The sequence below is a fragment of the Pseudarthrobacter sp. MDT3-1 genome (assembly GCF_054510755.1).
On sequence record NZ_JBTNDX010000018.1, the window covers coordinates 1 to 57,671 of the forward strand.

At 65.0% G+C, this 57,671-nt stretch carries 46 protein-coding genes and 1 pseudogene (1 of these 47 running past the window's edge); 16 read left to right on the forward strand and 31 right to left on the reverse strand.

From position 1 onward, the window contains the following. Nucleotides 1-185: 185 nt before the first annotated feature. The 7 genes from purU (ACX80X_RS14290) to glyA are packed head-to-tail and all read right to left on the reverse strand — an operon-like array spanning nucleotide 186 to nucleotide 9,077. Nucleotides 186-1,082: a formyltetrahydrofolate deformylase gene (gene purU / locus ACX80X_RS14290; protein WP_459312442.1), complete on the reverse strand. Its 897-nt coding sequence runs from the start codon at nucleotides 1,080-1,082 to the stop codon at nucleotides 186-188. Nucleotides 1,083-1,084: 2 nt separating this feature from the next. Further along, the gene (locus ACX80X_RS14295) at nucleotides 1,085-2,458 is read right to left on the reverse strand and encodes an L-serine ammonia-lyase (protein WP_252602959.1); all 1,374 of its coding nucleotides are present in this window, start codon (nucleotides 2,456-2,458) and stop codon (nucleotides 1,085-1,087) included. Then, nucleotides 2,458-3,093, reverse strand: a complete 636-nt coding sequence (locus ACX80X_RS14300) for a sarcosine oxidase subunit gamma (RefSeq protein WP_459312445.1) — start codon at nucleotides 3,091-3,093, stop codon at nucleotides 2,458-2,460. Before ACX80X_RS14300 ends, ACX80X_RS14295 begins: the two co-directional genes overlap by 1 nt. Then, entirely contained in the window at nucleotides 3,086-6,028 is a 2,943-nt protein-coding gene (locus tag ACX80X_RS14305; protein ID WP_459312447.1) for a sarcosine oxidase subunit alpha family protein, read from the reverse strand. The genes ACX80X_RS14300 and ACX80X_RS14305 overlap by 8 nt, the downstream gene beginning before the upstream one ends. Then, nucleotides 6,025-6,435, reverse strand: coding sequence for a sarcosine oxidase subunit delta (locus tag ACX80X_RS14310; protein WP_252614924.1), 411 nt, complete (start codon nucleotides 6,433-6,435; stop codon nucleotides 6,025-6,027). The genes ACX80X_RS14305 and ACX80X_RS14310 overlap by 4 nt, the downstream gene beginning before the upstream one ends. Before the next feature lie 27 nt (nucleotides 6,436-6,462). Then, entirely contained in the window at nucleotides 6,463-7,683 is a 1,221-nt protein-coding gene (locus ACX80X_RS14315; RefSeq protein WP_056347533.1) for a sarcosine oxidase subunit beta family protein, read from the reverse strand. Then, nucleotides 7,680-9,077 (reverse strand): serine hydroxymethyltransferase, encoded by a 1,398-nt coding sequence (glyA, locus tag ACX80X_RS14320; RefSeq protein ID WP_308216216.1) that lies wholly within the window; start codon nucleotides 9,075-9,077, stop codon nucleotides 7,680-7,682. The genes ACX80X_RS14315 and glyA overlap by 4 nt, the downstream gene beginning before the upstream one ends. A 158-nt stretch (nucleotides 9,078-9,235) precedes the next feature. On the opposite strand from glyA, the gene ACX80X_RS14325 reads away from it, so the two are divergent. Further along, a complete protein-coding gene (locus tag ACX80X_RS14325) occupies nucleotides 9,236-9,907 on the forward strand; it encodes a GntR family transcriptional regulator (RefSeq protein WP_252602951.1) in 672 nt (223 codons plus the stop codon). Between the two features lie 111 nt (nucleotides 9,908-10,018). On the opposite strand, the gene hxlA is transcribed toward ACX80X_RS14325, so the two are convergent. Next, complete coding sequence (gene hxlA / locus ACX80X_RS14330) at nucleotides 10,019-10,642, reverse strand: 3-hexulose-6-phosphate synthase (RefSeq protein WP_459312450.1); 624 nt, start codon at nucleotides 10,640-10,642, stop codon at nucleotides 10,019-10,021. A 58-nt stretch (nucleotides 10,643-10,700) separates the two neighbouring features. After that, a complete protein-coding gene (gene hxlB, locus ACX80X_RS14335) occupies nucleotides 10,701-11,303 on the reverse strand; it encodes a 6-phospho-3-hexuloisomerase (RefSeq protein ID WP_252602946.1) in 603 nt (200 codons plus the stop codon). 130 nt (nucleotides 11,304-11,433) lie between these two features. Between hxlB and ACX80X_RS14340 the strand changes: the two genes are divergently transcribed. Both ACX80X_RS14340 and ACX80X_RS14345 read left to right on the forward strand, forming a co-directional pair. Next, complete coding sequence (locus ACX80X_RS14340) at nucleotides 11,434-12,708, forward strand: helix-turn-helix transcriptional regulator (RefSeq protein WP_252602944.1); 1,275 nt, start codon at nucleotides 11,434-11,436, stop codon at nucleotides 12,706-12,708. Between the two features lie 36 nt (nucleotides 12,709-12,744). Continuing rightward, on the forward strand, nucleotides 12,745-13,557 hold the full coding sequence (locus tag ACX80X_RS14345; RefSeq protein ID WP_252602942.1) for an IclR family transcriptional regulator: 813 nt from the start codon (nucleotides 12,745-12,747) through the stop codon (nucleotides 13,555-13,557). Nucleotides 13,558-13,626: 69 nt separating this feature from the next. On the opposite strand, the gene ACX80X_RS14350 is transcribed toward ACX80X_RS14345, so the two are convergent. Both ACX80X_RS14350 and ACX80X_RS14355 read right to left on the reverse strand, forming a co-directional pair. Continuing rightward, nucleotides 13,627-14,763, reverse strand: coding sequence for an aromatic ring-hydroxylating oxygenase subunit alpha (locus tag ACX80X_RS14350; RefSeq protein ID WP_252602940.1), 1,137 nt, complete (start codon nucleotides 14,761-14,763; stop codon nucleotides 13,627-13,629). An 83-nt stretch (nucleotides 14,764-14,846) separates the two neighbouring features. Continuing rightward, nucleotides 14,847-16,076 carry an NAD(P)/FAD-dependent oxidoreductase gene (locus ACX80X_RS14355; RefSeq protein WP_252614887.1) on the reverse strand — a complete coding sequence of 410 codons (1,230 nt, stop codon included), beginning with the start codon at nucleotides 16,074-16,076 and terminating at the stop codon, nucleotides 14,847-14,849. A gap of 248 nt (nucleotides 16,077-16,324) precedes the next feature. Between ACX80X_RS14355 and ACX80X_RS14360 the strand changes: the two genes are divergently transcribed. The 6 genes and pseudogenes from ACX80X_RS14360 (at nucleotide 16,325) to ACX80X_RS14385 (ending at nucleotide 25,461) form a co-directional block, all read left to right on the forward strand. Continuing rightward, a complete protein-coding gene (locus ACX80X_RS14360) occupies nucleotides 16,325-16,675 on the forward strand; it encodes a bifunctional 3-phenylpropionate/cinnamic acid dioxygenase ferredoxin subunit (protein ID WP_252614864.1) in 351 nt (116 codons plus the stop codon). A 35-nt stretch (nucleotides 16,676-16,710) separates the two neighbouring features. Next, nucleotides 16,711-18,675, forward strand: a complete 1,965-nt coding sequence (locus ACX80X_RS14365) for a BCCT family transporter (protein ID WP_459312452.1) — start codon at nucleotides 16,711-16,713, stop codon at nucleotides 18,673-18,675. A 9-nt stretch (nucleotides 18,676-18,684) separates the two neighbouring features. Next, complete coding sequence (purU, locus tag ACX80X_RS14370) at nucleotides 18,685-19,668, forward strand: formyltetrahydrofolate deformylase (protein WP_252609415.1); 984 nt, start codon at nucleotides 18,685-18,687, stop codon at nucleotides 19,666-19,668. Between the two features lie 36 nt (nucleotides 19,669-19,704). Continuing rightward, nucleotides 19,705-22,212, forward strand: coding sequence for a GcvT family protein (locus ACX80X_RS14375; protein ID WP_459312455.1), 2,508 nt, complete (start codon nucleotides 19,705-19,707; stop codon nucleotides 22,210-22,212). Nucleotides 22,213-22,315: 103 nt separating this feature from the next. Then, a pseudogene (locus ACX80X_RS14380) lies at nucleotides 22,316-23,442 on the forward strand (HNH endonuclease signature motif containing protein); the annotation flags it as partial. Between the two features lie 297 nt (nucleotides 23,443-23,739). After that, the gene (locus ACX80X_RS14385; protein WP_459312457.1) at nucleotides 23,740-25,461 is read left to right on the forward strand and encodes an alkaline phosphatase D family protein; all 1,722 of its coding nucleotides are present in this window, start codon (nucleotides 23,740-23,742) and stop codon (nucleotides 25,459-25,461) included. Here the strand turns inward: ACX80X_RS14385 and ACX80X_RS14390 are convergent. From ACX80X_RS14390 to ACX80X_RS14405, 4 genes are all read right to left on the reverse strand, one after another. Next, nucleotides 25,458-26,282, reverse strand: a complete 825-nt coding sequence (locus tag ACX80X_RS14390; RefSeq protein ID WP_252602928.1) for a PhzF family phenazine biosynthesis protein — start codon at nucleotides 26,280-26,282, stop codon at nucleotides 25,458-25,460. The two genes, ACX80X_RS14385 and ACX80X_RS14390, sit on opposite strands and share 4 nt — an antisense overlap. A 92-nt stretch (nucleotides 26,283-26,374) precedes the next feature. Continuing rightward, a complete protein-coding gene (locus tag ACX80X_RS14395) occupies nucleotides 26,375-28,696 on the reverse strand; it encodes an FdhF/YdeP family oxidoreductase (RefSeq protein ID WP_459312460.1) in 2,322 nt (773 codons plus the stop codon). Between the two features lie 46 nt (nucleotides 28,697-28,742). Continuing rightward, nucleotides 28,743-29,360 carry an MBL fold metallo-hydrolase gene (locus ACX80X_RS14400; protein ID WP_459312462.1) on the reverse strand — a complete coding sequence of 206 codons (618 nt, stop codon included), beginning with the start codon at nucleotides 29,358-29,360 and terminating at the stop codon, nucleotides 28,743-28,745. Next, nucleotides 29,357-30,463, reverse strand: coding sequence for an S-(hydroxymethyl)mycothiol dehydrogenase (locus ACX80X_RS14405; protein WP_252609421.1), 1,107 nt, complete (start codon nucleotides 30,461-30,463; stop codon nucleotides 29,357-29,359). The genes ACX80X_RS14400 and ACX80X_RS14405 overlap by 4 nt, the downstream gene beginning before the upstream one ends. A 554-nt stretch (nucleotides 30,464-31,017) precedes the next feature. Between ACX80X_RS14405 and ACX80X_RS14410 the strand changes: the two genes are divergently transcribed. The 3 genes from ACX80X_RS14410 to ACX80X_RS14420 all read left to right on the forward strand — a co-directional run bounded on the left by ACX80X_RS14410 (nucleotide 31,018) and on the right by ACX80X_RS14420 (nucleotide 34,626). Then, the gene (locus tag ACX80X_RS14410) at nucleotides 31,018-32,328 is read left to right on the forward strand and encodes an MFS transporter (protein ID WP_252602918.1); all 1,311 of its coding nucleotides are present in this window, start codon (nucleotides 31,018-31,020) and stop codon (nucleotides 32,326-32,328) included. 86 nt (nucleotides 32,329-32,414) lie between these two features. Next, nucleotides 32,415-33,671, forward strand: a complete 1,257-nt coding sequence (locus tag ACX80X_RS14415; protein ID WP_252602914.1) for an aminopeptidase P family protein — start codon at nucleotides 32,415-32,417, stop codon at nucleotides 33,669-33,671. 115 nt (nucleotides 33,672-33,786) lie between these two features. Continuing rightward, entirely contained in the window at nucleotides 33,787-34,626 is an 840-nt protein-coding gene (locus ACX80X_RS14420; protein ID WP_252602912.1) for an IclR family transcriptional regulator, read from the forward strand. A 125-nt stretch (nucleotides 34,627-34,751) separates the two neighbouring features. On the opposite strand, the gene ACX80X_RS14425 is transcribed toward ACX80X_RS14420, so the two are convergent. The 5 genes from ACX80X_RS14425 to ACX80X_RS14445 all read right to left on the reverse strand — a co-directional run bounded on the left by ACX80X_RS14425 (nucleotide 34,752) and on the right by ACX80X_RS14445 (nucleotide 37,676). Next, nucleotides 34,752-35,039 (reverse strand): hypothetical protein, encoded by a 288-nt coding sequence (locus ACX80X_RS14425; protein ID WP_252601835.1) that lies wholly within the window; start codon nucleotides 35,037-35,039, stop codon nucleotides 34,752-34,754. Next, entirely contained in the window at nucleotides 35,026-35,730 is a 705-nt protein-coding gene (locus tag ACX80X_RS14430; RefSeq protein ID WP_459312464.1) for a GAF and ANTAR domain-containing protein, read from the reverse strand. The genes ACX80X_RS14425 and ACX80X_RS14430 overlap by 14 nt, the downstream gene beginning before the upstream one ends. A gap of 179 nt (nucleotides 35,731-35,909) precedes the next feature. Next, on the reverse strand, nucleotides 35,910-36,692 hold the full coding sequence (locus ACX80X_RS14435; RefSeq protein WP_252601840.1) for a GAF and ANTAR domain-containing protein: 783 nt from the start codon (nucleotides 36,690-36,692) through the stop codon (nucleotides 35,910-35,912). Then, nucleotides 36,676-36,948 carry a hypothetical protein gene (locus ACX80X_RS14440; RefSeq protein ID WP_252601843.1) on the reverse strand — a complete coding sequence of 91 codons (273 nt, stop codon included), beginning with the start codon at nucleotides 36,946-36,948 and terminating at the stop codon, nucleotides 36,676-36,678. The genes ACX80X_RS14435 and ACX80X_RS14440 overlap by 17 nt, the downstream gene beginning before the upstream one ends. Continuing rightward, on the reverse strand, nucleotides 36,945-37,676 hold the full coding sequence (locus tag ACX80X_RS14445; protein ID WP_252601845.1) for a GAF and ANTAR domain-containing protein: 732 nt from the start codon (nucleotides 37,674-37,676) through the stop codon (nucleotides 36,945-36,947). Before ACX80X_RS14445 ends, ACX80X_RS14440 begins: the two co-directional genes overlap by 4 nt. Before the next feature lie 334 nt (nucleotides 37,677-38,010). Here ACX80X_RS14445 and ACX80X_RS14450 point away from each other — a divergent pair, with 334 nt between their 5' ends. The 3 genes from ACX80X_RS14450 to ACX80X_RS14460 all read left to right on the forward strand — a co-directional run bounded on the left by ACX80X_RS14450 (nucleotide 38,011) and on the right by ACX80X_RS14460 (nucleotide 40,689). Further along, nucleotides 38,011-38,958 carry an alpha/beta hydrolase gene (locus ACX80X_RS14450; RefSeq protein ID WP_459312467.1) on the forward strand — a complete coding sequence of 316 codons (948 nt, stop codon included), beginning with the start codon at nucleotides 38,011-38,013 and terminating at the stop codon, nucleotides 38,956-38,958. Between the two features lie 118 nt (nucleotides 38,959-39,076). Then, nucleotides 39,077-39,841: a FadR/GntR family transcriptional regulator gene (locus tag ACX80X_RS14455; protein ID WP_374210048.1), complete on the forward strand. Its 765-nt coding sequence runs from the start codon at nucleotides 39,077-39,079 to the stop codon at nucleotides 39,839-39,841. A gap of 80 nt (nucleotides 39,842-39,921) precedes the next feature. Beyond that, nucleotides 39,922-40,689 carry a glucosamine-6-phosphate deaminase gene (locus ACX80X_RS14460; protein ID WP_252601847.1) on the forward strand — a complete coding sequence of 256 codons (768 nt, stop codon included), beginning with the start codon at nucleotides 39,922-39,924 and terminating at the stop codon, nucleotides 40,687-40,689. A gap of 563 nt (nucleotides 40,690-41,252) precedes the next feature. Here the strand turns inward: ACX80X_RS14460 and ACX80X_RS14465 are convergent. The 8 genes from ACX80X_RS14465 to ACX80X_RS14500 all read right to left on the reverse strand — a co-directional run bounded on the left by ACX80X_RS14465 (nucleotide 41,253) and on the right by ACX80X_RS14500 (nucleotide 52,881). Continuing rightward, nucleotides 41,253-41,816 carry a dihydrofolate reductase family protein gene (locus tag ACX80X_RS14465; protein ID WP_252601849.1) on the reverse strand — a complete coding sequence of 188 codons (564 nt, stop codon included), beginning with the start codon at nucleotides 41,814-41,816 and terminating at the stop codon, nucleotides 41,253-41,255. 434 nt (nucleotides 41,817-42,250) lie between these two features. Then, on the reverse strand, nucleotides 42,251-42,835 hold the full coding sequence (locus tag ACX80X_RS14470) for a hypothetical protein (protein ID WP_252601851.1): 585 nt from the start codon (nucleotides 42,833-42,835) through the stop codon (nucleotides 42,251-42,253). A 211-nt stretch (nucleotides 42,836-43,046) separates the two neighbouring features. Continuing rightward, on the reverse strand, nucleotides 43,047-44,420 hold the full coding sequence (locus ACX80X_RS14475) for an MFS transporter (RefSeq protein WP_252601853.1): 1,374 nt from the start codon (nucleotides 44,418-44,420) through the stop codon (nucleotides 43,047-43,049). Between the two features lie 39 nt (nucleotides 44,421-44,459). Beyond that, nucleotides 44,460-45,935 (reverse strand): NAD-dependent succinate-semialdehyde dehydrogenase, encoded by a 1,476-nt coding sequence (locus tag ACX80X_RS14480; RefSeq protein WP_252601854.1) that lies wholly within the window; start codon nucleotides 45,933-45,935, stop codon nucleotides 44,460-44,462. A gap of 19 nt (nucleotides 45,936-45,954) precedes the next feature. Further along, nucleotides 45,955-47,205, reverse strand: a complete 1,251-nt coding sequence (locus ACX80X_RS14485; protein ID WP_252601858.1) for an iron-containing alcohol dehydrogenase — start codon at nucleotides 47,203-47,205, stop codon at nucleotides 45,955-45,957. Nucleotides 47,206-47,372: 167 nt separating this feature from the next. Further along, nucleotides 47,373-49,268, reverse strand: a complete 1,896-nt coding sequence (locus ACX80X_RS14490) for a helix-turn-helix domain-containing protein (protein WP_252601861.1) — start codon at nucleotides 49,266-49,268, stop codon at nucleotides 47,373-47,375. Nucleotides 49,269-50,087: 819 nt separating this feature from the next. Further along, nucleotides 50,088-51,599, reverse strand: a complete 1,512-nt coding sequence (locus ACX80X_RS14495; RefSeq protein WP_252601864.1) for a CoA-acylating methylmalonate-semialdehyde dehydrogenase — start codon at nucleotides 51,597-51,599, stop codon at nucleotides 50,088-50,090. Between the two features lie 121 nt (nucleotides 51,600-51,720). Next, complete coding sequence (locus tag ACX80X_RS14500) at nucleotides 51,721-52,881, reverse strand: iron-containing alcohol dehydrogenase (RefSeq protein ID WP_252601868.1); 1,161 nt, start codon at nucleotides 52,879-52,881, stop codon at nucleotides 51,721-51,723. Between the two features lie 137 nt (nucleotides 52,882-53,018). Here ACX80X_RS14500 and ACX80X_RS14505 point away from each other — a divergent pair, with 137 nt between their 5' ends. Continuing rightward, entirely contained in the window at nucleotides 53,019-53,924 is a 906-nt protein-coding gene (locus tag ACX80X_RS14505; RefSeq protein WP_252601871.1) for a LysR family transcriptional regulator, read from the forward strand. A 1,266-nt stretch (nucleotides 53,925-55,190) separates the two neighbouring features. On the opposite strand, the gene ACX80X_RS14510 is transcribed toward ACX80X_RS14505, so the two are convergent. The 3 genes from ACX80X_RS14510 to ACX80X_RS14520 form a co-directional block, all read right to left on the reverse strand. Beyond that, nucleotides 55,191-56,579 carry an MFS transporter gene (locus ACX80X_RS14510; RefSeq protein ID WP_308216203.1) on the reverse strand — a complete coding sequence of 463 codons (1,389 nt, stop codon included), beginning with the start codon at nucleotides 56,577-56,579 and terminating at the stop codon, nucleotides 55,191-55,193. A gap of 101 nt (nucleotides 56,580-56,680) precedes the next feature. Beyond that, on the reverse strand, nucleotides 56,681-57,364 hold the full coding sequence (locus tag ACX80X_RS14515) for a TetR/AcrR family transcriptional regulator (RefSeq protein ID WP_252601874.1): 684 nt from the start codon (nucleotides 57,362-57,364) through the stop codon (nucleotides 56,681-56,683). 48 nt (nucleotides 57,365-57,412) lie between these two features. Further along, nucleotides 57,413-57,671, reverse strand: the end of a protein-coding gene (locus ACX80X_RS14520) for an Ldh family oxidoreductase (protein WP_252601877.1). It continues 830 nt past the right edge of the window; only the last 259 of its 1,089 coding nucleotides appear in the window; the start codon falls outside the window, past its right edge; its stop codon occupies nucleotides 57,413-57,415.

Genomic DNA, 57,671 nt, shown 5'->3' on the forward strand with positions numbered 1-57,671 from the left:
ACCCGTCTTCATACCAACACCAACACCCGCCAGACCACGACGGGGTGCACCAGTGCGCACCGACCGCGGTCACGTCCCCTCCATTTTCGGACTAGTGAGCGAGGATCGCCGGCAAAGTCACATTTAGTGAGAGAGCGTCCTAGGGGGTAGGGGGCTACTAAAAAGGTAACGGGGGAGTGGGGGCGTTAGCGGAGCACTACCGTCCTGTTGCCCTGCAGGATGACCCGGCCTTCGCAGTGCCAGCGCACAGCATTAGACAGCGCCTTACACTCGGTATCCCGGCCGGCAGCAACCAGGTCCTCCGGCCCGTACGTGTGGTCCACTTCCACCGTCTGCTGCGAGATGATCGGCCCCTCGTCCAGCTCGGCATTCACGTAATGCGCAGTTGCCCCCACGGTCTTCACGCCGCGCGCGTAGGCCTGGTGGTACGGCTTGGCGCCCTTGAAGCTGGGCAGGAACGAGTGGTGGATGTTGATCGCCCGGCCATCCAACCGCCGGGTGAGGTCGTCGCTGAGCACCTGCATGTAGCGGGCCAGCACCACCAGCTCCACGTCGAACGTGTCCACCAGTTCCAACAGCCGGGCCTCGGCCGCCGGCTTGGTGTCGGCGGTGACCGGCACATGGAAGAACGGGATGCCGTGCCATTCCACCAGCGCCTGGTGGTCCGTGTGGTTGGAGACCACGGCCGCCACGTCCACCGGCAGTTCGCCGCTGCGGGCGCGGAACAGCAGGTCGTTGAGGCAGTGCCCGAACTTGGACACCATAATCAGCACGCGGCGCTTGGCGCCGTGCGGCTCCAGCCGCCAGCGCATCCCGAACCGTTCGGCTACCGGGCCGAAAGCAGCCCGGAGCGTTCCCGCGGTGGAGGCATCGCCGTCGGACGCGAAGTGCACACGCATGAAGAAGTGCGCCCCCGACCGTTCGCCGAACTGCTTGCTGTCTACGATGTCGCAGCCGTGCTCCAGCAGGAAGCCGGAGACGGCGTGGACAATCCCGGGCTGCTCCGCGCAATCCAAAGTCAGGACGTGCTCCACGGTGGTGACGGGCTGGGGGAGGGACGTTTCAGTCTGGATGGCAGTCATGGCTAGCACTCGATCACGTTGACGGCGAGGCCTCCGCGGGAGGTCTCCTTGTATTTGGTTTTCATGTCCGCTCCTGTCTCACGCATGGTTTTGATGGCCTTGTCCAGCGACACCTTGTGGCTGCCGTCCCCGTGGAGGGACAGTCGCGCGGCGTTGATGGCTTTCACGCTGGCGATGGCGTTCCGTTCGATGCAGGGGATCTGCACCAGGCCGCCCACCGGGTCGCACGTCAGACCGAGGTTGTGTTCAATGCCCACTTCGGCGGCGTTTTCCACCTGCTCCGGCGTGCCGCCCAGCACCTCGCACAGGCCCGCGGCCGCCATGGAACAGGCAGAGCCCACCTCGCCCTGGCAGCCCACTTCCGCACCCGAGATGGAGGCGTTGATCTTGAAAAGAATCCCGACGGCGGCTGCCGCCAGCAGGAAGCGGACCACACCGTCGTCGTCGGCTCCGGGAACAAACTTGACGTAGTAGTGCAGGACGGCAGGCACGATGCCCGCCGCGCCGTTGGTAGGGGCGGTGACGATGCGCCCGCCGGCGGCGTTTTCCTCGTTGACGGCGAGGGCGAACAGGTTCACCCATTCCATGGCGCGGAAGGGGTCGGTGACGCCGGTGTCAGCGGTCAGTGTGCGGAATAACGACGGCGCCCGGCGCCTGACGTTCAGCCCGCCGGGAAGGATCCCTTCCGCGGCGCAGCCGTTGTCCACGCATTCGCGCATGACCGCCCAGAGTCCCAGCAGCTTTTCGCGGAGTTCCGCTTCGCTGCGCCAGACGAGTTCGTTGGCGAGCATGACGTCGGAAATGGACATGCCTTCGCGGCTGCAGATCGCCAGGAGTTCGTCGGCGGTGGTGAAGGGGTAGGGGAGGACGGTGGCATCGGCCACCACGCGGTCGCCGGCATCGGCGTCACCGTCCACCACGAAGCCGCCGCCGATGGAGTAGAAGCTCCGTTCGCTGAGGACTTTGCCGGCGTGGTCCATGGCGCGGAACGTCATGCCGTTGGGGTGGGCGGGCAGGGACTTGCGGCGGTGCAGCACCACGTCCTCGTCCCAGTTGAAGTCCACGCGGTGGTCCCCGCAGATCCTGAGTTCGGCGTCGAGCGCCGCGGCGGCCACCTGGTCGTCGGCGGTGGAGGTGTCCACCGTTTCCGGATCCAGGCCCTGCAAGCCCAGGACCACCGCCTTGTCGGAGCCGTGGCCCAGGCCGGTGGCACCCAGCGAGCCGAACAGCTCGGCCTGGACCCGGGTAGTGGAGCTCAGGAGCCCGCCGCCCTTAAGTCCGTCGGCGAACAGCTTCGCTGCCCGCATCGGGCCGACCGTGTGTGACGACGACGGCCCGATGCCAACGGAGAACAGGTCCAGGGCGCTCAGCGCCATCAGGGCACCTCGGGGGAAGCGAACTCCCTCATGGCGTCCAGGAGCCACCGGCCCAGGAAGTCCGCGAACGAAGCCCGGGGGAAGAGCCGGAAGCTCTCCTCGCCGGTCTTCTGCAGGACCACGGGGATGTTGCCGATTTCCGTGGACAGGGCGGTTCCCACGGTGAAGCTGCGCGGGTGCAGGTCCAGGGCACAGCCCTTTTCGAGGGTCGCACGGGCCCGCGGGCCCGACAGCTCGAACGTTGTGCGGTTCGCGGAGAGGTCCACCACCTGGCCCGGAGCATCGCCCAGCGCGGCCACGAGCGAGCCGATGAGGTCTCCGCCCAGGGAATCGTGGGCTTCTTCCGGTGCCACCACCAGGAACTCGGACGGTCCCAGCCAGAGGATGATAACGCGGTCCGTGCCGCCCACGTCGCCGTAGCGTGCCGGCAGGCTGCCGGCAACGGCGGCGATCCGTGCGCCTTCCTCGGAGCGGGGGTCCACGCGGACGCCCGCCATCGTCTGGAACGGGCCCTCTTTCAGGACCACAGTCCCTTGGATGGAGCCGGCCGCCAGGGCAGCGGCCAGGTGGGAGGCTGGGCTGCGGCGGATGTCCCGGAGTACATTGATGCGGTTGATTGCTGCTGTGTTAGCCATCTTTGCGGGTCCCTTCGGGGTCAAAAAGTACGGTTTCTGCGATAACAACGTCAACCAGCTGGTCGCCGGCGGCGGCCACCAGGGTCTCGCCGATGCGGTTGCGGCCATTCTTGATCAGTGCCAGCGCGAAGGACCTGCCCAGCGCGGCGCTGTGGTAGCTCGAGGTCACGAAGCCCTGCATGGGCACCGGGCCGTAGGCGGGGTTCGTGGTGATCCCCTTTTCCACGAGCTGGGTGCCTTCGGGCAGCCGCAGCGTCCCGTCCACAGGCAGGACGCTGACCAGGTGCTTGCGGTCCCCGCGCTGGGCATCGGCCCGGGCGTAGGAGCGCTTGCCGATGAAGTCCTTGGCCTTGGACACCACCCATTCCATCCCCGCGTCCTGCGGGGTGACTGTGCCGTCCGTGTCCTGCCCGACGATCGGGTAGCCCTTCTCGGCGCGGAGGACGTGCATGGTTTCGGTGCCGTAGGGGGTGATGTTGAATTCGGCCCCTGCCGCGGCCACGGCTTCCCAAGTGTTCAGCCCGTACCAGGACGGCACGTTGATCTCGTAGGCCAGCTCGCCGGAGAAGGAAATCCGGCAGACCCGCGCCTGCACGCCGGAGGCGAGGTTGGTTTCGCGGAACGTCATGAACGGGAAGGCTTCCGCCTCCAGCCCGCCGCCCGCCGCCAGGTCCGGCGCCAGTTTGGCGAGCACCGCCCGGGATTTAGGCCCGACGACGGCAATGGTGGTCCACTGTTCGGTCACCGAGGTGCAGTGCACGTCCAGCTCAGGCCATTCGGTCTGCAGCCACTCCTCCAGCCAGTCCAGCACCTTCGCGGCACCGCCGGTGGTGGTGGTCATGAAGTACCGGTCATCGTCAAGGCGCAGGGTCACGCCGTCGTCGAAAATCATGCCGTCCGCCATGCACATCACGCCGTAGCGGGCGGAACCCGGGGCGAGCTTCTTGAAGGCGTTGGTGTAGATCCGGTTGAGGAACTCGCCGGCGTCCTTGCCACGGATTTCGATCTTGCCCAGCGTGGTGGCGTCCATAAAGCCCACAGATTCGCGGACAGCCGCGCACTCGCGGAGCACGGCAGCATCCATGTCCTCCCCGGCCTGCGGGTAGTACCAGGGCCGCTTCCACTGCCCCACATCCTCGAACAGGGCACCTTGCGCGACGTGCCACGGGTTGATGGACGTGACGCGGGCGGGGTCGAACAGCTCGCCGCGCTGGCGTCCGGCCAGTGCTGCGAACGCCACCGGAGTGAACGGTGCCCGGTAGGTGGTGGTGCCGATGTCGCCGATGCCGCGGGACGCTTCGCCGGCGGTCCGGAGAGCGGCGGCGATGACGCCGATCGCGTTGACCCCGGAGGTCTTGCCCTGGTCGTTGGCGGTGCTGATAGAGGTGTAGCGCTTGATGTGCTCCACGGACCGCATTCCGGCGCCGGTGGAACGCAGGACGTCGGCCACGGACTGGTCGCGCTGGAAGTCCACAAAGTGGTGGTGCCAGTCGTCCGGCGTACCTGCCTGGCCGGGGACCAGCCAGAGCTGGCGGGTCGGGCCGGAGGCCTTCGGCCCGCCGAGGACGGCCGGTTTTGTGTCGGACTGGAAGCCCGCAGCAATGGCAGCTGCGGCGCCGGCGGAGATGCCCTCGGCCACGCAGTCCTCGAGTTCAAAGCTGCCGCGGCCGGAGCCAACGGACTGCTGGTTCGGCACCACGGTGCTCGGCACGAACGCCGCCAGGTCCTCGTCCCAGCGCAGCTTGCCCTGCCGCTGCGAGTGGAGGTGGACCAGCGGGCTCCAGCCGCCGGAGACTGCCAGCAGGTCGCAGGCGATCTCTTCGACGCCCGAGGTGAGCTCGCCGTCGTCGTTAATGCTGCGGACGGTGACGGCGTTTAGCCGGCCGGTGCCGTTCGCGGCGGTGTTGGCCACCGCGCTGCCGATCAGCACTCGGGTGCCGGCTTCGACGGCGGCAGCTGCCACTTCAGTGAGGGCGGGACGGGCGTCGACGACGGCCGCCACCTTGACGCCGGCGGCGCGCAGGTCCGCGGCGAGGGCGTAGGCGCTGTCGTTGGTGGTGCTGATGACCACGCGCTGCCCGGCGGCCACGGCGTAGCGGTTGAGGTAGCTGCGGACAGCCGAGGCGAGCATGATGCCGGGGCGGTCGTTGTTCTCGAAGACCAGGGGCCGTTCGTGGGCGCCGGGAGCCAACACCACCTGATTAGCACGCACGTGCCAAATCCGCTGCCGGGAGACGCCGGGGGCGGCCGGGCTGGACAGGTGGTCGGTGCGGTTCTGGACCGCGATGACGTAGTTGGCATCGTAGGCGCCGAAGGCCGTGGTGCGGTTCAGGACTGTGCTTTCGGCTCCGGAAATGAGTTCGGCTTCCACATCAGCCACCCATTCCAGGGCGGGCTTGCCTTCGATGGTCTCGGCCCGTCCGGGCGCAGTGGATCCGGACAGGAGCGATCCGCCCAGTTCGGGCTGGTCGTCCATAAGCATCACGCGGGCACCGGTGCGGACCGCTTCACGGGCCGCGGCGAGGCCGGCGGGGCCGCCGCCGATCACCAGGACGTCGGTGTGCACGTACTTCTTGTCGTATTCGGCGCGGTCTTCCTCAGGGTCCAGACGGCCCAGGCCGTTGAGCATGCCTGCTGTGAGGCCGTCCACCAGCGTGACGGTGGTGGCGGGGAGCATGGACTCTGCCACGTGGCCGGGGAAGCGGGGTTCGATCCTGACCAGCGCGTTGGCTTCCTCCACCCCGGCGGACATGATGCCGCGGGGCCGGTCCTCGTAGAGCGAGTTTCCGGCGGCGATCCGGCCGTTGGCGAGCAGCGCGGAGGCGAGTGTGTCACCGGGGTGTCCGGTGAATTCCTCGCCGTCCACGGTGAAGCGCCAGGAGATGGTGCGGTCGATGCGTCCGCCGGCGGCGAGGCGGGCGTTCTGGGAAGTCACTTGGATGCTCCTTCCGGGGCGGTGGTGCTGGAGGCGGTGATGCTGGTTGAAGAGGTGCTGGGCGCGGCGTTTCCGGTGGTGGTGCTGTCAGCGGCGGTGCTGGCAGTGCCGGCGTCGGTGGCGTTCGTTTTGGCGGTTGCGGGCCGGGGAGTGCCCATCGGGTAGACGGCCTGGATGTCGTAGGTGACGGTGTCGCGGAGCATGTTGAACCACTGGCGGCAGCCGGTGCTGTGCAGCCAGCGCTCGGCGAAGGCGCCCTTGGTGTTGTCCCGGTAGAACAGGTACTCGGCCCATTCGCGGTCGTTCAGCCCGGCGGGGTTTTCCGGGTAGGCCACGTGGGCCTGGCCGCCGTAGTGGAACTCGGTCTCGTCGCGGGAGCCGCAGTTGGGGCATGGGATAAGCAGCATGTGCGTCTTCTTTCTAGGGGACGGCGGCTAGTGGGCGACGGCGGCTGCGCCGTGTTCGTCGATCAGGGCGCCGGTTTCGAAGCGTTCCAGCGCAAACGGCTTGTTCAGCTTGTGCGGGGTTCCGGTGGCGATGGTGTGCGCGAAGGTGAGCCCGGCGGCCGGGGTGCCCTTGAAGCCGCCGGTGCCCCAGCCGCAGTTCACGAACATGTTCTCCACCGGGGTGGTGCCAACGATGGGGGAGGCGTCCAGGGTGGTGTCCACGATGCCGCCCCAGGTCCGGAGCACGTGCGCCCGGGCAAAGATGGGGAAGAGTTCGACGGCGGCAGCCATCTGGTGCTCGATCACATGGAAGGAGCCGCGCTGGCCGTAGCCGTTGTAGGAGTCCACGCCGGCTCCCATGACGAGTTCGCCCTTGTGGGCCTGGGAGACGTAGACGTGCACGTGGTTGGACATGACCACGGTGGGGTGGACGGGTTCGTGCAGTTCGGAGACGAGTGCCTGGAGCGGGTGGGACTGGATGGGAAGCCGGAAGCCGGCCATTTCCGCCAGGACCGAGCTGTGCCCGGCGGCGCAGAGGCCCACCTTTTCGGTGTTGATGGTGCCCTGGTTGGTTTTTACGCCCACCACGCGGTTGCCGTCCTTGACGAAGCCGGTGACTTCGCAGTTCTGGATGATGTCCACGCCGAGCTCGTCGCACTTGCGGGCGAAGGCCCAGGCCACGTGGTCGTGCTTGGCGATGCCCGCACGCGGCTGGTACGTGGCTCCCATGACGGGGTAGCGGATGTTGTCGTTGATGTTCAGGATGGGGCAGAGTTCCTTGACCTGCTTCGGATCCAGCCATTCAGCGTCCACGCCGTTGAGCTTGTTCGCACCGACACGTCGGATGCTTTCGCGGACGTCACCCAGGGTGTGGGCGAGGTTCATCACGCCGCGCTGGCTGAACAGGAAGTCGTATTCGAGCTCCTCCGGCAGGATTTCCCAGAGCTTGAGGGCGTGCTCGTAGATGGCCGCGCTCTCGTCCCAGAGGTAGTTGGAACGGATGATGGTGGTGTTCCGGGCCATGTTGCCGCCGGCCAGCCAGCCCTTTTCCAGGACGGCGATGTTGGTCATCCCGTGGTTCTTGGCCAGGAAGTAGGCGGTAGCCAGGCCGTGCCCGCCGCCGCCCACAATCACGGCGTCGTAGGAGGACTTGGGCTCCGGGTTCCGCCAGAGGAAATCCGGGTGTTCCGGGAGCTGTTGGTTGCTCACTGGGCTGCTCCAATCAGGTCTGTATCGAGTTCGGTGAAGGCGGCGATCTCGGCGCCGCTGCCGTCCTGGGAAAGATGCTCGTAAAGCGGGAACTGGCCGGCCAGGGCGGTGACCCGGGCTCGGAGTACGACGGCGGCGTCGTCGCTGAGGCGCGCACCGCCGGAGGTGCCGTCCCCGGCGTCGTTGTTGGCAGTGCCAGTGACGGCGGCGATGAGCGCCGTCGCGATGATGTCCGCAACTTCGGCGAACTCCACGGCGCCGAAGCCCCGGGTGGCGAGGGCCGGCGTGCCGATGCGGAGTCCCGAGGACACCATCGGCGGGCGGGGATCGAACGGTACAGCGTTGCGGTTCACCGTAATGCCGATCCGGTGCAGCGCGTCTTCGGCCTGCTGGCCGTCCAGTTCCGAGTGGCGGAGGTCCACCAGGACCAGGTGCACGTCGGTGCCGCCGTTGACCACCGAGATGCCGGCCGCGGCGACGTCGTCGCGGAGGAGCCGTTCGGCCAGCAGCTTGGATCCTTGCAGGACGCGTTCCTGGCGTTCCTTGAATTCAGGGGTGCCGGCGAGCTTGAAAGCCACGGCCTTGGCGGCGATGACGTGCTCCAGCGGGCCGCCCTGTTGGCCGGGGAACACGGCGCTGTTGATCTTGCGGGCGTACTTTTCCTTGGCGAGGATGACTCCGCCGCGCGGGCCGCCGAGGGTCTTGTGTGTGGTGGTGGTGACCACGTCGGCGTAGGGGACAGGGTTGGGATGCAGCCCTGCGGCGACGAGGCCGGCGAAGTGCGCCATGTCCACCATGAGGTAGGCGTCCACGAGGTCGGCGATCCGGCGGAACTCGGCGAAGTCGAGCTGGCGGGAGTAGGCGGACCAGCCGGCGACGATCAGCTTCGGGCGGTGTTCCAGGGCCAGCGCCTCGACCTCGGCCATATCGATCCGGAGGTCCGATTCACGCACGTGGTAGGGGACCACGTTGTAGAGCAAGCCGGAGAAATTGATCTTCATGCCGTGGGTGAGGTGGCCGCCGTGGGCCAGGCTCAGGCCCATGATGGTGTCGCCCGGGTTCAGCAGGGCGAACATGGCGGCGGCATTGGCCTGGGCGCCGGAGTGCGGCTGGACGTTGGCGAATTCGGCGCCGAACAGGGCCTTGACGCGGTCGATGGCGAGCTGCTCGATGACGTCCACGTGCTCGCAGCCCCCGTAGTAGCGCTTGCCCGGGTAGCCCTCGGCGTACTTGTTCGTCAGGACGGAGCCCTGCGCCTCCATAACGGCGGACGGGGCGAAATTCTCCGAGGCGATCATTTCCAGTGTTGACTGCTGGCGGACCAGCTCATTGTTAATGGCCTGCTGGACCTCGGGATCGACTGCGGAAAGTCGCTCGTTCAACTGCTCAACCACGGATGCTCCTTTGAAATACCACTGTTGTTATGACTGATATATCAGCGTGAGGTCAATGGTATGATTGGGATCACAGCAGAGTCAATAGCTGGAACCAAAGTGGCATGGAGCTTCCGCTTGTAAGTCGGAGCCTGAAAAGTGAAGAACGGAGTGGCGCCTTGAATGCACTTCTTGCCTTGCCCCCCGCGGAGGGCGAAGCGCCATCGCAGGCAGAGGCCGCCTACCGGCAGCTGCGCGACAAGCTGATCATGCTGGAGATCCGGCCGGGTGAGCCCATCAACGACGGGCAGCTGGCGGCCGAGCTCGGTTTCGGCCGCACTCCCGTGCGCGAGGCGATCAAGCGGCTTGAGGTTGACCATCTGGTGGTTTCCTATCCGCGCCGCGGGACCTTTGCCACCAATGTGGACTTCACGGAGCTCGCCGACGTCTCGGAGATCCGGGAGCTGCTGGAGCCGCTGGCCGCGCGGCGGGCGGCCAAAAGGGCAAGCGAGTCCATGCGCCGTGAACTGCTGCAGGTGGCCGATGCCATCGCGGAGCTGGATCCCAGCCCGGGGGAGTCCCGGGACCTGATGCGCTACGACCTGACCGTGCACCGGCTGATCTATAAGGCGGCCGCCAACCCGCACCTGGAAGACACGCTGATCCGCTACGACAACCTGGCCACGCGCATCTGGTGCCTGGTCCTGGACAAGGTTCCCTCGGTGAGTGGCCACATCACCGAGCACGTGGAGCTGCTCAAGGCGGTGGCTGCGGGGGACGCCGACAAGGCCGGCGAACTGGCCCTGCACCACGTCACCAGCTTTGAGGAAACCATCCGCAAGGTGCTCTAAGCCGAACCGGAACGCTCTCTCACTTTCTGCAAACAAGACCGAATCCCTCTCTCACCGGTTGAGAGAGCGTTCCCTAAATTCCTGCGTTAAGTGAGAGAGCGTTCTGGAGGGCTAGATGATGGCGGCGCGCAGCTCCTTCGCTGCCAGGGCGGGGTCGTCGGCGCTGTAGATGGACCCGCCGACGACGGCTACATCCGCCCCGGCGCGCTGCACGGCTTCGATAGTGGAGATGTTCACTCCGCCGGCCACGGAGAACGGCACGCGCGCTTCCTCCCCGGCGCGGAGGAGCACGTCCAGGTTGTAGCCCGGCTTGGCCTGCTCGTCCAGTCCGGCGTGGAACTCGATGAACTTGGCTCCGAGGGCGCGGGCTTCCCTGGCGCGGGTCACCTTGTCCGCCACGCCGATCAGGTCCACAACGATGCCCTTGTTGTGGACCTTCGCTGCCTTGACCGCGCCGGCGATGGTGGAATCGTCGGCGCCGCCGAGGACTGACACCAGGTCTGCACCCGCGCTGAACGCGATGTCAGCCTCGAGTTCGCCGGCGTCCATGGTCTTAAGGTCGGCGAACACGATCTTGTCCGGGTGGGCGGTCTTGACGGCGGTCACGGCGGACAGTCCGGCGTTCTTCACCAGCGGCGTTCCGAGCTCAATGATGTCAACGTACTCGGCAACCTTGGCGGCGAGGTCGAGGGCGGCTTCGACGGTCAGGACGTCCATGGCTACTTGCAGTTTCATGTGGGTTCTTCTTTCGGGTGGGGACGGATTTCGGTGGAGAAAGGTGGGCCGGTGCGGGCTATTCGAGGTTCGCGTGGCGCTGCCAGAGGTCTTCCGGTGACGCAGCATCCTCGTCCCAGAGGCTTTGGAACACCGCCTCGGTGGTGGTGAACAGCACCTGCTCAAAGAGGCTGCCCGAATATTGCCGGGACACCGCCGAGCCGTGGTCAGTCTTTTGGGCGGCGGGGATAAGTACGACGGCGATAGCAACGGCCGCGAGCGGGGAACCGGAGCTTGTGGTGTAGGCAGCCACCCGGGCACCTCGCGCGGCCGCGGTTTCCGCCGCCGTGACAACGCTTGCGGTGCTTCCGGAGCCGGAAGCTGCCAGCAGCAGGTCGCCGGTGCGGATGGCGGGCGCCGTGGTCTCACCGACGACGTGCACCGTCAGGCCGAGATGCATGAGCCGCATGGCCGCCATCTTCAGGACAAGGCCGCTGCGTCCGGCGCCGGTCACGAAGATCCTGTCGGCCAGCCTCAGCTCGGTGACGAGGGCTGCGACCTGCGCCGGGTCAACGCGCCCTGACACTGCACTGATCTCGCCCAGGACCAGAGCCCGGTTCCGGTCAAAAGCCTTGGACGTTCCGGTCAGGCCGGCTGGACTGGTTTCTGCGGTGACACTCATTGGCGGCAGCCTCCTTCGTTTGCGACTCCTCCATCCTGTCCCGTCCGTTGAGTTGGGCCAACGCCATCATCGGATAGTCCTGCCCACCCAAACGGGTAGGCGGCGTCCAGTGCACCCGTAAACTGGGCAGGTGGATACGTCTTATGGAGTCCTGCTCGAAGCCATCACCGCGCTGTCCGCCGCCCCGCTGGCCACCATCGCGCAGCGGCTGCGGGAGGCCACCCTTCCCTATCTCGGTAGCAGCGCCCTAGTCATCTTCACCGAGGACTGCACTGGACGGCCCCAGAAGAAGGCCGGCGACGAAGCCATCATCAGCAGGGTTTCCATCGCCGAACTGGACCACATCCGGGCGCTACTGGTCCGAGAATGCCCGAACGGCGAGTCCTGGAGCGGAGAGGCGCTGATCGGCGGGGAGGTGCGTCCTGTCCTTGCCCTGTCCTCACCCAGCAACGCGCTGCTCGTCCTCGCCGATCCGCAGCCCGTACCGGACCCCGCCGGCCAGGAGGCAGAGCGGCTCGTCCGCTATCTCTGGACCCTGGCCGCCGAGCGGATCCGTGAAAAGGTGGCCGATGCGCCGCCGTCGTACCTGATTGAATCCCGCGCGGCGTCGGCCGAACGCTTAAGGGTGACCGCCGAACTGGTGGACCGCCACTCCACCACCTTGGAAACCGTGCTTGCCGCGCTGAGATCGCCTGCGCTGAGTGACGACTTGGCGCGGAAGTCCGCCACCGACGTCGCCGCGCGGGCACTCGTAGCGCTACGCACGCTCAGCGACCGCACCACGGAACTCGTGGAGGAACCCGTCGCCACCGCGTTCCAGCGTCTCCGCGAGGACCTCAAGCCACTGGTGAACTTCAGCGGCATCGACGTCCAGTTCATCGAGCCTCCCGTCAACGGCCGCGCCCTGCCCGGCGAAGTGGCCCATGCTGCCAGGGCGATCGTCCGCGGGCTGGTCCTGGCCATGATGGACCAGGCCGGAGTCCGCCGGATCCGCACGCAGTGGGATTGCGACGGCGAGAACCTCCTGGTCAACGTCCGCGACGACGGTCCCGGCGAACTGTCCGCGGCGACGCCTTCCATGGCCCGCCTAACCCGGCGCGTCGAAGCCCTGGACGGCACCATGTCGGTGGACGTGATGCCCGGCTGGGGCGCCGACGTCGCCGTGTCCATCCCGCTCGACCCGCCGGCGAGGCAGCTGGCCGACGTCTCCGACTGGAAGCTCGGGAACCGCGAACTGGAGGTCCTTCAGCTGCTGGCATCAGGCCAGCGGAACCGTGCCATCGCCGCGAAACTGCACATCAGCGAAAACACGGTGAAGTTCCACCTCCGCAACATATACCGGAAGGTGGGCGCCTCGTCCCGCACCGAAGCCATCGCGATGGCCCACAGCAACGGCCTGCGCTGATTTCGCCAAGCCGCAAACTACTTGAGAGTATGGACCATGGCATCCAACAATGACCGAGATCCCGACGCCGATGCGGACTCAGGCCAGCACGGCGGCGTCCAGTCCGTGGACCGGGCCCTAGCGGTCCTGGAGATCCTGGCCCGCGACGGCCACGCCGGCGTGAGCGACATCGCCGAAGAGATGGGCATCCACAAATCCACTGTCTCCCGGCTGCTGGGTTCGTTGGTAAGCCGGGAAATGGTCCACCAGAACAGCGAGCGGGGAAAGTACCAGCTGGGCTTCGGCATACTCCGGCTGGCAAGCTCCATCCCCGGCCGGCTCAGCCTGGTCCGCGAAGCCCGGCCAGTGCTGGAAGGCCTGGCGGACGAATTCAAGGAGACGGTGAACCTCGCGGTCCTGCGCTCCAACTACGCCGTCAACGTGGACCAGGCCATGGGGCCGTCAACGCTGGCAACGTATGACTGGGTGGGCAGCCTGACACCGCTGCACGCGACGTCGAGCGGCAAAGTCCTGCTGGCGGCGCTGCCCGCGGACGAGCGGGACCGCGTCCTGAAGGAGACCGGGCTGCCGGCCCGGACTCCGCGGACCATCACCAACCGGAAAGAGCTCGAAACCCAGCTGCTCGACGTCGCCCGTGACGGCTATGGCGTGGTGCGGGAGGAATTCGAAATCGGGCTCAACTCGATGTCAGTGCCCGTGTTGAACCATATGGGGGCGGTCATCGGTGCAGTCAGCATCTCCGGGCCGGCCTTCCGCTTTGATCCGGAAACGGCGCCCGGACTCATCGAGGCACTGAAGCAGGCGGGGCTACAGATCAGCGCCAAGATGGGCTACACCGGGACCCGGTGATCTAGCCTCTAGCCGGGCTGCGGTACTCCGCGCTAAGCGACGGCGAAGGGCCGCAACCCGGCGCTTCGCTTAGGCGCGCGGGACGACGTCCCCAACCTTCCCCTGTACCCAGTCGTGGAACGCTCCGATGTGGTGCTCGCTCGGCACCAGGACGCCGCCCTTGGCGTAGACCTTCGAGCCCATGGCCGGCTGGCAGCGCTCGCAGGCGTCGAAGTCCTGCTGGTTGACACGGTGGAACAGTTCCACCGAGGCGCTGACGTCCTTGCCGCTCTCCACGACACTGGGCAGGTACAGCCAGTCGCATTCCACGATGGTGTGGTCCGCGGCCATGGGGAACATGCGGTGGATGATCACGTGGTCCGGGACCAGGTTCACAAACACCGTGGGCTTGATGGTGATGGCGTAGTAGCGGCGGTCCTGGCCCTCCTCGATTCCCGGAATCAGGTCGAGCCCCTCGGAGCCATCGATGGTGAAGCCCTTGACGTCCTCACCGAACTCCGCGCCGTGCCCCACGAAGTACTGCGCAGCCAGGCCGTCCGCGAACTCCGGCAGGACCTCCGTCAGTTCCGGGTGGATGGTGGCGCAGTGGTAGCACTCCATGAAGTTCTCAATGATGAGCTTCCAGTTCGCCTTCACGTCGTAGCGGATGCGGCGGCCCAGGCTGAGGTTGGCCACATCATAGCCCTCGATCGCCTTCAGGTCGCCGAGCCGCTCCTCGATGGCGCCCATTACGTCCACTTCGAAAGACGGCGGCTCGTCCGCCAGGCACACCCAGACGTAGCCCAGGTATTCGCGGATGTGGACCTTCACCAGGCCGTACTCGTCGCGGTCGATATCCGGCATCTTGGTCAGGTTGGGCGCCGCGATGAGCTTGCCCTCGAAATCGTAGGTCCAGGCGTGGTACGGGCACTGGAATGAGCGCGCCGCTTCACCCTGCTCCTCCATGCACAGCTTGACGCCGCGGTGCCGGCAGATGTTGTAGAAGGCGCGGATCCCGCCCTTGCGGGTGCGGCTGATCAGCACGCTTTCCCGCCCGATCTGGACGGTCCGCCAGGCGCCCGGCTTGTCCAGGTCGGCCGAGCGGATGGCACAGAACCACATCTGCTCGAAGATCCGCTCCTGCTCTGCGCGGAACACGCCCTCATCCACATACGTGTGGCCGGGAAGGGTGGGGATCAGACTCGGGGCACTTACCTCAACAGACAATTTGTCCTCCTAACGAACAAAGATCAACTAACAACACAGGCCATAACGCGGGGTTTCAGGTTTGTAGCGGCGGAGCAGGGTTTTCAGGACACGACGGCGGCCCCCACGAGTCCGGGAACGTCCAGCCGGACGGGTGCTGCCACGCCGGGTGCCGCGGCAGGTGCCGCGAGGCTGCGCCGCCACTTGGTAAACAGCCGCGGCTGGTTCATGCCGAGGACCGCCACAGCGACATCATCGCGGTAGTAGACGGCGAGGCAGCAGTGCGCGTTGACGTCGCCCACTTCGATCTCCACCCGGTCGTAGCCGGCGGAACGGCCGGCGAACTGCAGCTTCACGCCGTACTGGTCGGACCAGAAATAGTGCGGCTTGGCCGGGCGGGGCGCGGCGTCGGCATCCAGGAGTGCTTCGACGGCGATGGCGGCACGCTCCAGGGCGCCGGTCCAGTGTTCAATCCGGCGGTGCGTGCCCGTTGCCTGGTCGAACCAGGCGGCGCAGTCGCCCACGGCCACGATTCCCGGCATGCCGGTCCGTCCCATGGCGTCGCACAGCACGCCGCCGCGCAGCTCCAGGCCGGAGCCCTCCAGCCAGCCGGTGTTGGGCTCGGCTCCAATGCCAACCACGACGACGTCGGCGGCCACGTAGCGTCCTCCGGCCAGTCGGATTCCGGTGACGTTGCCTTCGCCGCTGTAGAAGTCCTCGATCACGGCAGAGGAAATGAGCTCCACTCCGTTGACGGCGTGCAGGCCGGCAACCACGCCGCCCATCTCGGTTCCGAGCTGCGCGGCGAACGGCACGGGCTTGGTGTCGATCATGGTCACTTCCATGCCCCGCGACGCGGCGGCTGCGGCAACTTCGGCGCCGATGAAGCCGGCACCGATCACGGCCATCCTGCTTCCGGGCACCAGCTCGGGGGCAAGGCTCTGTGCGTCCGCGAGCGTGCGGAGCGTAAAGACATTGCTGAGACCGGCCAGCGTGGGCAGTCGCCGCGCCCTGGCGCCCGTCGCGATCACGATGCCGTCCGACTGTATGGTGCGGCCGTCCTTAAGGTGGATGGTCCGGGACGACGCATCCAGGGAAACGGCCTCGGCACCCAGCACCCACTCGGCCGCCAGCTCGTCGGCGTCGGTCTCCAGGAAGAGGTCCTCTGCCGAGATCGCGCCGAGCAGGAAGTCCTTGGACAGCGGCGGGCGGTCGTACGGCCGGTGGGGTTCATCGCCGATGATGACCAGCCGTCCGGTAAAGCCTTGGGCGCGGGCCGCCCGGGCGGCGGAAAGACCCGCCAGGGAGGCTCCGATAATCGCAAGCGTCTGCATCAATACGGCCTCTTTCAATTGCTTCTTACGCAACAACAATCGCTATATGCAACAGCGTGATCTATGCCACGGTCACTGTCAAGGGTGGAAAGCCAGGAAGTCGGGAGGCCGCAACAGAAGGAAAAACCCTTGACAAGTGCTGTGAGCTACCCCACTCTGTTGCTTATGGCGATTGCTGTTGTTCACTACGGAACTTAGCGGCCATCGCGGCAGACACAAGGGTCCCCGAAGAAACAAGAGGTCCACCCATGCACAAGGCATGCCCGCTCAGTGAACTGGCTCCCGGGGAAGCGCTGCGGCTCAATACGTCGCCGCCCATCGCCGTCTTCCACACCGAGGAAGGCGAGCTCTTTGCCATCGACGACACGTGCACCCACCAGGACGCCTCGCTGGCGGACGGCTGGGTGGAGGACTGCTGGGTGGAATGCCCGCTGCACGCCTCCAGGTTCAACCTGCGCACGGGAAGCGTCGACGCGCCGCCGGCCAAGCTGCCGGTGCGCTCCCACGAAGTAACAGTGATCGACGGCGACATCATGGTCACCGAATCCGCGGAGGTCCCCAACCTTCCCCCAGGCCTGACAGTGGACGGCCACGTCTAGCACCAGCCCATGCATCCGAACAAAAGGACGTGCTCATGGCTTTGAACAGCGACACCCGCGCGGTCAACGAAATCCGCGTTGATACAGACTCCCTTCCGATAACCGGCCACCATCAGCTCGCGGAGGCCGAGGACACCGAACAAATAATTCAGGAACTGCGCCAGACCCGGTCCGAACAGGCTGTAGCGGAACGGCGGAACCGTAAGCTCACCCTCGACAAGGCCACCTTCGGCATCACCGGTGCCCTCGCCCTGGCGTTTGTGGCCTGGGGTTTCCTCGGCAGGGACAGCCTGTCCGCCACCTCGACACTCGCCCTCGACTGGGTCATGGAGTACACCGGCTGGCTCTTTATGGTCCTGGCCTCGTTGTTTGTGGTCTTTGTCCTCTGGCTGGCGCTCGGAAAATGGGGCAACATCCCGCTGGGCAAGGACGGGGAAAAGCCTGAGTTCAGGACGGTCTCATGGGTCTCCATGATGTTTGCCGCGGGCATGGGCATCGGCCTCATGTTCTACGGCGTGGCCGAACCGCTCTACCACTACATCTCTCCGCCCCCCGGAACCGTGGACGGCAGGACACCGGCCGCCATCCAGACGGCCATGGCCACCTCGATCTTCCACTGGACACTGCACCCGTGGGCCATGTACGCCGTCGTGGGCATCGCCATGGCCTACGGCACCTACCGTCTGGGCCGCAGGCAGCTGATCTCCGCAGCGTTTACTTCGCTGTTCGGCATCAGGACTGTGGAAGGGCCTGTGGGGAAGTTCATCAACATCCTCGCGATCTTTGCCACGCTCTTCGGCACGGCCGCTTCCCTCGGCCTAGGTGCACTGCAGATCGGCAGCGGCCTGACATCGAACGGCTGGATCGGCGAAATCGGCACCCCCGTCCTGGTGGCTATCGTCGCCATCCTGACGGCCTGTTTCGTTGCCTCGGCTGTCTCCGGCATCAGCCGCGGCATCCAGTGGCTGTCCAACATCAACATGGTCCTGGCCGTGATCCTGGCGCTCATCGTCTTCATCGCCGGGCCAACCCTGTTCATCCTCAACCTCATCCCCGCCGCAGTAGGAGACTACGCCAGAGATCTGGCCGAAATGTCCTCCCGCACGGAGGCCGTCGGTGACGAGGCGTTGCGCAAGTGGATGTCCGGCTGGACCATCTTCTACTGGGCTTGGTGGGTATCCTGGACGCCTTTTGTCGGCATGTTCATCGCCCGGATCAGCCGGGGTCGAACGATCCGCCAGTTCGTTACCGGCGTCCTGCTGGTCCCCAGCATCGTCAGCGTCATCTGGTTCGGAATCTTTGGCGGAACCGCCTTCCATGTCCAGCAGGAAGCGGACAAGGCGGGCACGCCCGGCCTGGTGTCCATGGCTAACGGAACGCCTTCCATATCCTTCGACGGCGCCCTCTTCGACCTGGTAAAGAACATGTCCATGCCTGCCTGGCTGACCACGGCGGTCATTATCCTGGCCATGGTCCTGGTGGCCATTTTCTTCATCACCGGAGCCGACTCGGCGTCGATCATCATGGGGTCACTGAGCTCCAATGGGTCCTCCGATCCGAAACGAGGCCTCGTGATTTTCTGGGGCCTCCTCACCGGGGCGGTGGCGGCCGTGATGCTGCTTGCCGGCGGCGACCAGCCCTCGGAAGCGCTGTCTGGCCTGCAGCGCATCACCATTGTGGCGGCCCTGCCGTTCGTGCTGGTCATGCTGCTGCTGTGCTTTGCCCTCGTCAAGGACCTGCGCCGGGACCCGCTGTCACTCCGACGGCGGCTGGCGACCTCCGTGGTCGAACGCGCCATCCGCGACGGCGTGGACCAGCACGGCGGAGTCCAGTTCGACCTGGTGACCAGGCATGAGTGCGGCGGACGTTGTTCAGCCGACACACGGTGCCCCGGCGACGCCACGAACGGCGATGACGCGAACGGTCACCCCGCGGCCGACGATGCCCCAGACAGCCATTCCGCAACCGGCGGCTCCACCAAGCCCACGCCGGCACTCTAGGAGACAATCGTGACCACCATCATTGAAAGCCGCCCCCCGCGCAGCGTCACGGCCGTAGCGGGTGCCGCGACGGCCGCCGCCAAAACCCGTCGCGCCGAATTTGTCCTCACCCTGTCCTGCCCCGAACAGCCCGGCATCGTCCGGGCCGTGACGGCCTTCCTGGCAGACCGCGGCTTCGACATCGTGGAGCACCAGCAGTTCGACGACCACGTCAGCGGCAATCTGTACCTGCGCACGGCCTTCACCGGCGGCTCCGGCGCCGGCGACCGGGCCCGCCCGGATCCTTGTTTGGGCGGGCTCGACCAGCGGAACCCCAGCACCGCGGAGAGCCTCACCGCAGAGTTCGCGCCGACGGCCCACGAATTCGGGATGGATTTCAGCATCCACGACGGCAGGCCGCAGCGGCTGCTGGTGATGGTCTCGAAGTTCGGGCACTGCCTGAACGACCTGATTTTCCGCTGGCAGGCGGGCAGCCTGGGTGCGGAGATCGCCGTCGTGGTTTCCAACCACGAGGACCTGCGCGCCATGGCCGAATCGGCTGGGCTGACGTTCATCCATGTCCCGGTGACGGCGGGCACTAAACCTGAAGCGGAGGCCCGGCTGCTGGAACTCGTGGCCGAGTACAACGCGGACCTGGTGGTCCTGGCCCGCTACATGCAGGTGCTGTCCAACGACCTGTGCACCAGCCTGCGCGGCCGGGCCATCAACATCCACCATTCGTTCCTGCCCGGCTTCAAGGGTGCCAAGCCGTATCACCAGGCCTACGACCGCGGCGTGAAGCTCGTCGGGGCAACGGCGCACTACGTGACGCCCGACCTCGACGAGGGCCCCATCATCGAGCAGGAGGTCTTCCGGGTGGACCACAGCCTGGATGCCGAAGCCCTGGTGACCGTGGGTAGGGACGCCGAAACGCAGGCCCTGTCCCGCGCCGTGAAGTGGCATTGCCAGCACCGAGTCCTGCTCAACAACACCCGCACCGTCGTATTCCGCTAACGCGAACACCCTCCAAGCCAAACAGGAGAACCACTTATGAGCGCATCACCACGCGTTGTCATCATCGGCGCCGGCATCGTCGGCACCAACCTCGCGGACGAACTCGCCACCCGCGGCTGGACCAACATCACCGTTGTGGAACAGGGGCCGCTGGAGCTGGCCGGCGGTTCCACCTCGCACGCCCCCGGCCTCGTCTTCCAGACCAACCCGTCCAAGACCATGACGGAATTCGCCAGCTATACGGTGGACAAGCTGCTCTCCCTCAGCGCCGACGGAGTGCCCTGCTTCAACCAGGTGGGCGGGCTTGAGCTTGCCACCACCGAGGCCCGGCTCCAGGACCTCAAACGCAAGCTCGGCTACGCCACCTCCTGGGGTATCGAAGGCCGGATCATCGACCCCGACGAGTGCGAGAAGCACTACCCGCTGCTGAACACCGGCGCACTTGCCGACGGGCGCCGCGTCCTGGGCGGCCTTTACGTCCCGAGCGACGGCCTGGCCCTCGCGGCCCGCGCGGTCCAGCTGCTGATCAGCCGCGCACGGCAGGCAGGCGTGACATTCCTCGGCTCCACCGCCGTGACCGGGATCGAACAGGCAGGCGGCAAAGTCACCGGCGTCGAAACAGCCGACGGCGTGATCCCGGCGGACATCGTGGTGTCCTGCGCCGGCTTCTGGGGCCGCGAACTCGGCAAGCTGGTGGGACTGAAGGTCCCGCTGCTGCCGCTGGCGCACCAGTACGTCAAGACCACGCCGCTGAACGAGCTGCGCGGCCTCAACGATCTTCCCAACGGGGCCAGCAAGCCCATCCTGCGTTACCAGGACCGCGACCTGTACTTCCGTGAGCACGGTAGCCGGATCGGCATCGGCAGCTACGCACACAAGCCGATGCCCGTGGACATGGACCAGCTGCCCCGCGTTGGCGCGGAGGAGATGTCCGATCACCGTATGCCTTCCCGCCTGGACTTTACGCTGGAAGACTTCGCACCCGTCTGGGAGGACTGCCAGGACCTGCTGCCGGCCCTGCACGCAACCCAGATCAATGACGGCTTCAACGGCATTTTCTCCTTCACCCCGGACGGCGGACCGCTCATGGGCGAGTCGCCCGACGTCGGGGGCTTCTTTGTTGCCGAGGCGGTCTGGGTTACGCACTCGGCCGGCGTGGCCAGGGCGATGGCCGAGCTGCTGATCGAGGGCCAGTCCCGCACGGACCTGCACGGCTGCGAGCTCAACCGTTTCGAGAAGGTCCAGACGTCCGACCAGTACGTCAGCGAAACGTCGCAGCAGAACTTCGTGGAAATCTACGACATCCTGCACCCGCTGCAGCCCAAGGAATCTCCGCGGGACCTGCGCGTCAGCCCGTTCAACGCGCGGCAGAAGGAACTCGGGGCGTTCTTCCTGGAGTCCGCCGGCTGGGAGCGTCCGCACTGGTTCGAGGCCAACCGCGGCCTGCTCGAGGAGCTGCCGGCGGAATGGCAGGCGCCGGAGCGGGACGAGTGGGCGGCGATGTTCCATTCCCCCATCTCCGCGGCCGAAGCATGGAGGACGCGCACCGCCGTCGGGCTTTACGACATGACGCCGCTGAAGCGGCTGGAAGTCAACGGGCCGGGCGCCCAGGCGCTGCTGCACCGCCTGAGCACCGGCAATATCGCCAAGAAGCCGGGTGCGGTTACGTACTGCCTGCTGCTGGCGGACGACGGCGGCATCCGCAGCGACGTGACGGTGGCCCGGCTCGCGGAGGAACAGTTCCAGCTGGGTGTAAACAGCAACGTGGACTTCGACTACCTGCGCGTCGAAGCCAGGAGGCAGTCAGCCGCGGATCCGGCCCAGTGGGTCCACGTCTCCGACATCACCGGCAGCACGTGCTGCATCGGGCTGTGGGGACCGCTGGCCCGCGAGGTGATCGGGAAAATCAGCGCGGACGACCTCAGCAACGACGGCCTGAAGTACTTCCGGACCAAGGAAATTTCCGTGGGCGGCATCCCCGTCACGGCCATGCGGCTCTCCTATGTCGGTGAGCTTGGCTGGGAGCTGTACACCACTGCCGAGTACGGGCTGAAGCTGTGGGACCTTCTGTTTGAGGCAGGGCAGGAGCACGGCATCATCGCGGCCGGGCGTGGCGCCTTCAACAGCATGCGGCTCGAAAAGGGCTACCGGCTCTGGGGCACTGACATGACATCGCAGCACCACCCCTACGAGTCCGGCCTGGGCTTCTCGATCGCCAAGGACAAGGAAGGCTTCGTGGGCTGGGAGGCGCTGGCCGTCCGCAAGGAGCAGCCCGCCACCCGGGCGCTGCGGTGCCTGACGGTCGACGACGGCACGTCCGTTGTGCTGGGCAAGGAACCCGTGTACGTCAACGGCGAGCCTGCCGGGTACGTCACCAGCGCTGCGTACGGCTATTCGGTGCGCAAGCCGATCGCGTACGCCTGGCTGCCGGCGTCGGTCTCTGTTGGGGACTCGGTGGAGGTTGAGTACTTCGGGAAGCGCATCGCCGCGACCGTCACGGCCGAGCCGCTGTTCGATCCCGGCATGGAGCGCCTGCGCGGCTGAGCAAAAACCCCGGGGGTTGCCGCCTGGGCTCGGTGGTTGAGCTTGTCGAAACCCGGCAGGCTCAACCATGTCGCTTGAATGTCAGACCCTCCCACGAGGATTGATGCATGGGAAGCGGAGCGGTGGCGAAGGCATTTGCGGATATTTGCCTGGACATTCTTGCCTGGACATTCTTGCCTGGACCGCCGGGTCGGAGCCGCGGTTTGCCGCGTTGAAGGCCCAGGCTGCGGCGAAGTACACGGACAATATTCACTCGATGGCACCTCCCGCCGCGTCAGCGCAGGCGCAGGAGGCATCGGTGGCAGCGGAGATCGCGTGCGTCCTGACAATCGGGCCGCGCGCGGCGAGTGTGTTGCTGTCCGAGTCCCACGAGCTCACCACCCGTGGCTGCCCTGCCGGGGAAATGCCCGCCTCCCGGTTCCGCCACAAAGCCCGCATCTGGCGCTAACGCCACCACACGGAGAGCATCGAGAAGCGCCACGCCAAAGGCGTCCTGGACCGGCGGGTGTAATACACGCCGGACAAGGACGGCATGGCCTGGCTCGCGGCGTATTTGCCTGCCGACCAGGCGGCAGCGATCTGGAACCGCACCACCGCCCTCGCGCGTGGTCTGCAGGGCCCCGACGAGAACCGCAACCTCACCCAGCTCCGCTCCGACACCTTCGCCACCGCACTCCTCGGCGGCGGCCGTAGTCTTGGCCACGGTGGGGACGCGGGGAACCCCGGGAAAGTCCCCACGCCCCGGGCCGAGGTCTTGGTGACGGTGCTGGTGTTCTCCCTGCTCGGCGCCACCGATGAACCAGCCATGCTCGACGGGTACGGCCCGATCCCACCGTCCATGGCTGGGGACCTCGTCGCCAACGGAGCAGACTCGTTCTACCGGGTCCTGGTTGACCCGCGGGACGGGTCCTCGCTGGAGATCGGCCGCAAGAGTTGCCGGCCCAGCAAAGCGATGCGGCGGTGGCTGCGGATGCTGGACGGCCGATGCCCTTCCCGGGATGTTCCAACCAGTCCCTGGACAACGAAGCGGACCACGTCGTGGCCTGGCATCAGGGCGGAACCACCGGCGTATCGAATTTGGGCCAGTCATGTCTCCGACACCACCGGCTCAGACACACCAGCGCCTGGAGACCCACCCCAGCAGCCAAAAACGAGCCACCCCGCTGGATTTCACCCTCCGGCCGGCACTACAAGAGCGAACACCAGGACTGGGAACCACCTCACTGGCCCCGGTGAACAAAAACCGGAACCCAAACCGGAGCTGAACTCGGTGCTGACATCAGACGGGCGCCTAGCATCGCGTGAAGGCCGCGGTCACCCCGACTTTGTCCACAATGCACTCTCCCTGGGAGAGAAAGGCTTGGAGCGTTTCCTCCACGCCGCCGTCTGACGAGTGCCCGAAAGCAATGTGTTCCCGCCTCGACTCGGCTGAGCACTTGAACGAACGTGGAGGCAGGCCGCTGGTGTTTCCTCGGCTCTTTGGCCGTAGCCATGGTTGCCGCGGGCCGGAACGGGTACAACTTAGTGATGACGACTTCCCTGGTGCTTGGTCCCATGATGCGGTATGTGGATGAGACCTCGGCGAGCATCTGGGTGGAGACCCGGAGCGATTCCCGCGTCACCGTCCGGGCCGGACAGCAGAGCTGGGCGGCGCGTACTTTCGCGGTGCACGGCCACCATTACGCGCTGGTGGAGGCGGACGGAATTGAGCCAGGATCAGTGCTTCCCTACACCTTGGAAATCGGCGGCGTGCAGGTCTGGCCTGAGCCGGGCACCGGGTTTCCGCCGCCGGTGATCGCGACGCTGAAGCCCGGCAAGCCGCTGCGCATGGCCTACGGGTCCTGCCGCACCAGTGTCCCGCACGACGAGTCCGGCAACCGGACGCACGGCGTCGACTCGCTCCGCGCCTACGCACTGGCGATGGCCTCCGGCGGCGACCTGCCGTGGCCGGACCTGGTGGCCTTCCTCGGAGACCAGGTGTACGCCGACCTGACCAGCGAACAGATGCAGCAGTTCATCCGCGCCCGCCGCGACATCAGTGCACCGCCTGGTGAGGAGCTCAAGGACTACGAGGAGTATGCGCACCTCTACAATCTCGCGTGGTCCGACCCGGCGAACAGATGGCTGCTGTCCACCCTGCCCAGCGCCATGATCTTCGACGACCACGACATCCGCGACGACTGGAACGCTTCACTGAGCTGGAAGAGGAGCATGGAAGCCACCTCGTGGTGGCATGAGCGGATAGTTTCGGGGCTGTCCTCCTACTGGGTCTACCAGCACCTGGGCAACCTGTCGCCGCAGGACCGGCTTACCGATGCCATCTGGCAGCGGATCGCCCGGCACCGGAGCGAGGCTGAGCTCGACCTCAGCGCGGAACTGGACAGCTTCGCTGAACGCGCAGACCGGGACCCGGAATCCTACAGGTGGAGCTTCTGCCGGGATTTCGGGGACACACGGCTGATAGTGGTTGACTCCCGAGCCGCCAGGAACCTGGTGCCGGAAGCCCGCGCCCTGCTTGATGATGAGGAGATGGTCTGGCTCGACGGCCGGATGCGCGGCGGATTCCGCCACGTGCTGGTGGCAACGTCGCTGCCTTTCCTGCTGCCGATGGGCCTGCACCACGTCGAGTCGTGGAATGAGGCCGTTTCGGAAGGCGCGTGGGGGAAGCGCGCCGCCCGGGTCGGCGAGAAGCTGCGCCAGGCGGTGGACCTGGAACACTGGGGCGCCTTCCAAAAAAGCTTCCAGGAGGTGGCCGTCATGACCGCCGAGGTCGCGGATGGCAAGCGCGGCCCGTCACCGGAGACAGTCACGTTCCTGTCCGGGGACGTGCACTTCTCCTACGTCGCGGAGGTGAAACGCTCCTCGGGCAGCCGGATCATGCAGGCAGTCTGTTCCCCGATCCGGAACCCTCTTCCCCGGCTGATGAGATACTTCGGGGCCGCCATGGCCTACGGCCTGGCTGCGCCGATTGGGGGCCTGGTGGCCCGCTCCGCGCGTGTGCCGGACCCGCCGTTCCGTTGGACACGCGTCGAGGGACCCTGGTTCAACAACAACCTGGCCAGCCTGGAGATTGTCCCGGAAGGGCTGGAACTGTGGTGGCAGACAGGCGTCGTGGAAGACGGCGACGAATTGCACCCACGGCTCGAGACTGTGGCATCCTTCACCGTGGCGTCCCGGAGGGAAAGCAGGAGCCGATTTAGTGGGCGGGGTTTTGATAGGCTCAACCGCCGCCGGGCGGCACGAAGCTAGGCCGCCAGCCACACCCTGCCTTCGAGGTACCGCACGCACGTGCCGGAGAGCAGGGTGCGCTCACCTTCCACACGGCAGAGCACGGTCCCGCCGCGCGCCGAAAGTTGGCGGGCGGACAGGACCGTGCTGCCCAGCCTGCCGGCCCAGAGCGGTGCCAGCTGGGAGTGCGCCGAGCCGGTCACCGGGTCCTCGGCAATGCCTGCCCGGGCACCGAAGAACCGGGAGACGAAGTCGTGGCCGGTTCCATAACCCTCCGCCGTGACGACGACGCCCCGCACCGGCAGCTTCGCAAGCGCCACAAAGTCGGGGGTCAGCGTGCGCACGGTCTCGGCATCCTTGACGACATGGATGAGGTCGGTTGCCAGGAAGGCCTCGAGAGCCGGGACCCCGAGGGCTTCTGATACGGAGGGGTCGACGGCCACGGGTTCAGGGACCTCGGAAGGGAAGTCCAGGATGAAGCCGTCACCGTCGCGCTCTACAAACAGCCAGCCGCTGCGGCTCCAGAATTGCAGCCGCTTGGCGTCCGGGTGAACGTCCGTGAAGAGGTACGACGCCGTGGCCAGGGTCGCGTGCCCGCAGAGGTCCACTTCAATGGCCGGCGTGAACCAGCGGAGGTGGTAGGCGGGCTGCGAGGAGTCGAAGGGCGTGGCTTCGTACGGGATCGCGGCAACGATAAAGGCCGTCTCGGAGAGGTTGTTCTCCTCGGCCAACTGCTGGAGGACACCGTCAACCAGCCAGCCCTCCAAAGGCATTACGGCTGCTGGATTCCCCTCGAAGGGCTTGGTGGCGAAGGCGTCGATCTGGATCAGGGGTATATGCATGCCTTTCACCGTAGCGGCAAACTGGACTGCAAAGTTAGAGCCAGTTTGAAGAAGTGGCCTGCTTGCCCAGGCCTGGGCAAGCAGGCCCGGGCTCAGCCGCCGGCGTGCGGCACGAAGCGGACGAACATTGCCTTGAAGCCGGGGGTGTTGGATTCCCTGGCGACGTTTTCCTTGTGGACCAGGGCGTTGGCTTCGGGGAAGTATGCGGCGGCGCAGCCCTTGGCTGTGGGGTAGGCGACCAGGCGGAACTTGTCCGCCTGCCGGTCGTGGCCGCGGAAGGTGCTGACGACGTCCACGAGGTCCCGGTCCTGGAAGCCGAGTTCTGCCAGGTCTTCGGGGTGGACCAGGATCACACGGCGGCCGCCCGAAATCCCCCGGTACCGGTCGTCGAGGCCGTAGAAGGTGGTGTTGTACTGGTCGTGGCTGCGGATGGTCTGGAGGACCAGGTGCCCGTCGGGCGGGGTGAGGTATTCGAGCGGGCTGACCGTGAAGCGGCCCCGGCCGATGTCGGTCTTGAACGAGCGGGTGTCCCGTGGCGGGTTGGGCAGTACAAAGCCGTTTTTGGTCCTGACCCGGGTGTTGAAGTCCTCGAACCCGGGCAGGACGCGGGAGATGTGGTCCCGGACCACGTCGTAGTCCCCGGCCATGGCCTTCCAGTCCACGAGGTGGTCCGGCCCGAAGGTCGCCTCGGCCATCCGCGCGACGATTACCGGTTCGGCGAGCAGGTGCTCGGAGACGGGCGCCAGCCTGCCCTGGGTGGAGTGGACCACGGACATGGAGTCCTCCACGGACAGGAACTGGGCGCCCTTGGGGTGCTTGTCGTCCTTATCGGTCCGGCCGAGGGTGGGCAGGATCAGCGACGTGCGCCCGTGGACCACGTGGGACCTGTTCGGCTTGGTGGAGACGTGTACGGTCAGGCCGATCCGCTGCATACCGGCTTCCAGCGCCTGCGTGTCGGAGCCGGCGAGTGAGAAGTTTCCGCCCATGGAGACGAAGACGTCGACGTCGTTGCGGTCGAAGGCTTCCATGGTTTCGACGGCGTCATAGCCGTGGGGGCGGGGCGAGTTGATCCCGAACTCGGTGTCGAGGGCGTCCAGGAGCCAGTCCTTGGGTTTTTCCCAGATGCCCATGGTCCGGTCGCCCTGGACGTTCGAGTGCCCGCGGACCGGGCAGGCCCCGGCGCCGGGCTTGCCGAAGTTGCCCTGCAGGAGCAGGACGTTGACCATTTCCTTGATGGTGTCCACCGAGTGCGGCTGCTGCGTGACGCCGAGGGCCCAGCAGAAGATCGTGGCCTTGGACCGGATCAGCATCCCGGCCACGGTTTCGATCTGTTCCCGGGGCAGGCCGGTGGCCTTTTCGGTTTCGGCCCAGTCCAGCTCCTCACGGGCGTCTCGGTAGGCGTCGAACCCGTCGGTTTGCGCGTCAACAAAGGAACGATCGACGACGGTGCCCGGGTTGCGTTCCTCCGCCGCCAGGAGCAGGTGGCCCAGTGCCTGGAACAGGGCCAGGTCTCCGCCGACCTTGATCTGCAGGTACTCATCGGCCAGCGGCGTTCCGCCGCCGACGACGCCGGAGACGGTCTGAGGGTCCTTGAAGTTGAACAGCCCGGCTTCCGGCAGCGGGTTGACGGCCACCACCTTGCCGCCCTTGTCCTTGCATTCCTTCAGGGCTGAGAGCATCCGGGGGTGGTTGGTGCCGGGGTTCTGCCCCACGACGAAGATGAGCTCGGAGTCGTGGATGTCCTCCAGGGACACGGTGCCCTTGCCGATGCCGATGGTCGGGTTCAGCGCCGAGCCGGAGGACTCGTGGCACATGTTCGAACAGTCGGGCAGGTTGTTGGTGCCCAGGGCCCGCGCGAACAGCTGATACATAAACGCCGTCTCGTTCGCGGTGCGGCCGGAGGTGTAGAAGACGCACCGGTCCGGGGTGGAGGCCCGAATGTGTTCGCCTACCAGTTCGAACGCTTCGGCCCAGGAGATCGGCGAATAGTGGGTCTCCCCTTCGCGGATCACCACCGGTTCGCTCAGCCGGCCCTGATTGCCGAGCCAGTACTCCGTTTTCCCCGAGAGTTCGGCGATGGAGTGCGTGGCCCAGAACTCGGCACCGACCGTGCGGAGGGTGTTCTCCTCAGCCACCGCCTTGGCACCGTTCTCGCAGAACTCGGCCGCTTTGCGCTTCGTGGCCGATTCCGGCCACGCACAGCCGGGGCAGTCGAACCCGCCCTGCTGGTTCAGCCGCAGCAGGGACTGCGCCGTCCGGGTCACCCCGGCCTGGGCCACCGCGCGTTCGAGGGCAACCATGACGGCCTTGACTCCGGCCGCTTCCGTTTTGGGCTTGTGGACTTCGAGGTTGTCCTCGCTGATGTCCTCAACGGGGGCGGGCTGCTTGCCGAACTTCACTGAACCGACCTTCATTGGACTGCTTTCACTGGATCACGTGGGTGTTACTGGGCTGGTCTCACTAGGCCAGCTGCGCCAGGGTCTCCTGTTCGGCCCCGATGGTGGTGTTGTCGCCATGGCCGGTGCGGACCACAGTCCCGGGCGGAAGGATGAGCAGGCGTTCCCGGATGGAGGCGAGGATCGTGGGGTAGTCGCTGAAGGACCTGCCAGTGGCGCCCGGACCGCCGTTGAACAACGTATCTCCCGTGAAGATCGTTGCTTCGCGCTCCAGCAGGAAACACGTGGAGCCGGGGGAGTGGCCGGGCGTGTGGATGGCCTTCATGCTGGCGCCGCCCACCGCGAACACCTCGCCGTCACTGATGCTGTGGTCTGGCTGCTGGTCCGGGTAGACCTGCTCCCAGAGCACCAGGTCGCCCGGGTGCAGGTAGATGGGCGCTTGCACGGCCTCGGCCACGGCACGCGCGGCGCCGATGTGGTCGTTGTGCGCGTGGGTCAGCAGGATGGCCAGGACCTTCCGGCCCCGGACCTGGCTGATGATTGCGGCGGCGTCGTGCGGGCAGTCGATGATCACGCATTCATCGTCGTTGCCCACGATCCAGACGTTGTTGTCCACGTCCCAGGTGCCGCCGTCGAGCGAAAAAGTGCCCGAGGTGACCAGGTTTTCGATGGTGACTTTCATGAGAGCTCCTTCAGGGACTGAATTTCAACCACCGAGCGCAGGACTTTGCCCTCGTGCATCTTGACGAAGGCTTCCTCCACCTGGTCAATGGTGATGCGCTCGGTGACGAAGGCGTCCAGGTCCAGGTTGCCCTGTTTGTAGTGCGCCACCAGCATCGGGAAGTCACGGGAGGGCAGGCAGTCGCCATACCAGGAGGACTTCAGCGAACCGCCGCGGCCAAAGACGTCCAGGAGGGGCAGCTCAAGCAACATGCCCGGCGTCGGGACGCCCACCAGCACCACACGGCCGGCGAGGTCGCGGGAGTAGAACGCCTGCTTGTACGTTTCAGGACGGCCGACGGCGTCAATCACCACGTCCGCTCCGTTGCCGTTCGTGAGGGCCCGGATGGCCTCGATGGGGTCTTCGGTGCTGGAGTCCACGCCGTGGGTGGCCCCGAGGGAGGTGGCCATGGCCACCTTGTTGGCGTCGATGTCCACGGCGATGATGGTGGTGGCTCCGGCCAGCTTGGCGCCGGCGATCGCGGCGATGCCTACCCCGCCGCAGCCGATCACCGCCACGGACTCGCCGCGCTTGACCTCGCCGGTGTTGATGGCCGCGCCGATGCCTGCCATCACGCCGCAGCCGAGCAGGCCGACGGCGGCGGCATCGGTGTCGTCGTCAATCTTGGTGCACTGCCCGGCGGCTACCAGGGTCTTTTCCGCGAAGGCGCCGATGCCCAGCGCCGGGGAGAGCTCCGTGCCGTCCTCGAGCGTCATCTTCTGCGTGGCGTTGTGCGTGTCGAAGCAGTACTGCGGCTGGCCCTTGGCACATGCCCTGCACTCACCGCAGACAGCGCGCCAGTTCAGGATCACGCGGTCGCCGGGAGACACCTCTGTGACGCCCGGACCCACGGCGCTGACCACACCGGTGGCCTCGTGGCCCAGAAGGATGGGGAAATCGTCGGTGATTCCGCCCTGCTTGTAGTGCAGGTCGGTGTGGCAGACCCCGCACGTGAGGATGTCCACCAGCGCCTCCCCCGGACCGGGGTCCGGGACCAGGATGGTCTCCACCGATACCGGGGCATTCTTTTCCTTGGCGATGACCGCCTTGACTCTGTGAACCATTAGCTGGTGTTCCTTTCCTGAGTCCAGGGACTCCTGGGCGACGGCGCTCCGGGCAATCCAGCCGGCCCGTCTGGTTCAAAGGGTTCTCATGCCGCAGCTCCGAGAGCCCCCAACCGCTGGTTGCCGACCTGACGTTATTGCGTATTACACAACACGGTGCACATAGCGCGTACTCGAAATATGTCAGCCGCCACGGAGGGTGTCAATAGATCCCTCGTGTGCTGCGTTCGTCCACAGTCCAAGTTGGGGTGTTGGACTCACGCCACTGTCGCAACATGATTTCATCCTATGCAACAGACCGCAATGTTCTCTCCTGCTGCGCGCTGCCGGGAAGTCAGACGCTGACCTTTCCGGGATCCATGTGCCGAGCCACAAAATAACCATTGACTGTGTTGCTCATCACGCTTAGTCTGTTGCAACAGCGTTGCGCTGATTGCAACCCCAAACAACTTGGTGGATACATGAGTAACGAAACTTCCTCTCCCGCTCGTGCGGGAAGCCCCGGCCCTCAACCACATGGTGTACATGACGGGCCCCGGGCCGGCCGCAGCACAATGAGCGGCCAGAATTTTGAACCGGCTGACAACGTGGTCAGCAAAGAAACACGCCGCAGAGTCATTGCGGCCAGCTTCATCGGCAACTTCGTAGAGTGGTTCGATTACGCCGTTTACGGCTATCTTGCCGTAACGATCGCGACAGTCTTTTTCCCTGAATCAGATCCCCAAACCGGGCTTCTGCTGACCTTCGCCCTGTTTGCGATTTCATTCCTGGTGCGCCCGCTCGGCGGGTTCGTCTGGGGCCACATCGGTGACAGGGTGGGCCGGCGGACAGCGCTGTCCCTCTCGATCTTGATCATGTCAGGAGCAACCTTCTGCATAGCCCTCATTCCGGGCTATGCCACGATCGGCATCTGGGCTCCCATCCTGCTTCTGGTCATCCGGGTAGCGCAGGGCTTCTCCGCTTCTGGTGAATATGCTGGAGCGTCGGCCTTCCTGGTCGAGTACGCTCCCGCCAACAAGCGCGGCCTATACGCCGCGGTTGTTCCCGCCAGTACCGCGGCCGGACTGCTCCTCGGCTCCCTGATTGCAGGCCTGTTGACAGTCCTTCTGAGTTCCGATGCCATGCAAAGCTGGGGTTGGCGCCTGCCGTTCCTGCTCGCAGCCCCGATGGGACTGATCGGCCGCTACATCCGGACCAAGCTCGAAGACACCCCGGTGTTCCGCGAGCTGGCAACGGAGGACCAGGCAATCAAGGCACCCGTGTCCAGCCTGTTCCGGAACCACTGGCGGCAGCTGCTGCAGGCCGTCGGAGCCGTGCTGCTCAACGCCGTCGGGTTCTACGTCATCCTCAGCTACATGCCCACCTATCTGTCCTCGGAACTGGGCCTTGGCGAAACCGAATCGTTCCTTGCGACGACCATCGCACTGGTTACGTACATCGGCTTTATCTTCCTGACCGGGATGCTTTCGGACCGTTACGGACGCAAGAAGGTGCTTATCAGTGCATCCATCGCATTCATTGTGCTGACCGTTCCCGCCTTCGCGCTGCTGGGAACCGGGAATTTCCTGGTCATCGTCCTGGTCCAGATCCTGCTGGGCGCGATGCTCACCCTCAATGACGGAACACTTCCCAGCTTCCTGGCCGAAATGTTCCCCACCCGCGTCCGCTACAGCGGCTTCGCGGTCAGCTTCAACCTCTCCAACGCGCTGTTCGGCGGTACCGCCCCGTTCATGGCCACGCTCCTGATCGCCGCCACCGCAAGCGATCTGGCCCCCGCCTGGTACCTCGTCGCTGCGGCTGTCATCTCGCTGATCGCCGTTTCACTGTCCAGGGAAACGTGCAAAGAACCGCTGCGCCACGAATAGCCCACCTCTTCCAACAGCTTCTCCCTTCAAGTAAATGCATCACCCAAATACGTCACGTAAATGCATCGCAGAAAGGCACCACCACAATGACCACCACAGCATCTGAAAACGCCACCTCCGTCGCCGAACTGGAGCGTCTGAAGGTCCTCAACAACGGCCAGAAGGTCTCCCTGACCTTCTCCGACGCCGAATTCGAGCGGCGCATTGCCGGTCTTCGCCGGATCATGGCCGAGAAGGACCTGGACGCCGTCGTCCTCACCAGCTACCACTCCATCAAGTACTACTCCGACTTCCTGTTCACCACCTTCGGCCGCTCCTACGGCATGGTGGTCACCAAGGATGACACCGTCACCGTCACAGCCAACATCGACGCCGGCATGCCCTGGCGCCGCAGCTACGGCGACAACCTGGTCTACACGGACTGGCGCCGGGACAACTACATCTTCGCCATCCAGGAAGTCCTGCGGACCCGCGGCATCAACCCGCGCCGCCTCGGCGTCGAGGACGACTCGCTGCCGCTGGACAACCGCAACAAGATCCAGGCCGCCTTCTCCGGCGCGACGCTCGTGGACGTGGCGCAGGCAGCGATGCGCCAGAGGATGATCAAGTCAGCGGAGGAAATCGAGGTCATCAAGCACGGTGCCCGGATCGGCGACCTCGGCGGCGAGGCCATCCGCAACGCCATCACGGCCGGCATCACGGAGTACGAGGTCGCCCTGATCGGCACCGAGGCGATGGTCCACGAGATCGCCAGGACGTTCCCCAACTCCGAAATCCGGGACACCTGGGTCTGGTTCCAGTCCGGCATCAACACGGACGGCGCCCACAACTGGGCCACAACCCGCAAGGTCCAGGAACACGACATCCTGTCCCTGAACTGTTTCCCCATGACCAGCGGGTACTACACGGCACTGGAGCGCACGCTGTTCTACGGCGAACCCGATGCCCGCTCCCTGGAACTGTGGAACATCAACGTGGAGGTCCACAAGCGCGGACTTGAGCTGATCAAACCCGGCGCCGTGTGCAAGGACATCGCCGCGGAGCTCAACGAGATCTACGTGGGCCACGGGCTCCTCGCCAACCGGACGTTCGGCTACGGACACTCCTTCGGTGTCCTCAGCCACTACTACGGCCGCGAAGCCGGGCTGGAGCTCCGCGAGGACATCGACACCGTGCTGGAGCCGGGCATGGTGGTTTCCATGGAGCCCATGATTACGGTCCTGGATGGCCAGCCGGGCGCCGGCGGCTACCGCGAGCACGACATCCTGGTGGTGGGCGAAGGCGGCGCCGAGAACATCACCAAGTTCCCGTTCGGCCCCGAGTACAACATCATCGGAGCTTAACCCCGGTGGTTGAGCCTGCCGAAACCCTGACAAGCTCAACCACGGCCCCGGGGAGCGGCGCCGTGTCTGACGCGGCGCCGCTTTCCGCTGACTATGCGCAATGATAGTGAGCATCATGACCACACCGGATTCCATTGACACCAACGGCAGCGACACCAACGGCAAGGGCGATACCAAGGGCGCCTCTGTCATCGTCAACGCCATCGCCGTCCTTCGATCATTCACGGCCGACGAGCCGTTGCTTGGCGTGACGGAGATCGCCAACCGGGTGGGCCTGCACAAGAGCACCGTGTCAAGGATCCTGGCAACCTTCGAACAGGAAAACCTCGTGGAACGCGATGCGGACACGCGCCGTTTCCGGCTCGGACTGGGCCTGATCGCCGTCGCCGGTCCGTTGCTGGCCGAACTGGAGGAGCGGCGTGTCGCCTATCCCGTCCTGCGCGAACTCACGGAACTGACGGGCGAAACCAGTGCCTTGATGATGTGGGAGGGCAACGAGTCGATCTGCGTGGAGCAGATTGCCAGCCGCCACCAGATCAAGCACACTGCGCCGCTGGGGGCCCGCTACAGCGACGCGTTGAGTTCCTCGGTTCAGGTGTTCCTTGGAATCCAACCGGAGGAGAGGGTGCGTGCCCTCCTGCGCAGCGGAGCAATTACCTACCCCGGGCTGGACGAGGCCTCCCTTGAGGACTATCTGCTCCGCCTTAAGGACGACTCCCGCCGCGGGTGGGCTATCAACTACGGCGAGTCCTCCTTGGATGAAGTCGGCGTCGCCGCCCCCGTCTACGATCACCGCGGCGACCTTGTGGCAGCAGTCCTCATCCCGGCCCCGCGGTTCCGGGTCTCCAAGGAGCGCCTGCAGAGCCTCGGCGAATCCTGCAGGGCAGCGGCGGACAAAGTCACCGCACGGCTGGGCGGCAAGGCACCCGGCACCATCAAACGCTCTCTCACTTAACGCAGGAAAATCACCAACGCTCTCTCACTTGCCTCAAGAAAGCGAGAGAGCGTTCGGCGAAAAGTGGCATCAAGTGAGAGAGCGTTCGGCGAAAAGTGGCATTAAGTGAGAGAGCGTTTGGCCCGCTAGGGATCCTCGGGGCGGGATGGATCCCCAGACCCAAGCTCGTCCGAATAGGGCGCGCGGGGGCCGGCGTGGTCATTGAACAGTTCGTTTGCCGCCATGGCCAGGAGGTCCCGTTGCAGTTCGGGGAGCGAGAGAAGCCCCTGCAGGTAGGCCTCCACTTCATACTCACCGACCGAACCGCCGATGCCGAAGTAGTAAAGCCACAGGTCACCCGTGCTGACTTGTGCTGCTGCCAGTGCTGCTTGGAGCCTGCGGCGTTGCTCCCATTCGCTGCTATCGAAGCCCATCACTACTGCCTCTGCGCGGGTCGGAGGCCACCCCGGCCAGGACAATGGCGCTGACTTCCATAAGCGTGCTGCGCGTCGCGCGGGCCTGCCGCATCAGCTGCTGCAGGGCGGCGTCCTCGGTGATGGTGTGGCGCTCCATGAGGATTCCGCAGGCCCGGTTAATCAGGTCCCTGCTGTAGAGAGCCGATTGAAGGCTGTCACTGATGCGTTCCGGAGTTTCGGCAGTCTGGATATGCGACAGAAGGGTGGCCGCGGGGGAGGCAAAAAGCTCCATGAGGGCAGCGGTGGCATCTTCAAAGGCGCCGGGGGAGGCGGCGTAAATCTTCATTGCACCTATGGCCTGCCCGTCGGCGATCAGCGGGGTGCTGATCACTGAGCGGATTGGCAAGTCAACGACGGCGGCGCTCCAGTTTGGCCAGCGGGCTTCAGTTGCAACGTCATGGATGAGGATGCTCTCTTGGGTGGCCCAGGCTGTCAGGCAGGGCCCCTGGACCAGTTCATACTGAAGGGCGTCGGCGCGTTCCACCACGCTGTCGGTAGATCCGGAGCTGACCGGGCGGGCATGGGGATCAAGCATTGAGACACCTGCCCCAAGAGTCCCCGGGATGGAATCCCTGACGGCGCGGGAGAGATGCTGGACGGCGTGGTCCACTTTTTCTTCCGTGAGGAGCAGCCCCATAATCCTGCCCAAGGCAGTGGATAGTTCATCCAGGGGATACTTCTTGATCCTGCTTTTTGCCTCCGGCCATTCTGCGTGACCGGCCTCCGGCGTGCCGGATGAGCCTGTTTGTGACCGTTCAGCGCTTCAGGTAAAGCCTAACGTGCGCGGTGGGCTGCGGACCCGGACCTGCACGAATACCGGCTTTGTGGCTATTCATCGTAAGTGGTGGGAAACACCCGTTCGCCGGCAATTCCAGAAATGATGCCGGCGGCCACCTCCTTTAGCTTCATATTGCGGTGACTCGACGCATTGACCAATATCTGGAATGCCGCATCGCGGCTGCACCGGCTCTGCGCCATGATGACCCCAATGGCCGTGTCAATGACGGTGCGGGACTTCAGGGCGGCGGCGAGGTCGTCACGGGCGTCGCGCAGCTGTGCGATGTTCAGGGCGAGGTCCAGCGCCTTGGCGGCGATGCCCGTCAGGCCAACAGCCGCATCCATCCCGTGATGCGGGAAGCCATCCGTGTTGGGGGAGTAGAGGTTTACCACAGCCTGCGAAGGAGCCTGCAGATGCATTGGGACCGCCAGGATGGAGCCGATGCCCGTCTTGCGGGCTTCCTGGTTATATTTCGGCCACCGGACATCGGCGTCCAGATCCGGGACATGGACCATGGATTTTGTCCGGAGGGCTGTCAGGCAAGGTCCATGGCCGATGCTGTTTTGCAGTTCGTCCAGGTTCCGGGCGAGTGTATCGCTGCTGGCCACAGCGACGGGCCGCTTTTGCCGGACCACCGTGATCCCGCAGGACAAGTGGTTCCCGGGCTGTGACAGCTGCGTGGCAAAAATCGCGGCGGTGGCGGCCAGGAATTCACGGACGTCGGAGCTTGCCAGGACGAGGTCCTGCAGGTGGAGCACAAACTCGTGCAGGCCCGCGCCGGCACGTCCAACTTTGCCGGATTGGGGTTCTCGGATATCAAAGTCCTGAGACATGTGCACTTCCCGGTCCGTCCGCCGTGATCTCCTTGATGGCGGTCTGGATGAGATCCATCTGCAGCGGGGCCAATTCCACCAGCTCGTGCAGATAGGCGTCCACCCCGAGCTGATCGACGTTTCCGCCGATCCCGTAATAGTAGGTCCATAGCGCCGGGAGGCTGATGTTCCCGCTCTGGAACTGGACGGCTGCAAACTTGCGCTGGGCCGCCTCGAAGGCAGGCTGGGGGGTGCCCAATCCGCCGTCGTCCATCATTTCTCCCCGCCTCCGGTGATGACGGGGATATCTGAGGCGTGGTGCAGGATGTCCCCGGCAATGTCATGCAGCCGGCGGTTGCTGCTGCGGGAGGCAAGGTGCAGGAGCTTGACGGCGGTTTCATGGCTGCAGCGGTTCTGCACCATGATCAGGGCCACGGCCGAGTCCACAACGGCCCGGGACCGCAGCGCCGACCTCAAATGCTCCGGGTAGGGGTCCGAAGGGTGCACGCGGATTGCCAAGCGCAGGATCCGGGACAGCGATGCAGCGTGCTCCTCGATGGCGGTCACCGTGTCCGGGGCAAACGTATTCAGCTGGGTTGAGTAGCAGTTCAGGGCGGAGCGGGAACCGTTGTCGGTGGGGATGGGGACGGCCAGGATTGTCCGGATGCCTTCGTCTGCGACCGCCCCGGCATACCAGGCCCAACTCTCGTCCGCCTGAAGATCACGGATAAGGACTGTGCGCTGCTCCCGCAGCGCCGTCAGGCAGGGACCGTTGTCGAGTGCGTACTGGCGTTCGTCCAGGCTCCGGGCGGTCTCCGTGCTGCTGGCTACCGTCACGGGCCCGGTCTCCCGTTCCACCGTGATGGCACACAGCAGGGGCGTCTCCCCGCCCAGCAAGGACGCGGAAATCGCTGTCAGTCCCAAGAGGAATTCGGTGAAGCCCGGACTTTCAAGGAGTAGGTCCTGCAATTGCTCCGCCGTCGGCAGAGCATCATTCTCGGCCATGCGGCCTCAATTCCAAGCATCGCCGGGGTCACACGACCCGGCTGGCGGCTGTGCGCTCTCTTCGCGCGCGGCCCGTATATTCAACCCCGGACCTATATGCCACCCCCGAAATCTCCTACTACCGACACTACGCCCTTCCCGGGCGGCCGCCGGTGGTCCGGCGACGTATTAGTACCCGGGAGCGCCACGGAGCGCCCGCAGGAAACGCACGACGGCGGCTGTTGCGTCCCGGTAGTCCCTCCAGGTCATCCCGAGGATGGAATTCACGGGCACAAATCTACCGGTTTCCTGCTCGGCGACTTTGCCGGGAGGCACCACGCTGTAGGCTCGGCACATGGCTGATCTGCGGCGTCGGACGTTTGTCTTTCGCACGCTGGTTGGTGCGGCTGCCGCGGCGGCCGTTGGAATTCTCGGCGCCGCGTGTTCGCCCGGCGCCGAGCGGGACGGTACCGCCGGTGGCGGTGCCAAGGGGGATGCAGTGAAGCGGCACAAGTACCAGTACGGCGAGGACGCCAGCCAATGGGGCGAGCTTTTCCTGCCGGAGCTGCCGGCCGGCGCCGAGCACCGCGGCGTGGTGGTGGTGATCCATGGCGGCTACTGGCGCTCGCAGTATGGCGCAGAGCTGGGGGAGCCCATCGCCAAGGACCTGGCCGCCCATGGCATGGCCGCCTGGAACCTTGAATACCGCCGGGCCGGAAACGGCGGCGGCTGGCCAAACACCTTCACTGACGTGCTGACCGGTATCGACAAGCTGGGCGACCTCGCGGCCAAGCATGCCCTGAACCTGGGTCCGGTGGTGGCGCTGGGCCATTCAGCCGGCGGGCATCTGGCCGCCTGGGCTGCCGGCCGGGGGAAGCTTACCCAGCTGGGAATGCCGGATGCTGACCGCCAGGTGCCCCGCACCTCAGATGCCTCCGCGGTGCACCTCACCGGCGTGGTCAGCCAGTCCGGCTTGCTCAACCTGGCCGAGGCGGAGAAGCTGAACCTCAGCAACGGTGCGGTGAGCAACCTCCTGGGCGGGTCGTCGTCGAAATATCCGCACCGCTACAGGTACGCCGACCCCATGACCGCCCTTCCGCTGGCCGTGCCGGTCATCGCTGTCCATGGGTCCGAGGACACCACCGTTCCCTTGGGCCAGTCCGAGTCCTATGTGAACGCTGGAACCACGGCAAACATGGAGACCCGGCTGGTCAGGGTTCCCGGGGACCATTACGCCCTGATCGACCCCAAAACGCCTGGTTACCGGGCGTGCCGCGAGCTTGTTCGGTCCCTTTTGGGTTAGATTCGGCGCTCCTGGGTTAGATTCGGTCCCTGAGGGTTGGAACTGCTCAAAAAATACGTTCCCAATATCTAGACATTGGACGTCCCATCTCCTGTACCCTTTAGATGTAGGACAAGTCGTGACCCCTAAGCGCGGCAAGGAGGAGACCCACGTGGCCATCGCATCGCAAGAAGTATCGCCCGCCCGTTTCAGTGCGCAGCTCCGTTCGCATGCCCTGCAGACGCGGATCATGGACCTCATTCTGGACCGCGGCCTGGACGTCGGTGACGCGCTGCCCACCGAAAGTGAGCTCTCCGCCGAGCTCGGCGTGGGCCGCAACACCGTCCGCGAGTCCCTGAAAGTACTCCAGGCACTGGGCGTCATTGAGATCCGGCATGGCTTTGGCATGTTCGTTGCACCCAACAACTTCAGCGCCCTGGTGTCCGGCCTGACGTTCCGCGGCCGGCTGTCCCTCCGCCACAAGGGCGAGGAAGCCATGGAGCTCATCGATGTGCGCCAGGCCCTCGAGTCCGGGCTGATCGGACCGGCCATTGACCTGCTCACCGACGAGCACGTGGCTGACCTGCGCTCCACCATGGAAGCCATGGAGGACGCGGCCAAGAAGGGGGAGCCGCTGCATGAGCACGACGCCGAATTCCACCGCCGCCTGTACGCCCCCCTGAACAATGAGCTGCTGATCAACCTCATGGATGTGTTCTGGCAGGTTTACCGCAAGATCCACCTGGCCATCGGTACCGGCCCGGTCAACCTTGAGCAGCAGACGCAGGACCACTGGGACATCTTCGAGGCCGTGGCCAACAAGGACAAGGCTCTTGCGTCCGAACGCCTGCAACGCCACTTTGACGGCATCCGCCTGAAACTCAAGGATGTCGCGGCCGCCTAGCCTGTTTCCCTCCGCCTTTCCTTCGCCGCCTGCGCCCGGGCGGATTTAGCCCTGCCCTTTTCGTAGAGAGTGCCTTTGCCGTGGAAATTTTCGTTGTGCCTACCGCCTCAGCTACCGGTTCCGTCGCCGCCGGGATCCTCGCTGCCGTTATCCGCAGCAAGCCCGACGCCGTCCTGGGTGTGGCCACGGGCGGATCGCCGCTGCCCATCTACGCGGCGCTCGCCAACCATCGGCTGGACATGTCCTCCGTCCGGGCCTTCGCCCTCGACGAGTACGTGGGCCTGCCCGCCGGACACCCCGAAAGCTACGCCGAAGTTGTCCGGCGCGAAGTGACTGAGCGGCTGCATCTGGATCCTGCCAACGTTGCCGTGCCGGACGGAAGCGCCGCGGGCCCCGAGGCCGCAGCCGCTGTCTACGACGCCGCCATTGCCGGAGATGGCTGCATCGATGTGCAGATCCTCGGCATCGGCCACAACGGCCACCTGGCCTTCAACGAGCCCGGCTCCGCCCTGGACTCCCGGACCCGCGTGGAAGTCCTCACGGAACGCACCCGCGAGGCGAACGCCCGCCACTTCAGCACGCCGGAAGAAGTGCCGCTCCGCTGCATCACGCAGGGCCTGGGCACCATCCTGGAAGCCCGCCACCTCCTGCTGGTGGTCAACGGCGCGGACAAAGCCGGCATCCTGGCCGCCGCCCTCAACGGGCCCGTCACTGCTGACTGCCCGGGGTCGGTCCTGCAGCTGCACCCGCACGTGACGGTGGTGGCTGACGAAGCCGCAGCCTCGCAGCTGGCGCAGGGGAGCGGGCAGGTCGCCGTGCGCGTGTCCGGGGCGGCCGCCAGCGTCTAGGCCGCGGGCTGTCTGCCATTCGTACTGCGGATCTGATGTCTCAGGAGTGTGCCGTATAGGGCCCCTTCGCCGGGCATTCTTGCGGGCGGGTCTTACGGCAATCGACAGGCCCCGGAAACGCGGCGATCGTGATCCGGAAGATCTTGGGTGGCGCTTGGGCCGGTGAAGGACCGGCTTACGGGCAGAGCTGCCTGCTGGTGCTTCAGCGTGGCGGCCACGTCATCGAAAGGGATCACTGTGGTGCTGCTCGCGGCGGCGGAGCTAGTGTGCGGACAGGCAGGTTTCCTCGCGTGGGTCGCACAATCCGGTGTCGTTCGAGGGTTCAACATCGGCGCCGCGCTACGGTGCGGAATCTGTTGATCTACGAGTCCCGGCGGGAGTTGGCGCGTTTGCTGTTCGCGGACTTCAAGATGTGTCGGTGCGCCATGTTGTGGCGCAACCGTTTCTGTGGAAGGTTGAGGTCGCCGGGGCTGTGCACAAGCGCATTCCGGACTATCTGCTGGCCACCGACGTGGGGCCGCTGGTGGTGGATGTACTTCCCCGACCGCGCGGAGGAATCGCGCTCAGCGCCTCGTCTCGTACCTGGTCAGGACCACCCCGCCGGGAAACGTCCGCGTCTCCACCAGGTTCAGGTTCACCCAGCTATCCAGCGCGGTGAAGAACGGCGTGCCGCCGCCCACCAGGACCGGATGGGTCACGATCGTGTACTCGTCGATCAGCCCGGCCCGCATGGCCGCCCCGGCGAGCGTTGCACCACCGACCCTCATCGGCTCGCCGTCCTCAGCCTTGAGCCGGGTGATCTCCGCGACCGCGTCGCCGGTGACCAAGCGGGCGTTCCAGTCGACCTTGTCGATCGTCGAGGAGAACACCACCTTCGGCGTGTCCCGCCAGTTCCGCGCGAACTGGATCTGCGCCGGGGTGGCATTGGGCTGCTGGTCGCCGGTCGGCCAGTGGGAACTCATGGCCTCCCACAGCTTGCGCCCATACAGCAACAGGCCGATCGCCCGCTCCTGATCGAGCCACCACTGAAACAGCTCGTCGCTCGGCCCGCTCCACCCGAGGTCGTCGCCGGGCGCGGCGACGTAGCCATCCAGTGTCAGGTTCATGCCGTAGATCAGTTTCCGCATCACGCCATGCCTTCCGTCAGTCGGTCTCCATAGCATAGACCGGCGCGGCGCGGGAAACTCATCGGTGCGGCCGAGGCTAGGAGTACGCCGAAGATAACGATGATGACGTTCATTGGCAGTGCTTCTTGTAGTAGTTGAGGGCGTCATGGAACTCTGTCGTCCCGCACATGATCAGCAGCATCCTGTCCCTCATGGCGCCATCGTGTCTGCCAATGATCTGGATGCCATAGCCTTCGGTCCTCGTTTCAACTGAGCTGTCCGGTGAAGGTTCCCCCAACGGAACCCGAGCCCCACACCCAGAGTTGGTGCAGACGACTTCCGAAACTGACGATCCCGATCAGTGGGGTGTCCCGCCTGGGCTGTGCCATTCCAAGGAATTGAGACGCCAAGTAGAGCGGCGCGAAGCGCGGTTGGGCTTCGGCTGGGTGGATCCGCTAGTCGGAAGGGGTCTCCCTGGTTATCAGTCGTGGTTCGGCGTGGGCCTTGGCTGTGGGCGGTCCCTGCCACATTTTGATGAAGCGTGGCAGGGTTTTGCCTCGCTCTGATTCGGAGGACAAGACAGACACCGGGGAAGGTGGTTCCTTCCAGAGCTGGATCAGGTGCCGTTCGACGGGTGATTCCACGACCAAGTCGAAGGCTGTGTCCCGGCCCGTCGCATGAAGGCGGGCGCGGTAGCTGCCCTTTTCATTGCCCGTAATGGTCCCGACATCCTTCATCTCCCAGCCTGTGGGTGGGTTGAAGTACGCTCGGCCCTCCGGGAGCATCAGGGACACCTCGTGGATGTCTTCCCATCCTGGCGCGGTGCCCTCAGGTCTTGCCCCGAGGACCTCCACCGTCAAGGCAATGGGCCCTGAATGCACTCCGGTGGAAACCAACGGAACCATCAGCGGAGTTTCCTGCCCCTCGCCGCTCATCGCCGCCTGCAGGGCAGCTACAGGGTCTGCCGGCGGAAAGGGCGCCACGACGAAGTCCACGGCATGGCCCGATGCATTGATGACGAAAGATGCCGATTCGATCACAGGCCCTGCCTCTCAAGCAATATCGAAGGCTTGACCTCGATTACCCGTAGTGGAACATAGAGAACGTGCGGAGTACAGTGTTCGCAACATCTGGCGACTCTCGCAGCCGGCTCCGACGATAACCGCGGGCAGACCACCTCAGGCGCAGCAAGAAGGGCGCCGTCCAGGTCTACCTTTGACCCGGACGACGCCCGCCTTACTTAAGGGAGTATCAGTTAGCGCTGACGCGCTCCTGGGCAATCCCTGCGTTTTTCTCGTCCAGCTCCTGGGCAGCGGCGATGCGCCGGTCCAACTTCTCGAGTGTTTCCGGTGCGAGGAGTGTCGCCACAACCGTGATGACGCCGATCACGCTGAAGTAGAGGATCACCCAGCCGGGTTCGCCGTTTCCGGCGGTGAGTAGCGCCACGGCGACCAACGGCGCGATGCCGCCAGCGAGAACCGAGCCGAACTGGTAGCCCATGGACGCGCCACTGTAGCGCAGCTTTGTGGAAAACAGTTCCGCAAAGAAGGCGGCCTGGGGTCCGTACATCGAGTTGTGGAAGACCGCGAGCCCGATGATGATGGCGAGTGTTGCCAGCAGTGCGCTGCCACTGTCCGTCATGACGAAGTAGAGCGGGAAGAACAGGAGTCCGCCGATGGAACCGAACAGGTACAGCGGCTTGCGCCCGATCTTGTCCGAGAGGATCGCCCACAGCGGGACGGCAAAGACGCCGATGGCCGAGGCAATCAGAACGGACATCGTGCCCTGGTTGGCCCGTTCGGCGCCGAACGTCTTCATGATGTAGACCACGGAGAACGTCGTGTACAGGTAGAACGCGGAGTTTTCTGCCAACCGCATGCCGACAACGAGCCAGATGCCCTTGGATTCCTTCTTCATGGCTTCGCCCAGCGGCTTCTTCGAGGTCTGCTTTGTCGCAACAAGTTCTTTGAAGTCGTCTGAGTCCTCGAGCTTGGCGCGAACGATCAGGCCGATGACGATCAGGACCACGCTGAGCAGGAACGGCACTCGCCAGGCCCAGGCATCGAATACTTCTGCGGGCACGGAGGCCTTGACGATCAGGACGCTCGAGTTAGCGAGCAGCATGCCTGCCGGGACGCCCATCTGCGTGAAGCTTCCGAAGAATCCGCTGCGTCCGGGAGGGGCGTGCTCGATGGAAATGACGGCCGCACCGGCCCATTCGGCTCCGGCGCCGAAGCCCTGAAGCAAGCGCAGCACCGTCAGCAGGATGGGAGCCCAGACTCCGATCTGTGCGTAGGTGGGAAGCAGCCCCATGGCCAGCGTGGCGAAGCCCATGATGAGCAGCGACAGCACCAGCATGGGCTTGCGGCCGATTTTGTCGCCGAAGTGGCCGGCGAACATGCCGCCGAAGGGACGTGCGGCGAAGCCGACGGCATAGGTGACAAAGGCCAGGAGGAGACCGGTCGCCGGGTCCTGTTCGGGGAAATACAGCCGGCTGAAGACGCCTGTCGCGGCGAGCAGACCGAAGATGTAGTAGTCATACCACTCGATGGTGGTGCCCGCGAAGCTGGCGAGCGGTACGCGCCAGGGTGCTTTCGTTTTGGCTTTGGTATTGGAGATCGTCATTGGTCTTTTCTTTCGGATGGAAACGAAGGGAGCGGCTGGCTACCAGTCGAGGGCGATGTATTTGGTTTCGGTGAAGTCCAGCAGGCCCTGATGGGCACCTTCGCGGCCGAGGCCGCTCTGCTTGACTCCGCCGAAGGGTGCTGCGGGGTCGGAGACGAGTCCCCTATTGAGGGCCACCATGCCGCTTTCGATGCGTTCAGAGACCCTGAGTCCGCGGCGAAGGTCCTCAGTGAAAACGTAGGCTGCGAGGCCGTACTCGGAGTCGTTGGCGGCGGCGATGACTTCGTCTTCGGTGTCGAAGGGGATGACCGAGGCCACCGGGCCGAAGATTTCCTCGCTGACCATGCGTGCCTGTAGCGGCACGTTAGTTACGACAGTGGGCGGGTAGTAGTATCCGGCGCCGTCGATGGCCTTGCCGCCGACGAGGAGCCTGGCTCCCTGGCTGACCGCGTCGCGGACCAGCGAGTCGACTTTGCGGACGCTCGCCTCATCGACGAGCGGCCCGACCTCGGTGTCTGCGTCGGTGCCCGGGCCCACGCGCATTGCGCCCATTCGTTCGGCCAGCCGGCGGGCGAACTCGTCGTGGATACCGCGCTGGACGTAGATCCGATTGGCTGCGGTGCAGGCCTGGCCGCCGTTGCGCATCTTGGCGATCATGGCACCTTCGAGGGCCAAATCGAGGTCCGCGTCATCGAAGACCAGAAACGGGGCGTTGCCGCCGAGTTCCATAGAGCACTTGAGCACGTTGTCGGCCGCCTGGCGCAGCAGGTGGCGTCCGACGCTGGTGGAACCGGTGAACGACAGCTTGCGAACCCGGGGGTCCGCAAGGATCGGGGTCATGACCTCGCTTGTCTTGCTCGTGGTGATGACGTTGACCACGCCCGCCGGGGTTCCCGCATCGATCATCAGTTGGGCGATCGCCAGGGCGGTCAGCGGCGTGAGCGTGGCGGGCTTCAGCACGGCGGTGCAGCCAGCGGCCAGCGCCGGCGCCAGCTTCCGGGTGGCCATGGCCGCCGGGAAGTTCCAAGGGGTGATCAGCACGCAGACGCCGATGGGCGGGTGCTGGACAAGGATCCGGTTGGAGCCCGACGGCGAGACGGACACATCTCCGATGATCCGGACCGCTTCTTCGGAGTACCAGCGGAAGAATTCGGCGGCGTACGCCACTTCTCCGCGGGCGTCGGTCAGGGCCTTGCCGTTTTCGAGGGAGATGAGGTGGGCGAGTTGCTCGCTGCGCTCGGTCATCAGTTCGAAGCAGCGGCGCAGGATTTCGGCGCGGCGGCGCGGCGGCGTCGCGGCCCACTCCGGGAAGGCTGCTGCCGCGGCGTCGACGGCGGCGAGGCCGTCCTCGACGTCGGCGTCGGCGATGCCGGTGATGACGGAAGCGTCGGAGGGGTTGATCACCTCGACGGTGTTACCGCCGCTGGCGTACTGCCAGTTCCCGGCGATCAGCAGCTGGCGGGGCACCGTCAGCCCGTCGACGTCGAGCGGTTCATGGGTTGAAAGAAGTGTCATCAGTGGTCCTTATCCCTGATCAGCGGATGGTGCGGTCGCCGGCGTAGGCGGCGTGAACGATGGAGGTTACGGCGTCGAGATCAAGCCGCACGGGGTTGTTGTCGATGAGCCGCTTGGAGTTCAGCGACAGCTTGGCGATCTGGGCGAGGTCGCTTTCCTGCACGCCAAGGTCCTTCAGCGTCGGAGGCAGCTCGATGGCGGCGATGACCTCGTCGATTGCATCGACGCCTGCGACGGCGGCGGCGCGCGGGTCCAGTCCGCTGATATCGCGCCCCAGGGCTTCAGCGATCTGCGCCAGCTGCGGCTGGATCGCCTCGAAGTTGTAGCGGACGACGTAGGGCAGCAGGAGGCCGACTCCCACACCGTGGGGGGTGTGGGTAAGTGCGCCTACCGGGTACTGGATGGCGTGTGCCGCGGCGGTTCCGGCATTGCTCAGGACGACACCGCCGTAGAGTGCCGCGAGCATCATCCCGGCACGGGCCTCGGTGTTTTCCGGGTCCTTGTAGGCGGTCACCAGGCTGCGGCCCACCAGCCCGATGCCGTTCAAAGCAATCGAGTCCGTCAGGATGTTCTTGCCGACGAAGACCCGTTCCGTGGCCAGCGTGGAAGTGGGTTCCCGGGTGATGGCAGTGAAGGACTCGACCAGGTGCACGAAGGCATCCGCACCGGTGGCGGCCGTCAGGGACGGGGGGCAGGAGTAGGTGAGTTCGGGATCGCACACGGCGGCGAACGGGATGATGTGGGGGCTCGAGATGCCCATCTTCATGCCCAGCTCAGGATCGGAGACGACGGCGATTGCCGTCGCTTCCGAACCCGTGCCCGCTGTGGTGGGCAGAGCGATGACCGGCTTGGTGGGGCCGGGAACGGCGAATTCGCCGTAGTAGTCGCTAGGCTTGCCGCCGTGCGTGAGCAGCACGGACACGACCTTCGCCATGTCCATGCAGCTGCCGCCGCCGAAACCGATGATGACATCGATCTCCTGGCCCTTGAGCTCCTCAACGCAGGCCAGGATCCCCGGCGTCGGAAGCTCTGCCTGGGTATCCCCGTATACCCGTACGGTCAGGTCCCGGTTCTCCAGGCTCCGGACCAGGGCCTGAAGTTCCTCTGAGACGGCCAGCCGCGGATCGGTGCAGACGAGGACGTTGGTCCCGAATTCGGCTGCGATATCGGCGACGGCGAAACGCTGCTGGGCGCCGACGACGACACTCCGCGGCAGCCGCAGGACGCCGAAGGTTGCGGGACGGATACCCGCTGCATGCGCACACGACATTGTGAATGACTCCTAGAGATGGGATGAGCGGGCTGCCCGAAAGGCGCCGCAGATCTCAGCATTCCAGAACCACGTGACACTCACCATGTGATTCCGTGCCATATAAAGCCACTGTACATGTGGTCCGGTGCCATATGCTTTGGTTCGGCGGAAAGCAGGCCCGCTGGTCAGGAACCGCCGGAGCTGACGCCGGCTGTCTTCATCCGCCATAAGCGCAGCGCCACTTGGACGTCAAGGGAACGGCTTCCCCGGCGCCACGGGGCACCGATCAGGGCGTCTATCCGGTCCAGCCGTTGCCTAAGGGTATTGGGGTGGATGTGGAGGGAGTCGGCCGCTTCCTGGATGGCGCCACCGTTTTCCTGGAACGTCCACGCTGTGAGGACCAACTGCGTTCCCCGCCGCTCGTCGTAGCTCAGAAGTGGCCCCAGCTGTGCAGTGAGCAGCTGTCCAGCGAAGGGGCTGTCCATCGCTCCGAGTAACATTCCTGCGGTACCCAGGGCGGCCCGGTCCGCTGCCTCGCCGTTGCGCGAGAGGGCCTGCAGCGCACGGAGGACGGCGTGGGCTTCGGTGTGGGCCGCGGACAGCCGGGCAAAGCCGGTCACTGGTTCTGATGTCCCGACGCTGGCCGTGATGCGGCGTCGTTTCAGCTCGTCAATGATGGACTGGCCGGTGTGTGCGGCACCGCTGGCTTCATTCGGGCGGCTGTCGCGTCGTTCGAAGGGTTCAATGATGCACAAGTGTGATTCGTGCAGGGCGATGATTCCCGGGACCCCGTCGGGTCGATGCCTCAGCACGGAGAGTGCCCGTTGGCGCTGGTCGTCGCTGACCCCCACCACGCGCACCACGAGCTGGAGGTGGTTTGCCAGACCGAACTGCCCGGCCCTGCGGGTAAGCGCTGCCGCGTGTTCAGAGCGGGGGCTGAGCAGGTCATCGATGAGTTCCAGCTGCAGCCGGTATTGGGCGTCCTGGAATGTGCGTTCTAACAGCAGCGACACACTGAGCACCAGGGCGCTGCGTTCCAGGACCGCGAGCCGGGCCGGGCTGAGTTGCTCCGCGACGATGAGGGAGGCGAGGTGCTGGTCGCCCGCTACGGCGGACATGACGGTGTATTTCTTGTCCTTGACCTCGAACTGTACGGCCGCCCTCCTGGCCGCAGACTCCTCAGCGGCGCTCAGGGCCGGGAGGCTACCGAAGTCACCGTCCGATGCGAGCCCCGCCAGCGGCTCGCCCATGGGAGAGACCAAAAAGACAGGAGTGTCCAGGGACTCGGCCAGCAGGTTGAGCAGGTAGGGAAGGCTGCCGGTTGAGGCCAGGGTTTCCATGAGCCGCCGGTCCAGGGTTGAGAGCTCCTCCAGGGCCCGTACGTGGGCCAGGTTCTGCCGCTGTGCTTGGTCCAGTCGGGTGAGGGCGCTGGCCATTTCACTGAAGTAGCGGGCGTTCTCCAGCGCGACGGCTGCGTGCGTACCAATGGATTCCATCAAGGCCACGTCGTCACTGCTGAACTCGTGCGCATGCCTGTCGGCGACCAGGAGCGCGCCGATTACTTTCCCTTCTGCGCGAAGGGGGACACCCATGATCGCCCGGACGCCCTCGGCTGCCACAGCAGTGTCGCTGGACTCCAGATGGGATTTAGACTCGTCCATTAAGTAGTCGGCGCTCTGGGAGGGTGCCTCGCCGGTCGCCACGGCGCCGAGCACGCCTACGCCGAGGGGCATGCGGATGTTGCGGAAGAGAGCGGTCGTTGCGCCGTCGGTCACCCGGACGTAGGACTCACCGCTGCCATAGTCGTTCAGGCTCAAGTAGGCGATGTCGCTGCCGATCAATGACCGGGTGCGCCGGACGATGGCCTTGAGTACTGCCTCGACGTCGCGTATGCCGGTCAGGTCGGTGGCCGTATCGTAAAGGACCCGCAGCAGGCCCTCCCGGCGACTCGCCTCCCACAACTGGGCGTTCAACCGGCGTGCCGCCGCCGCAGTGGACTGGTCAATGGCCCCGGCTTCCAGCCAGGCGGACAGCGTGGTCTCCAGATCACCCGCGGAAACACCATGGTCAAGCATAGCCATGAGTTGGCCGGCACCCTTGGTACCGCCTGACGGGCTTCCACCGCTGTGAACGGCAGAACTGTCATTGGCACCCATGAACCTAATGCTAGTCCGTGGGCCACGCTGCCAGAGTCGGTCACCGCGCAATAACGGCCGGACAGAGCTGCGGACGCTGCAGCGCGCTCGTCCAGCCACTCTCTAGGGAAATGTCCCGGGGAAGCGTGGGATGCAGGATCTTGTCCTCGACGATCTCGTCCACTTCCACGCTGAGCCGCGCAGCTTTGCGGAAGCCGGCCAGGACTCCCAGCAGGCATGCAAGGAATAGCGGGGGAGCGCAAGTGCAACAGGCTCCGCGGCCGCCTGGCAATTTATGCCAGCGGGAAAGGGGCGGCGTCGGGCCTGGGAGAGCACGCCTTCGACAGGGCTTTGGGGACCCGAAATGGATGCGGGCCCGACTCGACCAAGCCGTCGCCGGCAGACCACCCAGCATCTGCGCCTGCGGGCACGAGGGCATCGTTCCCGCCTCGTCGATGCAAGACCCGCGTGCCGTCGGTGCTCAGGCAGGAGGACGTAGGCAACACGGAACCGGGCAGCGTGATCGGGGACATTGCTGCCGGACAGGGCAGGAACGTGGTCCTGAACACCTGCCGGTCAGGCGGTGTAGGGGCCGGTGACGCAGGTGTATTGGGCCCCTGCTGTCTCAAGCCCGAACATCTAAGTACTGGATGATCCTGAGGAGTTCGAATGCGGTACAAACCCCGCGGCTCATACTGGGTCAGCAGAGGGAGTATTACTCATCGTTTGCTTCATCTGGCTGAACCCTGTACTTGGGGCGCGCGCCTAGTTGGAGGGGAAGTTGTAGGAAGCGCCGGAGGCGTGGCTTGCTTCGGGCCAGCGCGAAGTGATGACCTTGCCGCGGGTGTAGAAGGAAACGCCTTCCGGGCCGTAGATGTGCTTGTCGCCGAACAGCGAGGCCTTCCACCCGCCGAAGGAGTAGTAGGCCACCGGCACGGGCAGCGGCACGTTGATGCCGATCATGCCCACATCGACGGAGCGCTGGAACTTCCGCGCCGCGGCGCCGGAGGAAGTAAAGATCGCGGTGCCGTTGCCGTACGGGTTGGCGTTGATCAGCTTGATGCCCTCCTCCAGGTCCGCCACGCGGACCACCACGAGGACGGGGCCGAAGATTTCCTCGGTGTAGGCGGACATCTCGGTCTTGACGTGATCCAGCACGGTGGGACCAACCCAGAAGCCTTCCTCATGGCCGGGGACCACCAGGTCGCGGCCGTCCACCACCATGGCGGCGCCGGCGGCTTCTGCTTCGGTAATGGTCCGGACGATGAAGTCCCGGGAGTCAGTGCTGATGACAGGGCCCATGTCGGCGTCGGGCTCCGTGCCGTTCTTGACCTTGACGTCCAGGGCGCGCTCTTGGACCTTCTTGACCAGCAGGTCGGCGGCGTTCCCGACCGCGACGGCGACGGAGATGGCCATGCAGCGCTGCCCGGCGGAACCGAAGGCGGCGGCGGCGAGGTGGTCGGCGGCGTTGTCGAGGTCCGCGTCGGGCATCACGATGGCGTGGTTCTTCGCGCCACCCAGGGCCTGGACGCGCTTGCCGTGCGCGGTGGCGGTCTCCATGATGTGCTTGGCGACAGGGGTGGAACCGACGAAGGAGATGCCGTCCACGTCCGGGTGGGTCAGGAGACCGGAGACGACCTCCCGGTCCCCGTGCAGGACCTGGAACACGCCGTCGGGCAGGCCTGCCTGCTTCCAGAGCCTGGCCAGCAGCATCGCTGCTGAAGGGACCCGGTGGGAAGGCTTAAGGATGAAGGCGTTGCCGGTGGCGATCGCCATCGGGGCCATCCACAGCGGCACCATGACGGGGAAGTTGAACGGGGTGATGCCGGCAACCACACCGATCGGCTCGCGGAACGAGAACACGTCGATGCCGGTGGAGACCTGATCCGAGTACTCTCCCTTGAGCAGCTGCGGGATGCCGCAGGCAAACTCGATGACCTCCAGGCCGCGGCCGATCTCGCCCTTGGCGTCAGAGAGGACCTTGCCGTGCTCGGCCGTGATCAGCTCGGCGAGTTCGTCCACGTGGGAAGCGACGAGCTCGCGGAACTTGAACAGCACGGCGGTGCGCTTGGCCAGCGAGATGTCGCCCCACGTGAGTGCCGCGGCCTTGGCCGCGGCGACGGTTGCGTCGAGATCCTCGCGGTTGGCCAGCCGCAGCTCGGCGCTGACCTGGCCGGTGGCCGGGTTGTAGACGGGCTTGGTGGCGGTGCCTGTACCTGCAGCCTCGGTTCCGCTGATGAAGTGGTTGATGGTGGAGGTGACGGTCGTCGTGTTCATCGGTTTTGTTCTTCCTGGCTTGAGCATCGGGCGTTCATGCGGCCGCACATGCAATATCTGATTAGAGAGCTGTCTCTTGCCGCCCCGCAGCGGGAGCGAGAGGAGGATGTATTGGGATTGGCTAGGCGTAGATGCTGGCGTAAATGTCTTGGATTTGCTGTGCATCGGGAATGACGGGATTGTTGGCGGGTGAACCGGAGGACAGCGCCTGTTCGGCCATGAGCGGAAGTTTGGATTCCCAAGCATGCCGGTCGATGCCGAAGACCTCTGGGGTGGGAACGTCTAGGTCGGCATTGATCGCATGCAGTTCGGCCACGAGCGCTACCGAAGCTTCTCGGTCGGTTGCTGCTGCGGAGGCTACGCCTAGAGCACGCGCGCATTCGGCATATCGTGACTCCGCGGCAGTTACTGAGAATTCGGTTACAGCTGGAAATAGCATCGCATTCGCCAGCCCGTGTGCCACATGGAAGTGAGCACCTATGGGCCTGCTCATGCCGTGAACCAACGCGACGCTGGAGTTGGAAAAGGCGATACCTGCCTGGGTGGCGGCCAGCATCATGGCCTCCCGGGCTGCCTGGTTCGAGCCATCTTCGTAGACCTTTCGGAGGTTCATCCCGATGGTCTTGATAGCTGACAGCGCGAATGCGTCTGAGAAAGGACTGGCCTTCTTGCTGACAAAGGCTTCAATGGCGTGGGTCAGCGCATCGATGCCTGTATCAGCAGTGAGCCGGGGTGGCATGGACAGGGTAAGCGTGTGGTCAATGACAGCAGCCACAGGCAGGAATGCTGCGCCGACGCACAGCATCTTTTCGTTGGTCTCGGAGTCGCTGATGATCGTAAACTGCGTGGCTTCGGAACCACTTCCTGCTGTGGTGGGAATTGCGACAACGGGAAGCGCAGGGCCAATGTTGTTCCTCGGTGCCTTGTAGTCCCGCATCTCGCCGCCTTGCCGGCTTAGGATTCCAAGAGCTTTGGCTGTATCGATTGCGCTACCGCCGCCGAGACCGATGATGATGTCAGCCTCGTGTTCGTGAACCGCTCTCACACCGTCGCTCAGGGAATCGGTGGTGGGATCAGGAACCGTTCCTGAGAATACGGCGACACTCAGCCCGGACTTCCGCAGAGTTTCGGTCAAACTGCCAACCACGCCGGAAGCAACCATATAGGCGTCGGTGACTACAAGCGGGCGGCGCCCTCCGAGGTCGCTGACTAAGGAGCCCGCCTCGTGGATGGCTCCCCCGCCTACTCGCATTAGGCGGGGAAGTGCAATGCTGGCAACCATGAAACACCTTTGTTTGAACACGCCCCTCGCATAGGGCGGTATGTATTGGAATTGCTTCCACGCTCTCATGGTACGGATGCCCAAACAATGACCAAAAGTGCCCATTGGTGTGCATTTCTGCACGATACGATAATCAGATGATCTCTGCTGACGACTTACGCTTCTTCTTGGAGGTATCCCGTACGGGCAAGCTGGTGGCAGCGGCACGTGGACTGGGCGTTGACCACACGACGGTGGGTCGCCGCATCACCCAACTTGAAAAGGCCAGTGGCGCGAGATTGTTCGTGCGCGTCCCGGGAGGGTGGGAGCTCACGGAAGCCGGGGAACGCCTGGCTATCCATGCCGAGGCTGTGGAATCATCCCTGCTGGCCGCCGCCGAGGAACTCGGGTCCTCGGCAGGGCGGCTATCCGGCACCTTGCGGATTGCCGCCCCTGATGGGTTCGGAGCTTTCGTACTCAGCCCGGGACTGGGTAATCTACGAGCACGGTATCCCGACCTCAAAGTGGAAATAGTCACGGCCACCCGCCTCAACCTGTTGGCCTCAAAGGAATTTGATGTCGGCATCTCGCTGGCACGGCCGACGATCCGGGGGGTTGAGTCTTTCGAACTTGCAGAGTATCCGCTCGGCCTGTATGCAAGCGCACAGTACCTTCAACGACACGGGCCCATATCTAACGTGGATGAGCTCCTCAAGCACTCCGTCATCGGCTACGTGGATTCGCTTCTGGACATTCCTGCGCTGCGATTTCTGGACGCAGCACTCCCTGGAGTCCGGCCGGCCATCCAAACGAACAACATCACGGGGCAATGGATGGCCGCAGTTGCGGGGCTGGGTGTTGCAGTCCTTCCCTTTTTCATTGCTGAGCCTGATAGCCGGCTCGTCCATATCCTGGATAAATCGGTAGCTATTCGGAGGAAGTACTGGCTGGCTGTTCCTCGTGAGCTGCAGCGGTTGGCCAGGATCCGGGCGGCCCATCAGGAACTCATGGAGCTGGTCCTCGCCCATCCATATCTTGAGGTAACTTCTTCCATTCCGCACTAGCGATTCATGGAACCGTCCGCCCGAAGCTCCGCCCTCTTCGGCCGCTGCGCTGGCAGCAAACACTTCGCCGAGGATCGGGTGCCCGACGATACGAACTTGCGGCGGATGTGCTCGTTCACGAAACCCAGACCGGGCTCACGAGCGGATCGACCAGCCACGTGGCGGCTGTCCATGCCGATACCCGGGCTGACCCCGCCGCCGGCCTCGTCCACGCCGCTGGTGACATTGGGCAACCGCTGTCCGCCTGAATCCCGCGCCAGCTCCTTGAAGCTGACCTACTGCGTCACTCCGGTGACCCTGTCCCGGACAGTTACGTCATACCCGGACTCGTGGAGCCCAGCCTTACTGTGACAGGTCATTCGTCGCCAGATTCTCCGCCGTTGAAATGAACGGGACGTAGCGTGGGCCGGCGCTGAACGCTGGCTGATTGCTGTCCCGGTCCACTGAACGCCGCCGCCGTTTACGCTAACGAGCTAGGTGAAGCCGGGCACTACACTCCCCAGCCCCTCCAGGAAGAATCAGGGCTGCCGCTGCAACTGCCGCCATGACCCTCAGTGGCGTCCTGCCCGGGCCATGCGACTGGTCCCCTTTGTATGGTGGGTGTCATCGCCCGCCTTCGGTCTACGATGCCATCTCAAACCAACGCCTACAATCAGCAAGAATGATCCGCCGCAACAAGCGCCGGCCTCCACCCGTCGAGATGCCCGGCCTGTTCTCGAGGCTGGCAGCTGCGCCTTGGACAGAAATGTCCATACCTGTGATTGCAAGTGCCACACCCTCATTTCTGGGTGATGGGGGCTGTGGTCCCGGCGCTCCGTCCTGACGGGAGTCGAGTCAATCCAAGGGGCGGTGCACCCGGGGCCTTGCGCTAATAGCTCCGACAGTTGCTACAAGGATTGCGCCCCAGCAGTCCCTTGGAAGGGAAATTCTGCGCTTACTCAATTCCTTCCTCGTCGCTGAAGATGTCGCTGCGCGGCGTGTATCTGGACTGTTTTTGTGTTGCCTCGTGCTTTGGGTTGTGGGGGTGACGGTACGGGCCGCTGCTGATGATCCGGTCGGTGTTGATGTGGACTGACAACGTCCCGCGTCCGGCTGCGAGTCATTAACTGACCGTCACCGCGGCCGCTGCATTTTTGCCTACCGGGCGCCCCGGGATTTCCGGACGGCTCTAGCAGAAAAGTCCCAGGTTGGGTCCCGGTTTGCCCACTTGGCTCCTGACACTGAAATGTAGGTCATCTTGGGTGGCCTTCTGGCCCACGAAAGAGATCAAGGGCTGGTAGCGGAACGTCGCCCGGTCGACCACACAAATACGAACGCCGCGGCGACCGCAAATGCAACACCCGCGAAAGAAAGCAGCGGGTTGTCCCCGGGGGGAAAAGCCGCTATCCAGGCATAGGCAACCGCCATGCCCGAGAACTTGATCATGTTGTGAATTCCGATCCCCAGGCCGGATCTTCCGGGAGGCGACGCTGCCAGCGTCTCGGCCGACAAGCTTTGGACGACTGATATTCCAAAGCCGGCAAGGGTGAGCAGAAGAGTCGCGGTCACAATGATCGCCCCCGGCGTCGGCAGGAGATACACCACTCCCATGCCGATAGCAGCGACCATGTTAGCCAGCAAACCGAGCCTTATCGTCCCATTGATCGATAATCTACGGCACAGAAGACCTGCCATTGGACCGCCCAGGCTCATGGCAATCGCAAGGCAACAGAGAACGACGCCGATGACGTCCGGTCGGGTGTCAAGGTGCGCCGACAGAAATAAGGGTGTGGCTACGAGGAAAGATCCCATCGCAAACATCGCCGCAGCCGCTCCTGCTGCACTTCCGGCAAAGCGGCGATCGATCAGATGGCGGGGGTCGATAAGCCCATCAGGATGTTGCCTGGCTACCCAAACGAAGCCCACGAGCAGGACGCTGCCCAGGAGTCCGCTGAATATCGCCGGAGCTGGCAGCGTCCGCTGTGCCAGCAGCGTAAAGCCGACGACGACTCCTGTGGCTCCGGCGCCCAGCAGAAAGAGGCCAGCAATATTCGTCGGGACCATGCGGTCGATTACTGACGGCAAAGCCGCCAGGAGGAGGCAAAACATTAACGCGCACAGCAGCGAATGCACAATGAACACAGCCCGCCAGCCCAGCGTCTGACTTATGGCCCCGCCGGCCAGAGGTCCCAAAACCTGACCGATACCCAATGCCGAAGCCCACAAGGCAAGTGAGCGTCTGCGCAAGGAAGGCCAGAGTACGATGAGCGATTTCTGTACACCGGAGGCAATGAAACTTGTGGCCAGTCCCTGTACCGCACGCACCGAAACCAGCATGCCTACTGTGTCTGCCATGAAACCCACGACGTCTGCGGCCACCATCAGCCCGAAGGCCCACAGCAGCATCCGCCGGTTTCCGAAACGGTCGCAGCACCATCCCGCCACCGGGACTGCGACGGTCAGGACCACAGTGAAGGCGCTGACCATCAGGACTATTTCAGCGACTGTCGAAGAAAGTTCCGCCCTGATGATCCCCAGGGGCGCGTTAAGTATGTTGCTGGACAGTGTGGCCAGCGTAGAGGACCCCAGCAACCCCCAATATGCAAGCCTCGTGGGCTGGTCGGCCAGCAGCCGCAGAGGTTTCGTAAGGCGCCATATGCCCACTTGCCTGCTCACGGCCCAACCCGACAAGGCGGCGGCTTGGACCGCTGCAAAGACCGAGATTGGCGCGGGCGAAAGTCAGGGCTCGTCATTGCTGTCAGAGATCCCGCCAGAGCTCAGGCTGTACGAATCATCAGCGGAGACAACTGCACCGACAACCGAGCGCCTGTCCTGTCCCAAATCGTCTGCGGCGTAAAGCCTCGGACCGGTGTGCGGTCAATTTCATGGATAAAAATACCGTGGCAGTTTTGGGCGACGAGGTAGGGATCAACGGTCGCGATCAGGGCACCCTGGCTTTGGCCCTCGGCAAGGATAGCTCCGACCATGCGGATCGACCGGTCGCCCTGGGCGATGTTCCGCGCTCCGGTCACGCTGCCGACCTGGAAACCTTCCCGCATGTAGAGCGCGGCGTTATCCGGGTTACGCCGGTAGAACTCGCAGCGGGCACGGTAGATGCTGTAGATACGATCGCAGTACGCCTGTCCGTCATCACGCTTAAGGGATCCGGAGGATGCCAGCACGGCATCCTCCCTCTCGATCTTGGTCAGTATGGCGTCCATCTGATCTCCGTACACCATCATCAGGAGTTCGCGTTTGCTTCCGATGTAGCGGAACAGCGTTGCTTCACCAATTCCTGCGAGCTCTGCGACCTCCCGCGTGGTAATTTTTTCGATGCTCCGCTCGCTGAGGAGCTGCTCGGCAGCGGCCCTGATCCGCTCGGCCTTGCCCAGTTTGGACCGTTCCCGAAGGCTCAGCTGCTGCTTCTTGCCAATCACCGCTGTTACCTGCTTTTGGCTCACGAGTGCTGCCCCTTTGAGAGTCTGATCCGAAACATTCAACCCAGTAAATCAGAAGCCGCCCGGGGAGGCCATCGACTCGGGGACGTTGGAGGCAGGGCCACCGAGAGACCGCTCCAGGTTTACGAGTTCTTCGGCGACGGATGCGTCGATGAAGACCTTGCCATCTCCGGCCGATTCGCGGGCGTTCCATTCAGGCTCGCCGGGAGTGAACACGGCGTTGACACCCGGTGCGCGGCGCGAGGTGCGCACCCGATCAGCCATGGCGGCCACCTGATGGCGGAATTCGTCCGGGTCCGTGAAGGCCCCG

Excerpts from the sequence above, each read along its gene's own strand:
- purU (WP_459312442.1), bottom strand. The coding sequence starts at position 1,082 with ATGACTGCCATCCAGACTGAAACGTCCCTCCCCCAGCCCGTCACCACC.
- ACX80X_RS14295 (WP_252602959.1), bottom strand. The coding sequence starts at position 2,458 with ATGGCGCTGAGCGCCCTGGACCTGTTCTCCGTTGGCATCGGGCCGTCG.
- ACX80X_RS14300 (WP_459312445.1), bottom strand. The coding sequence starts at position 3,093 with ATGGCTAACACAGCAGCAATCAACCGCATCAATGTACTCCGGGACATC.
- ACX80X_RS14310 (WP_252614924.1), bottom strand. The coding sequence starts at position 6,435 with ATGCTGCTTATCCCATGCCCCAACTGCGGCTCCCGCGACGAGACCGAG.
- hxlA (WP_459312450.1), bottom strand. The coding sequence starts at position 10,642 with ATGAAACTGCAAGTAGCCATGGACGTCCTGACCGTCGAAGCCGCCCTC.
- hxlB (WP_252602946.1), bottom strand. The coding sequence starts at position 11,303 with ATGAGTGTCACCGCAGAAACCAGTCCAGCCGGCCTGACCGGAACGTCC.
- ACX80X_RS14345 (WP_252602942.1), top strand. The coding sequence starts at position 12,745 with ATGGCATCCAACAATGACCGAGATCCCGACGCCGATGCGGACTCAGGC.
- ACX80X_RS14355 (WP_252614887.1), bottom strand. The coding sequence starts at position 16,076 with ATGCAGACGCTTGCGATTATCGGAGCCTCCCTGGCGGGTCTTTCCGCC.
- ACX80X_RS14360 (WP_252614864.1), top strand. The coding sequence starts at position 16,325 with ATGCACAAGGCATGCCCGCTCAGTGAACTGGCTCCCGGGGAAGCGCTG.
- ACX80X_RS14365 (WP_459312452.1), top strand. The coding sequence starts at position 16,711 with ATGGCTTTGAACAGCGACACCCGCGCGGTCAACGAAATCCGCGTTGAT.
- ACX80X_RS14375 (WP_459312455.1), top strand. The coding sequence starts at position 19,705 with ATGAGCGCATCACCACGCGTTGTCATCATCGGCGCCGGCATCGTCGGC.
- ACX80X_RS14385 (WP_459312457.1), top strand. The coding sequence starts at position 23,740 with ATGACGACTTCCCTGGTGCTTGGTCCCATGATGCGGTATGTGGATGAG.
- ACX80X_RS14390 (WP_252602928.1), bottom strand. The coding sequence starts at position 26,282 with ATGCATATACCCCTGATCCAGATCGACGCCTTCGCCACCAAGCCCTTC.
- ACX80X_RS14395 (WP_459312460.1), bottom strand. The coding sequence starts at position 28,696 with ATGAAGGTCGGTTCAGTGAAGTTCGGCAAGCAGCCCGCCCCCGTTGAG.
- ACX80X_RS14400 (WP_459312462.1), bottom strand. The coding sequence starts at position 29,360 with ATGAAAGTCACCATCGAAAACCTGGTCACCTCGGGCACTTTTTCGCTC.
- ACX80X_RS14405 (WP_252609421.1), bottom strand. The coding sequence starts at position 30,463 with ATGGTTCACAGAGTCAAGGCGGTCATCGCCAAGGAAAAGAATGCCCCG.
- ACX80X_RS14410 (WP_252602918.1), top strand. The coding sequence starts at position 31,018 with ATGAGCGGCCAGAATTTTGAACCGGCTGACAACGTGGTCAGCAAAGAA.
- ACX80X_RS14415 (WP_252602914.1), top strand. The coding sequence starts at position 32,415 with ATGACCACCACAGCATCTGAAAACGCCACCTCCGTCGCCGAACTGGAG.
- ACX80X_RS14420 (WP_252602912.1), top strand. The coding sequence starts at position 33,787 with ATGACCACACCGGATTCCATTGACACCAACGGCAGCGACACCAACGGC.
- ACX80X_RS14425 (WP_252601835.1), bottom strand. The coding sequence starts at position 35,039 with ATGGGCTTCGATAGCAGCGAATGGGAGCAACGCCGCAGGCTCCAAGCA.
- ACX80X_RS14435 (WP_252601840.1), bottom strand. The coding sequence starts at position 36,692 with ATGTCTCAGGACTTTGATATCCGAGAACCCCAATCCGGCAAAGTTGGA.
- ACX80X_RS14440 (WP_252601843.1), bottom strand. The coding sequence starts at position 36,948 with ATGATGGACGACGGCGGATTGGGCACCCCCCAGCCTGCCTTCGAGGCG.
- ACX80X_RS14445 (WP_252601845.1), bottom strand. The coding sequence starts at position 37,676 with ATGGCCGAGAATGATGCTCTGCCGACGGCGGAGCAATTGCAGGACCTA.
- ACX80X_RS14450 (WP_459312467.1), top strand. The coding sequence starts at position 38,011 with ATGGCTGATCTGCGGCGTCGGACGTTTGTCTTTCGCACGCTGGTTGGT.
- ACX80X_RS14465 (WP_252601849.1), bottom strand. The coding sequence starts at position 41,816 with ATGCGGAAACTGATCTACGGCATGAACCTGACACTGGATGGCTACGTC.
- ACX80X_RS14475 (WP_252601853.1), bottom strand. The coding sequence starts at position 44,420 with ATGACGATCTCCAATACCAAAGCCAAAACGAAAGCACCCTGGCGCGTA.
- ACX80X_RS14480 (WP_252601854.1), bottom strand. The coding sequence starts at position 45,935 with ATGACACTTCTTTCAACCCATGAACCGCTCGACGTCGACGGGCTGACG.
- ACX80X_RS14485 (WP_252601858.1), bottom strand. The coding sequence starts at position 47,205 with ATGTCGTGTGCGCATGCAGCGGGTATCCGTCCCGCAACCTTCGGCGTC.
- ACX80X_RS14490 (WP_252601861.1), bottom strand. The coding sequence starts at position 49,268 with ATGGCTATGCTTGACCATGGTGTTTCCGCGGGTGATCTGGAGACCACG.
- ACX80X_RS14495 (WP_252601864.1), bottom strand. The coding sequence starts at position 51,599 with ATGAACACGACGACCGTCACCTCCACCATCAACCACTTCATCAGCGGA.
- ACX80X_RS14500 (WP_252601868.1), bottom strand. The coding sequence starts at position 52,881 with ATGGTTGCCAGCATTGCACTTCCCCGCCTAATGCGAGTAGGCGGGGGA.
- ACX80X_RS14505 (WP_252601871.1), top strand. The coding sequence starts at position 53,019 with ATGATCTCTGCTGACGACTTACGCTTCTTCTTGGAGGTATCCCGTACG.